Consider the following 44,589-nt stretch of genomic DNA (forward strand, 5'->3'; position numbering starts at 1 on the left):
AGCTCTGCCATAACGCTCCTGTGTAGATTTTAGCTGGGTTCCAAAATTCGCAGCTGTTGCCGGTGTAGAAGTGGTGACCGCATTCCAACCAACTCGTCCATGACTGATTACATCTAATGCTTTGAGGTGACGGGCAAGGTTATAGGGTTCGTTAAAGGTTGTTGAAAAGGTCCCGACTAGGCCGATATGCTTGGTTGCTCGAGCAACAGAAGTCATGGCAATCAGCGGATCCATGGAATGCATGGGCGTATCATGTGTCAAATCATTGACAAGAGCAGGAGTGTCTGCCATAAAGAGGGCATGGAGTTTGCCTTTTTCTGCTAACTGTGCCATTTCAATATAGAAATCCATGTCTGTATAGGCGTCTTCTTTGGCTTCTGGCAGACGCCATGTTTTAAACTCGCCGCCATAGCCAGATACCATTTGCAAGACAATTTTCATTTGTTTTTTCCTATTCATTATACTAACTCCTCAATTCCAGACATGAGCTTATCCATGATGACAGAAACAGGTTCAATCGTATCAATCATGGAAATTCCTAGTCCAAAGGAAGCAAATCCCTTGGTCAAATCCCCAAATAACATACCATCGCGCATTCCATTATAGGCGCCTTGCATCTCAAAAATTTCTTCCTCACTAGCACCAGCTTGACTCATTTCAAGCAGTTTATTGGGAATAGCGCCTGGTAAGGAGCGGTAGTAGGCTGGTACGGTACGATAGAGCAAGAGATCAGAAGCGTTTGCAGCCAAGGCTTGCTCTTTGATGTTTTGTGCGAGGATAGATTCTTCAGACATCATAAAGGCGGTTCCGACAAAGAGTCCTTCTGCTCCTAAAGCAAAGGCTGCTTTGGCAGTTCGTGCATCGGCAATACCACCGGCCGCCATGACTGGAACACGCCCTTTTGCGGCATCCACAATCATAGGAACAATTGAAAATGTGCCAATTGCCTTTTCAGGTACGGTTCCGCCTTCATCAAAACCAGTCGCAACGATAATATCTGCACCACCTTGAATGGCTTCTTCTGTATTTTCAACTGTTGGAGTGGCCGCTCGAAAGACAACCTTAATTCCTTTGTCGTGAAATCTCTTGGTCCATTCGGCCGAGAATTCTCCAACCATAACGGCAACCTCAACACCTTCTTCGGCCATTAAATCCATCATGGGTTGTGTAAAAATATCCTTCGAAGGATGACTTGGTGCGACATTGAGCCCGAGAGGTTTGTCTGTAATTTGACGGGCAATGCGAATTTCGCGACGCATATTTTCCACAGTTTCTTCCACCGTTGTTGCAGCGACGGTTTGTCCTGCACTAATCCCTAGAACACCTAGTCCGCCTGCTGCACTCACTGCACCAGCGTAGGCTCCATTCGTCAGCCACGCTAAAGGTCCTTGAATAATCGGTTTTTCAATTCCTAATATTTCAGTAACACGATTTGCCATTTGTCTTCTCGCTTTCTTTCTGTTATAGTTTATATAGTACATGTGTCATTTAAGGTAGTCAATTGACAATTTTTGCCAATCTGTCACTTAACAGACACAAAAGAAAGGATTGTCCTATTGAAACAAGATTTACGGTTCCAAAAAACGGAATTAGCTCTCCAAAAAGCCTTTTTAGACTTGCTCCAAACGAAAGACATCGCTAAAATTTCTGTCAAGGAAATCTGCGCAGTCGCCCAAGTATCGCGTAATGCCTTTTATCAACATTATGAAACCAAAGAGCATCTCTATGAGAATATGCTAAAAGAGATTTTGCTAGCGATTGAAGAGGCTTGTAAACCGCTTGCCAAAGACTTAGCCAGCATTTCGATAGCTGAACGTCGCTTGTTTTTGGATAATATTCTTCGGGCAGTTGAAGACCATCGCTTTGTCATTTATCAATTGTTGACCAGTCAGCCAGCTATCTTTTCTGCCGCCTTTCAAGAGATGCTCCTTTCTGCCAATCTGCAAGGTAGTAAAGAAGTTATTGCACCACCTCATATCTCTTATATTCATGTTTTCTCGGGAGGAGTTGCTGCCTTTGTCAATTATTGGCTCTTAGAAACGAGTTTTAGTTTGGAAGAAGCTCAAGAAACATTATTCAGTATTTTAGGACAAATGATGGTTGTTTCAGATTAAATGGCTATCGTTTGGCGAGAAAATTTGGCATGCTAACTTCAGAACTTGAGGGAGTATTTTAGTTTTGTTTAAGTTTGACGTATTATACTACTACCATCAAATAAGAACCTCCTAACTTTATTTGATAAGCACCTATATTTTTCATATTATTCTCCGTAATAGAAGTCACCCAATCCGGTGGCTTTTCTTTTATGGAATCTTTTGGTATAATGAAGTATATTTGAAAAGGAGTGATACTATGGGTCAATTATTATTTCCACTATTGATGGTGGCTATGCTAGGCTTTATGATTTTTTCTCAACGAAAACAACAAAAAAATCGTTTGGAAGCCTTGAGCCAAATTAAAAAAGGCGACGAGATTGTGACCATCGGTGGTTTGTATGGAATCGTGGATGAGATTAACGAGCAGAAAGTGGTATTGGATGTTGATGGTGTCTATTTGACATTTGAACGTTCAGCTATTCGTGGTCGTGTCAGCCAAGCAGTTGCTGTTGAAACAGTTGCTGAAGAAGCAGTTATAGAAGAAACAGCTGTGACAGAGGAATAATCGAACAATAAGGCATCTAAGGGTGCTTTTTTGTTTTGGTATAAGGTAATTCCAGTGTTTAACCACGTCAAACGCATGAAGAAACGCTTGCTTTCAGAAAACTAGATTCATCATGACAAAATCAATCAAAGTAGTACATTATATATGAGGTGACTACGCTTATTGATTTAAAAAGCTATCTTTTCAAAATTGATGTCAGGGCACAAAAGGATAAAGAGAAAGTTTTCATGCGTACAGCGTGGTTTATCTGACGATTTTGTTGACAACATCATTCGTATGTGGGATAATATAGGAGAAGATGAAATCGCACTAAGATTAGTGCTACACAAAGCCCCTAGACTGTTCCAGCAATCTAGGGGCTTTTGTTGTGGGTTAGAAGACACTAACTGTGATTACTTGCCGAAGTGGTCGTCTAACCAGCGAGCCACCAACCAGCTGACGATGGCGTCAACGGTTGCGGTAAGTAAAAATATGATGAAATCGCACATAAGCGGTACCTCCTTTGCTAAGGTGATATCGTTAGTGCCAACTGTATTATATCACGTTTGAAAAAGAAAGGAGTGAAGAATATAGGTGCACGACAGACGCATGAAGAAAATCATTCATTGAAAAAGTTGTGAAAACAGCAAAACACCTACTTTGATAACCTTATTTTAAAAAATTCGAAGGATTTTCGAGAAATTCTCTAGTTTTTCATCCTTTAACACTACATGAAAGTTTCGTTTTCAGCAATTGCGGGTCTTGGTTTTCAATATTTCAGAATGAAAAATCATATTTTAAAAATAATTTGGAAAAATTTTCTTCATGCGCTTGGCGTGGCTTAAATCCTAGCACTTTCGCATTTTTATCAAAATGTGGTATAATGAAATGATTATACTGTGAGGATGAAACATGTTCCGCTTTCCATTTAAGAAAAAAGAAACGATTGAAACAGCTATTCAGGTTCCTAAGCATATTGCCATTATCATGGATGGAAATGGTCGCTGGGCGAAAAAGCGACTGCAGCCACGTGTCATGGGGCATAAGGCAGGAATGGATGCTTTACAAAGAGTGACCAAATCGGCCTCTGATATGGGGGTCAAGGTCTTGACGGTCTATGCCTTTTCAACAGAGAATTGGACACGACCAGAAAAAGAAGTCAAATTCATTATGAACTTGCCCGTCGAATTTTATGATAAGTATGTACCTGATTTGCATGCCAATAACGTAAAAATCCAGATGATTGGCGATCAAGCACGCCTGCCTGAAGACACCAAAATAGCTCTTGAAAAAGCGATTCAAAAAACCAAGCATAATACAGGTTTGATTTTGAATTTTGCCTTGAACTACGGTGGCCGTGATGAATTGACCCATGCGGTAAAAGAAATTGCTCAAGCTGTGCTTGATACGAAATTTAATCCAGGTGATATCGATGAACGATTGATTTCTGGCTACCTCTATACCAATACTCTACCCTATACTTTACGCGATCCAGATTTAGTCATTCGGACGAGTGGTGAGCTACGCTTGAGTAATTTTTTACCTTGGCAAACAGCTTATAGTGAATTGTACTTTACAGATATAGCTTGGCCAGATTTTGATGAACGGGCGCTTCATGAAGCGATTAAAGAATACAACAGACGCCACAGACGTTTCGGTGGTATCTAAGAGGAGAAGATATGTCAAAGGATTTACAGAAACGAGTCATTTTCGGCGGAATTGCGCTAGCTATTTTTATTCCGTTTTTACTGAAAGGTGGAGTTCCTTTTCAATTGTTTACTGGTCTTCTAGCCATGATTGCAACTGCCGAGTTAATCAAAATGCATGGATTGTTGCCAAATTCGATTGAGGGCATACTTGCCATGTTGGGTAGTCTTGTCTTGACCTTGCCGTTAGAAAATTATATCCCCTTTCTACCAACAGACGGGAACTATGCAGCCTATGCCATTGTGGTTTTCTGTCTATTAGGAACGACGGTCTTGAATATCGATTACTATTCGTATGCAGAAGTTACCTTTCCGATTGCCTCTAGTTTCTATGTTGGAATTGGGTTTCATCATCTGATATTGGCTCGCATGGATAGTCTTGAAAAGGTCTTGTTTGCCTTATTTATCGTCTGGGCGACAGATATTGGAGCCTATTTGATTGGTAGTCAGATGGGAAGGCGCAAGCTCATGCCAAAAGTCTCGCCAAATAAAACAGTAGAAGGCAGTCTTGGTGGTATTGCTTCTGCGGTGATTGTCGCCATGATTTTCATTTTGGTGAACAAGACAGTAACAGCGGGCTACTCATTTGTAGCGATGCTATTTTTAGTCATCTTATTTTCTATCTCTGCTCAGTTTGGAGATTTAGTAGAAAGTGCGATAAAACGTCGATTTGGGGTCAAGGATTCTGGGAGAGTCATTCCGGGTCATGGTGGTATTTTAGATCGGTTTGATAGTTTGATTTTTGTCTTTCCGATCATGCACTTTTTTGGATTATTCTAAGGAGAAATAATGAAGGGAATTTTAGCATTTATTTTTATCTTTGGTGTGATTGTTGTTGTCCATGAATTTGGCCACTTCTATTTTGCCAAGAAGTCAGGGATTCTCGTACGGGAATTTGCAATTGGAATGGGACCGAAAATCTTTTCCCATATTGGAGCAGACGGCACGGCTTATACCATTCGCATCTTGCCCTTGGGAGGCTACGTCCGCATGGCCGGCTGGGGTGAAGACAAGACAGAAATAAAGACAGGGACCCCTGTTTCGCTCACTGTCAACGCAGAAGGAGTGGTGACCCGTATCAATCTGTCCAACAAGCTCTTAGACGATACTAGTCTTCCCATGAATGTGACCTTCTATGATTTTGAAGAAAAACTTACCATAACAGGTTTAGTCTTAGAAGAGAGTAAGACATTTCCAGTAGATCATGATGCGACCATTATTGAGGAAGACGGTACAGAAGTGCGCATTGCGCCACTTGATGTTCAGTATCAAAATGCCTCTGTCTGGGGGCGATTAATCACTAATTTTGCAGGTCCGATGAATAATTTCATCTTAGGATTTGTTGCCTTTGTCCTCTTTTTCTTCCTACAAGGGGGAGTGCCAGATGGTACGAGTAATCAGGTGACAGTGACAGAAGGTGGTGCCATTCAGCAGGCTGGTGTTGTTACAGGCGATCAAATTCTTGCCATTAATGGTGAAAAGGTGAGTGATTATGATGAAATTGCTCGTGCTATCGCTAAGGCGAGTCAAGATGCCAAATCAGCGCCGACTCTAACAGTAGAACTCAGTCATGAGGGAGAGAAAAAAACGCTTGATGTCACGACAAAAGAGCAAGATGGTCGGTATTATCTTGGTATTTCACCGATTTTAAAGACAGGTTTTGTTGATAAAGTAATCGGTGGATTCAAGGAAACACTTTCAACTAGTTTATTGATTGTGAAGGCTTTAAAAAATATTATTTCCCAATTTGATTTGAATAAATTAGGTGGACCAGTTGCTATCTACCAAATCAGCTCACAAGCAGCAGATAGTGGCTGGGGTGATGTTTTACGCTTGCTGGCCATGCTATCCATTAACTTAGGAATCTTTAACTTGATTCCGATTCCTGCCCTTGATGGTGGAAAAATTGTCATCAATATCATTGAAGCGATTCGTAGAAAGCCCCTCAAACAAGAAACAGAGTCCTATATTACTCTGGCTGGTGTTGCAGTGATGGTGATTCTTATGATTGCAGTGACTTGGAATGATATTTTACGTGTCTTTTTCTAAAAGATAAAATGTAAGGAGAGAAAAACAATATGAAACAATCAAAAATGATTATCCCAACCTTGCGGGAAATGCCTTCTGATGCGCAGGTGATTAGCCATGCTTTAATGGTACGTGCAGGCTATGTTCGTCAGGTATCGGCAGGGATTTACAGTTATTTACCACTAGCTAATCGTGTGATTGAAAAAGCTAAAAACATCATGCGTCAAGAATTTGACAAGATTGGTGCGGTAGAATTTTTAGCCCCAGCCCTTTTATCAGCTGACATCTGGCGTGAATCAGGTCGTTATGATACGTATGGTGATGACCTTTACAAGTTAAAAAATCGCGAGGGTTCAGATTTTATTTTGGGTCCTACTCATGAGGAAACGGTGACCTTGTTGGCCCGCGATGCGGTGCAATCTTATAAGCAGTTGCCCTTGAATATCTATCAAATTCAGCCTAAGTACCGTGATGAAAAACGCCCACGTAATGGTCTGCTTCGTGGCCGTGAATTTATCATGAAAGATGGTTACAGCTTCCATGCAAGCTATGATAGTTTGGATCAGACTTATGATGATTATAAGTCTGCTTATGAAGCTATTTTTACTCGTGCAGGGTTAGAATTTAAGGCAATCATTGGTGATGGTGGTGCCATGGGTGGTAAGGATAGCCAAGAATTTATGGCTATTACTCCAGACCGTACAGATCTTGACCGCTGGGTGGTATTGGATAAGTCTGTGGCTTCTTTTGATGAGATTCCTGAAGAAGTTCTAGCGGCAATCAAGGAAGAATTAGCAGCTTGGTTGGTATCAGGAGAAGATACGATTGTGTATTCGAGTGATTCAGGCTACGCCGCCAATCTCGAAATGGCAACGAGTGAATACAAGCCCCGTCATGTCGTTGTAGCCGAAGAAGAATTGGTCAAGGTTGCAACACCTGATAGTAAAACCATTGATGAAGTGGCTGCCTTCTTAAATCTTCCAGAAGAACAAACCATTAAAACCATGCTCTTTATGGCAGATGGTGAACCGGTTGTCGCTTTGCTGGTTGGCAATGACCAAGTCAATGATGTCAAATTAAAAAATCACTTAGGAGCGGATTTCTTTGATGTCGCAACGCCAGAACAAGCTGTTGAAATCTTTGGAGCATCATTTGGTTCATTGGGACCAGTAGGCCTTCCTGAAACGGTGAAAATTATTGCGGATCGTAAGGTCGAAGGCTTGAAAAATGCGGTAGTTGGTGCCAATGAAGATGGCTTCCATTATACAGGTGCCAATGCGGGTCGTGACTATCAAGTTAGTGAATATGTAGATATTCGTGAGGTGAAAGAAGGCGAACCTTCACCAGATGGAAAAGGATTCTTGCAGTTTGCTCGTGGAATTGAAATCGGCCATATCTTTAAATTGGGAACGCGCTATTCAGACAGCATGAACGCAACAATTTTAGATGAAAATGGTCGTGCAGTACCAATCATTATGGGTTGCTATGGTATCGGAGTTAGCCGCCTCTTGTCAGCTGTCTTAGAACAGCATGCTCGTTTGTTTGTCAATAAAACACCAAAAGGAGAATACCGCTTTGCTTGGGGCATTAACTTCCCGAAAGAATTAGCACCATTTGATGTGCACTTGATTCCGGTAAATGTCAAAGATGAAGCAGCAATGAGCTTGACACAATCAATTGAGGACAGTTTGGTAGCAGCTGGTTATGAAGTTTTAACGGACGACCGCAATGAGCGTGTCGGTGTGAAATTTTCAGATAGTGACTTGATTGGTTTGCCAATTCGTGTAACAGTTGGTAAAAAAGCAGTAGAAGGCATTATTGAAGTGAAAATCAAGGGAACAGGTGATACGGTCGAAATTCATGTGAATCAATTACTGGAAACCCTCCAAATCTTAGCAAATAAGTAAGAAGTTGCTAGGATAGAAAGGCTCTGATTTAACAGAGTATTATATGCAATATTGTAAAAAGACTTAAAACAGCGGTTTTAAGTCTTTTATGCTGTAGCTCGTTGTATTCGTGACGAACTTTTATAAACTGTAAAATCAGTGGATGATATCAGAGTTGGACAGCTGTCAAATGTTATTTGTTTATCTGTAGCTCTGCCAACTGTTCTAAAATAGCATCAAGGGGAGCACCTGCTTGCAAGAGGGCTGCTGCGGTGTAGCTTCCTTCGACAATAGGAACAGACTGGATCCGGATATCTTTATCAGAGAAATCTGCAACCATTTCCATGTTCATGCGAGCACTGCCTAGATCAAAGAAGGCAAGAATGGTGTCTGCTGGATTATTTGCGACAGTCTCTTCTACTCGGGAAAATTCCGTTCCGATACTGCCGTCCTCTAGCCCACCACAATAGGTCAGTGGGACATCTTTTGCGACTTCGGAGATTAAATCAACAACTCCTTGGGCAAGATGACGAGAGTGCGAGACAAGGACAATACCAATTTGTGTCATACCAGTCCAGCCTCCACCAATGCTTCAAAAAGAAGACCCGAAGAGTAGGAACCAGGATCGATATGTCCCACAGAACGCTCCCCAACGTAAGAAGCCCGTCCCTTTGTAGCCTGTAAGTCCTTGGTGCTGTCAACGGCTGTGCGAATGGAATCAAGGCTGAGTGTCCCAGCTCTTATATCGGAAATGACTGAAGTCCATACATCAACCATGGTTTTTTCACCGACTTCCGCCTTTCCTCGCTTCTGAATCATATCAAGTCCAGCTTGAAGGCTATCAGGGAGAGAGGCATTCGCTTGTGCACTCTTGGTTAGTCCCATGAAAGCTGAGCCGTAAAGTGGTCCAGAAGCCCCACCGACTTTACTGAGCAGTTGCATGGACACCACTTTAAAGATTTGATCGGAACTAGCAAATTCCTTTCCCTCTAACTCTTCCATGACCGCTGCCATGCCTCGTGCCATATTGCCACCGTGGTCGCCGTCTCCAATCGGTGTATCTAACTCGCTCAACAAGTCTTTATTTTCTTGGATTTTTTGGGCAAATAACTGCATCCATTTGAATACTGCTTGTGTCTCCATTCTTTCCTCCTTTACCAAGCTGGGGTTTCAACTGCTGCTTCTAAAGCCTCCAACCAGCTACTATCTTCTAATTGAATGAGGGTGAGGGATAGCCCTGCCATATCGATTGATGTCATATAGTTTCCAATCTTATGGTAGACGACTTCAATTTGCTTACTCTCTAAGAGTTGTGCGACATCGTTGGCAAAAACATACTGTTCCATGAGTGGTGTAGCCCCGAGACCATTAATCAGAAGCCCGTATTTCTCGCCTGCTGTAGCTTCAAAATCTTGGAGTAATTTAGCAACTAATTCTTCGGCCAATTCTTTAGACGGTTGGAGTTTTTCTTTCTTATAGCCCGGTTCACCGTGGATACCGACACCATATTCAAATTCATCTTCTTCTAGGACAAAACCTGGTTTTCCAACTTCAGGGACAGTAGCTCCGGAAAGGGCTAGTCCAATGGTTTTAATCTGAGGAACAAGTTTATCTGCCAACTCTTTGATTTCAGCGAGGGATTTTCCTATTTCTGCAGCATGACCCAGAATCTTATGGACTAAAATCGTACCAGCAACACCGCGACGACCTTGTGTATAGAGGCTGTTTTCGACTGCAATATCATCATCAACGACGACACTTGCAACTTCAATGCCTTCCATTTCAGCCAATTCCTGTGCCATTTCAAAGTTCATGATGTCACCAGAATAGTTTTTGATGACCATAAAGACGCCTGCCCCTTCGTCAGCTGCCTTGATAGCTTCTAAGATCTGATCTGGCGTTGGCGAAGTAAAGACAGCTCCACAGACAGCAGCTGATAGCATTCCGCGTCCAACAAATCCTGCGTGAGACGGCTCGTGACCAGAGCCTCCACCTGAGATGAGCCCAACTTTTCCACGTTTTTCAGCTTTCCGAACGATGACGTCATAGCCGTCTAAGCGGTCAACCAATTGCCCATGCATAAAGACAAGGCCTTGAAGCATTTCATCGACAATGTGCTCTGGCTGATTGATAATTTTTTTCATGAGTATTCCTCCTAATGAATATAAGTCATAAGAAGAGATTAGCCCTAGGAAGGTGGATGTTCGAAAGAGGCAATCTATTTCTATGATGACAGTGATGATTACGCTTACAGTATACTGGATTTTAAGGAAAAAAGAAAGGGACAAAATAGGCTGTCTGTCCCTTTGGATTTTTGGAAAAATATGGTAAGGTAGAGATAGAATGACTGGAGGATGTTGATAGAGTATCAATCTGTTTTTCGGTTGAATGGAAGGGTAAGAAAAGAGTAAGGCATGGGAACATCTCTGATTACAAAGAAGCGGATTGCAAAGGCCTTTAAACAGCAACTGGCCCAAAAGAGCTTTGACAAACTATCGGTTGTGGATATTATGCAGGAAGCCAACATGCGGCGCCAGACCTTTTATAATTATTTTTTGGATAAGTATGAACTGCTGGATTGGATTTTTGAAACGGAGTTACAGGAGCAGGTCACCGATAATCTCAACTATATCAGTGGCTTGACCCTACTCGATGAATTGCTTTACTATATTGAACGAAATCAGTCCTTCTATGTTCAGCTGTTTGAAATCAAAGGCCAAAATGCTTTTGTTGCTTACTTGGACGGCTATTGTCAGATTTTACTAGAGAAGATTCTTCGAGAGGTGCAAAGTCAGGAGCGTGTGGACCTAGAGGACAACTATGTGCAATTCTTAGTTTCGTATCATGCGGGGGCCCTGCTCTCCTTGATTGAGCAGGGAATTCGACAGTGTCCATGTAGACTTTGTGAGCACTATCCGTATTTGGTGCAAGTGGTCACAAGGTCCGTTAGAGAAGGAAAGGGGAAGTAAATGGTTGCCATTATCAATCAAGCTCATCACGTTATTTCTCAATATATAGATGGTTTCTTGCTAACTCATCCCGAACTTGAGCGGTTAGATCAAGAGCCTATTATTGCTTTGAGGGAGCAAGAAAAGACTTGTGTTCCTTTGATTTCGGGTGGTGGTGCTGGTCATGAACCCATGCATCTAGGCTTTGTAGGTCAAGGGATGCTGACAGCGGCAGTTTATGGCGAAGTTTTTATTCCACCAACTGCTGATCAAATCTTACGTGCGATTCGGCATGTGCATCAAGGAAGCGGCGTTTTTGTTATCGTTAAAAATTTCGAAGCAGATCTACTATCTTTTCAAACGGCTATTCATCAAGCGCGTCAAGAAGGCATTCCAGTTAAGTACATTGTGTCCCACGATGATATTTCTGTTGACACCAAAAAGAATTTTCAAAAGCGACATAGGGGACTAGCAGGAACCATTTTACTGCATAAGATTGTAGGGGCAGCGGCCCAGTCGGGCTTGTCCTTAGATGATTTAGAACAGCTGGCTTTAGCCTTGTCAACAGAGATTGCGACCATTGGTTTTGCAAGGAAATCAGCACGTTTTCCTCAAGCAGTACACCCTTTATTTGAGCTAGAAGAAGGGCAGATTTCCTATGGTATCGGTATTCATGGTGAAGAAGGCTATCGGACGGTTCCCTTTGAATCATCAGAGCAATTGGCCAATGAAATTGTCAACAAGTTAAAACTGCGTTTCCGTTGGCAGGAGGGGGAAGAGTTTATCCTCTTAGTGAATAATTTAGGGACGATTTCTGAGTTAGAACAAGGTGTCTTTCTGAATGATATTTGCCAATTATTGGATTTGGAAGGTTTGCGGCTTCCCTTTATCAAGGCAGGACGGTTTGCGACCAGTTTAGACATGGCAGGGCTGTCTGTCACCCTTTGCCGTGTCAAAGACCCTGTCTGGCTTACATATTTACAGGAAAAAACCACCGCACCAGCTTGGTAGGTCACTAAAAAGTCAAAGTAGTAGAACAGATAATGAACGCTATCCTATAAATTTAGAGCAAAGAACCGAATAATGCTTAATTTTTTTAAGAAAGCATTATTCGGTTTTTATCAAAAGACTTTTTCAGTAGGCTTCCAGTTTGATTGAGTGGACAGAAAGGTTGAGTGTGAGACTCGTACTCAACAAAAATCAAAGTTAGCCTCTTGGTTGTCTAAAAATTGCGTAACAGTTACCATCACCTACTACGCAATAAAAATCTAACTTTTGGGGCACATCAACCAAGTAGTTATTTTTGAAATTAAATGAGTATCAGCTTTTTCGAAACAGGTAATGATGGGTGTGTCTGTAGTAAGAATTGTCCCTAGAGACGATCGTTTTGGAAGTGTATAATCAAGAAAGGCATCGCTAAGCATACAAAATCTTATGCCAAAGAGAGTCTTTCATAAGCTCATTCTTATCCTGCTTCAATGAAGATTTCGCCTTTCAGAGTTCTATGAAAATGAAGGTGGGTAGATTAGTAGATTCTCCTAATTCGTTAGAGTGAATAAGCTGATTACGAACCTTCTTCCGTCCCTAAACTGCCTTCATCGCATGGAAGATTAGTAGCAAAACTTAGAAGAAGTTTGAGACATTGGCCTATCTTTTTCGTAATAGTTCTATAAAATAGGGAATTATAAAAAAGCAAGGAAATATGATGAGCATTTTCATTGACAAGACATTTCATTACATGATAAACTATCTTTTGAAAGCGCTATCAAAAATTATTTGTTTAGGAGACTTATATGCAAGAAAAATCTGTTTCGCAAAAAACAGGAATTCTCATGTTTTATACCCTGTTGATTGCTTATATTACTTTTGCGGCCAGTTGGGTCGGCGGATCCAATCTTGGAGCCCAGATTGTTCGGACTTATTTTGGAGATAAGGGGGTTGACCCGACGATTTCTGAAATGGTGAATTATACCATTACCGTTGCACGGGTGATTGCCAACTTCTTGGCAGCTGCCGTTCTAGTCAAATGCGGCATCAAGCGTGCCGCTCAAATCGCCATCGGTTTACTGTGTTTTGCCTTAGTAGCTGTTTGGATGCCAAATTATTGGCTCTATATCATTGCTCGAATGATTATGGCGCTCGGTGGCTCCATGATTATGGTGTATATGAATCCTATTGTGGTGCGCTTTGTTGCTCAAGAAAATAAGATTTTTTATTCTTCTCTCATCACTGCAAGTTATAATATTGGGGCCTTTGTCATTGCTATTGCTTTTGTCCTCTGGTCAGATACCCTTCAAGCAGATTGGCGCATTACACTTAGTGCTGTTTCCTTAGTGGCCATTATCACCTTCATCATTTGGCTCATCAAAGCCAAAGATTTTGAAACCTCTGGAAGCAATCAGCAGACACCAGCCCAAGCGTATTCCTACGGGATGGCAATGAAAGATTCATTTGTTTGGCGTTTTGCTATTGGTTTTAGCGCCTTCTTGATTCTCTATGTCATGTCGCTTAACAGCATTCCGGGTCAATTAGCCAAGGAATTCCCAGACTTTTTCGTGCCTGGCTATATGATTTGTGCTATTTCTGGAGGGGGCATCATGGGAACCTTGGTTCGCCTGAAACGTCCCGTCAATCGAGAACGAAAACCCTACTTAGTCCAATTAGGCATTGCGGCAACTCTTGCCATGGCTGCAGGAATTGCTAGTGTTGCTCTTTTGAAATTAGCCTTTCTTGGCTATCTATTCTTCTTTATCTGTGGTTTTCTCATTTTCTACCAATATGCTGTTTATCTCAATATTCCACATGAGCTTCCTAATATGAATCCTCAAAAAGCAACTCTCATGTTTGGAATTATTTGGGGCATTACCTACGGACTTTATACGATTTTAAATTATATTTGGAGCTTTATTTATGGGCATATCGGCTACTGGCCATCCAATCTCTTTTACCTACTTGTACCAGTCATCTACCTTATCATGATTATGACGCTACCAGAAACGTATAAAAAGAAATAAACTTTTCTCCTGTTAGGGGAATGAGAAACACATCAAAGGAAGCTAGGCAAAAACTCAATTTTTGACCTTTCTCTTAAAAACTGAACAATATAAAATGGCTTAGAATCAACGTTTCTTGACAACGTTAATCTAAGCCATTTACTCTTTTTTAGACTTTTTGCCCAGCCTCTTTTCATATTCTCTTACTCTGCTTATCCAGCTGATACTCAATCAAGATCAAAGTTAGCACTTTGGGATACTTTCTTAGATAGTGCAGACGCAAGCAACCTTGTATTTCCGACCTCCAACAGTCCTGGGCTGTTGAAACAATCTTGATCCTAGGGTCTCAAAAATGCCGTGACTAGCAACTACTTTGCTGTTGCTAGTCATTCCACTATTTCGAATGTACCCTTTAGATCACTTCGTTTAATCCATTTTCTTAGAGAGTAGATAGTTATGAGACGAAATAGCTATTTTTGATTTTCATTGAGTATGAAAACTCTTGCTTACCAGAATGAAGAAAATAGCTGGAGTGGTTGGTAGATGGTTCTAAGTCTAGAATTGTCACCTTCTACTTTAGAACAATCAAAAACTGATTAGGGAGCAAAACTGAAGGTAGAACTAGAGGCCAGCAAGGCGAGCTAGAAATACCAGATTTTCATTTTTGACGAGTGTTAGGTGAACAATTTTTCTGACGAAAATGGTATTAGGTCTTCTCGAGTTTAGACATTTTTGTGGCTTCTGATTCTGAATGAGCGTCAGCTCAGCAAGGTAAGGTAACAACGGAAGAAGTAGATCTTATACTCGTCAAAAATCAAAGTCTGATGTCGTTGCCTCACCTTGCTTCAACAGTCCGAGGGACTGTTGAAGGTTGGAAATAAGGATTATGTCATAATCCTCAGCTAACATTAGTCAGAACTAGTGGCACAGTGGAGACGAGCCAAGCTCGTTCGATTTTCAGCCTTCCATAATTCTCAATTGTGGAATAATCAGATTTTGATTTTTATAGAGTATTAAACGTGTATCAGCCAGTTCCCGCTGGAAAATATTCCCTCGAGGACTCATTCGTATCTTTATTTGTCACCCGTTGCCAAGGTGAACGAGGGACAGAGAAGTAGACTTCATGTCTTTGAAACGTCTTGAGACTGGAAGAAAGGAATAGCTAAGTTACAAAAGCTTATTTGAAGTGAATGAAAAACTGGTATGCGTCGGAAGTGGCCTTCTTTTGCATTGGAATGAGTATCACGCTTCTTCTGTCCAGTAGTAGCTGTGAAAGAAGATTCGAAAAAAGGAACAACTTATGGTAAAATAGAGGGACTAGAAAGACAAGGGATGACAGAATGACAGATACCTTTCAATTGCTATTGAATCAAATTGGTCTACCGCTTGAGTTGAAAGAGTCAAGTGCCTTTTCAGGTGCCAAGATTGAGCAGGTCTTGGTGCATAAAAAGAGCAAGGTCTGGGACTTTACCTTTCGATTTGCCCAGCCCCTGCCCTTATCTCACTATCAATTGTTTAAGGCCAAGCTTCTTAATGAATTTCAAAAAACAGGCAATCAGGCTCGTTTTCGCTTGGTCACCAATCAAGAAAGTTTGGATCCAGCCTTAGTGCAGGATTACTACCAAGAAGCCTTTACTGAGGAGTTGTGTCAAAGTGCGGGATTTCGCTCAATTTTTCAGTCCTTGCCTGTCGAGTTTCGTGACGGTGTCTTGTGGATAAAAGGTCCAGCTTCTGTAGATACCCCGCATTTTAGAAAAAATCATTTACCGAATTTGGTAGAGCAATTCGCTCGATTTGGCTTTGGGAAATTGGCGGTTGACATTCAAGTGTGCGAGGAAATGACCAAGGCCCAAGTCGAGGAATTTCATGCTCAGAATGAAGAACTCCTTCAAAAAGCGAGTCAGGAAACGTTAGAAGCCATGGAGCAACTAGCTAAAATGGCACCTCCACCAGAAGCCAGTCCCCAACCGAGTTTTCAAGATTTTAAAAAGCAGGCACCGCGTAAGGTCAGTCTTGACAAGTCAGAGATTACACCGATGATTGAGATTGATACGGAGGAAAATCGTATCGTCTTTGAAGGTCTAGTCTTTGATGTGGAACAGCGAACAACGCGGACAGGGCGGGTCATCATCAATTTTAAGATGACAGATTATACTTCTTCTTTTTCTATGCAAAAATGGGCCAAAAATGAAGAAGAAGCGCAGAAATTTGATATGGTGAAAAAGGGCAATTGGCTTCGTGTTCGAGGCAATATCGAAACCAATAATTTTACGCGTGACCTGACCATGAATGTTCAGGAAATTCAAGAAGTTAAGCGTGATATCCGTAAGGATTTGATGCCAGATGATCAAAAGCGAATTGAGTTTCATGCCCATACCAATATGTCAACCATGGATGCCCTTCCTCCAGTTGAGGACTTGATTGCGCGTGCTGCTAAGTGGGGGCATAAGGCCATTGCGATTACCGATCATGGGAATGTTCAGTCCTTCCCTCATGGGTATCATGCAGCTCGTAAGGCAGGTATCAAGGCTCTCTTTGGTATGGAAGCCAATATCGTAGAAGATCGTGTCCCTATCGTCTACAATGAAGCAGAGCTGTCCTTGTCTGATGCGACCTACGTAGTGTTTGACGTGGAAACGACTGGTCTTTCTGCGGTCTACAATAGCCTGATTCAGATAGCGGCTTCTAAGATGCACAAGGGAAATGTCATCGCTGAATTTGATGAATTTATCAATCCCGGTCATCCATTGAGTCAATTTACGACAGATTTAACAGGGATTACCGATGAACATGTCAGAAACAGTAAGCCACTAGAACAGGTCTTGCAGGAATTTCAAGCCTTTTGTGAGGGCTCTGTACTGGTTGCCCACAATGCGACCTTTGACGTTGGCTTTATGGATGTCAATTACGAGCGAGCAGGTTTGCCCACTATTAGCCAGCCTGTCATTGATACCTTGGAGTTTGCCCGCAATCTCTATCCAGAATACAAACGGCATGGTCTAGGTCCTTTGACCAAGCGCTTTGGCGTGGCACTCGAACACCACCACATGGCCAATTACGATGCGGAGGCAACGGGTCGCCTGCTCTTTATCTTCTTAAAAGATGCTCTTGAAAAACATGGTATCAGCCAATTAAGTCAGTTAAATACGGAATTGATTGCGGAAGATTCCTATAAAAAAGCCCGTGTTAAACATGCGACAATTTATGTGACCAATCAAGTCGGCTTAAAAAACATCTTCAAGCTCGTATCCCTCTCCAATACCAAGTATTTTGAAGGCGTACCACGGATTCCGAGGACGGTCTTAAATGAACACCGTGAGGGCTTGCTACTGGGAACTGCTTGTCAAGAGGGCGAAGTTTTTGATGAATTGCTATCAAAAGGAATCGATGAAGCCGTTAAGGTAGCTAGTTACTATGATTTCATTGAAGTGATGCCCCCTGCCCTCTATGAACCGATGATTGCTAAGGAACAATTCAAGGACATGGCAGAAATAGAAGCTGTCATTCAAAAACTCATCGAAGTTGGTCGTAGGGCAAATCTGCCTGTTCTTGCAACAGGAAATGTCCACTATATTGATCCAGAAGAAGAGATTTACCGTGAGATTATCGTGCGTTCCTTGGGGCAAGGAGCCATGATTAACCGGACTATTGGTCATGGAGAAAATGCCCAACCGGCTCCTCTACCAAAAGCTCATTTCCGCACGACAAATGAAATGTTGGATGAATTTGCCTTTTTAGGTGAAGAGTTGGCGCGCGAAATCGTCATTACCAATCCCAATGCTATGCTTGAGCGTTTTGAAGAGGTTGAAGTGGTCAAAAAAGACCTCTATACTCCTTATTTGGAAAAGGCTGAGGAACGAGTAGCGGAATTAACCTATCAAAAAGCCTTTGAAATCTATGGCAATCCCTTGCCAGATATTATTGACTTGCGGATTGAAAAAGAATTAACGTCTATCTTGGGAAATGGCTTTGCCGTGATTTACCTCGCTTCTCAGATGTTAGTAAGACGGTCGAATGACCGAGGTTATCTGGTCGGTTCACGGGGGTCTGTTGGTTCTAGCTTTGTAGCAACCATGATTGGTATTACCGAGGTCAATCCTATGCCCCCTCACTATGTCTGTCCAAACTGTCAGCATAGCGAATTTATCACAGATGGTTCCTACGGTTCTGGTTTTGATATGCCAGACAAGGACTGTCCTGAGTGTGGGCAACGGTATGCCAAAGATGGGCAGGATATTCCCTTTGAAACTTTCTTAGGATTTGACGGAGATAAGGTACCCGATATTGACTTGAACTTCTCAGGAGATGACCAGCCAGATGCCCACTTGGATGTTCGAGATATTTTCGGTGATCAATACGCCTTTCGAGCGGGAACGGTTGGTACCGTTGCGGCAAAAACTGCCTACGGTTATGTGCGCGGGTATGAGCGAGATTATGGCAAATTTTACCGCGATGTAGAAGTGGAACGCTTGGCTGCGGGCGCTGCTGGGGTCAAACGGACAACCGGTCAGCACCCAGGAGGAATCGTTGTTATTCCAAATTATATGGATGTCTATGATTTTACCCCTGTTCAATATCCAGCAGATGACTTGACCGCAAGCTGGCAGACAACCCACTTTAACTTCCATGATATTGATGAAAACGTCTTGAAGCTCGATGTACTGGGACACGATGACCCAACCATGATTCGGAAACTTCAAGACCTGTCAGGAATTGATCCGCAAACTATTCCGGCAGATGACAAGGGAGTGATGGCCCTCTTTTCTGGAACGGAAGTGTTAGGGGTAACACCAGAACAAATTGGCACGCCGACTGGTATGCTAGGGATTCCTGAATTTGGGACCAACTTTGTTCGTGGTATGGTGGAAGAAACGCATCCGACAACCTTTTCAGAACTCTTGCAATTATCTGGTCTATCACATGGAACAGACGTATGGCTAGGAAATGCCCAAGATTTGATTAAGTCTGGTATTGCAGATCTATCAACCGTTATCGGTTGTCGGGACGACATCATGGTCTACCTTATGCATGCGGGACTTCCTCCGAAAATGGCCTTTAACATTATGGAGCGGGTGCGTAAGGGAGCCTGGCTCAAAATTTCCGAGGAAGAGCGCAATGGCTATATCCAAGCCATGAAAGATAACAATGTCCCAGATTGGTACATTGAATCTTGTGGAAAAATCAAGTACATGTTCCCCAAAGCCCATGCGGCAGCCTATGTTATGATGGCGCTTCGTGTTGCCTACTTTAAGGTGCATCATCCGATCTATTATTACTGTGCTTATTTTTCGATTCGGGCTAAGGCCTTTGATCTTGCTACCATGTCTGGTGGTTTAGACCGAGTCAAGGCAAAAATGGAAGAAATCACCATCAAGAAGAAAAACAATGAAGCAAGTAACGTAGAACAAGACCTCTTTACTACGCTTGAAATTGTCAATGAAATGTTGGAGCGTGGCTTCAAATTTGGGAAATTAGACTTGTACCGTTCTGATGCGACTGAATTCCAAATCGAAGGCGATACCTTGATACCGCCCTTTGTTGCCATGGATGGTCTCGGAGAAAGTGTTGCTCGTCAAGTCGTTAAGGCGCGTGAGGAGGGAGAATTTCTCTCCAAAACCGAGTTACGCAAACGTGGAGGCCTTTCTGCGACCCTTGTTGACAAACTGGATGAAATGGGCATCCTAGGCAATATGCCAGAAGATAACCAGTTGAGTTTGTTTGATGACTTGTTTTAAGTAGTGAAAAACCATTTTGGGAAAGGCCCAAAATGGTTTTTGTATGCTTGTTTTGTAATGGAAAATGCTGAATAGTTGAGGAAAACTATTGCTTGACAAGCATTAGTTTCCAATCAGTTGATGTGTTTTAAGAAAATCTTTTGCGACCTGGCTAGGGGATTTTCCTTCAACATTGACTTGGTAGTTCATGTCTTGCATTTCTTCTTCTGTGATGGTACCAGCCAGCTGATTGAGAATTCCTTCTAGTTGTGGATATTTTTTTAGTGTTTCTTGGCGGATGAGGGGTGCTCCCTGATAAGGAGGGAAGAGCTGCTGGTCATCCTTGAGTGTCTTGAGATGATATTCTTGCAGTTCACTATCTGTCGAATAGGCATCAATCAGTTGAACATTGCCGTTGTCAATGGCCTTGTAACGAAGTGCAGGCTCGAGTGTTTTCACTTGGAGATGGAGCTTGTAACGGTCTTTCAAGCCATTTCCTCCGTCTTCACGATCGTTAAACTCCAAGCTAAAGCCGGCGGTAGCAGTCGATTGAACTTTTGCGAGGTCGGAAATCGTTTCAAGTCCATGTTCCTTGGCATAGTCTTCTTTGACTGCAAGAGCATAGGTGTTTTGATAGCGCATAGGCTTGAGATAGACTAGCTTGTCTTGTTCAAAAATACCTTTTCGTGCTGCTTGGTAGACTTCTTCTGGATTGTTGGAGATGCTCGGTGGCTGTTTCAGTAAGGTGGAAGTGACGGTTCCTGTAAATTCTGGATAAAGATCGATTTGGCCAGTTTTCAAGGCTTCATAGACAAAGGTAGTTTTACCAAAGTTGGGTTTCACTTCGACGGTAATATCTGTCTGGTCTTCAATCAATTCCTTGTACATATTGAGCAAAATTTCAGGTTCAGATCCTAATTTCCCAGCAATGACAATCTTATCCTGCATCATCATAGACATCGGAAGAAGAGACAGGGAGCTAATGCCTAGTAGGGCTACAAAGGAGATGAAAATGGTCTTGAGACTGCGTTTTTCAACTAAGCCAATCAAGAAATGAAAGAGGAGGGCAAGCAGGGCTGAGCTAATGGCTCCGATGAGAATGAGGGTACTATTGTTGCGATCAATCCCCAATAAGATGAAAGAACCTAATCCCCCTGCTCCAATCAGAGCAGCCAGAGTCGCTGTTCCGATAATGAGAACGGTCGCTGTCCGAATGCCAGATAGAATGACAGGGGCCGCTAAGGCGATTTCGAATTTTTTTAATTTTTCCCAACGATTCATCCCAAAGGCTGTAGCAGCTTCTTGGAGAGATGGATCAATCTCCTGGAGTCCTGTGATGGTATTTTGCAGAATAGGAAAAATAGCATAGACAATCAGGGTCAAAATGGCAGGAACTTTGCCAATCCCAAAGATGGGGATGAGTAGGCCTAAAATGGCTAGTGAGGGAATGGTCTGCAAGACACCTGTAAATTGTAGGAGAAGATTGGCCACATGTTCACGTTTTGAAACGAGAATAGCCAGTGGAATAGCGATTAAAATCGCAGATGCCACTGCCACAAAGGAGATTTGCAAATGCTCCCCGAGAGCCAACAACCAGTCTTCTTTTCGGTCTAAAAATGTTTGAATCAACTCGTTCATCATCGCCTCCTATACCTGAAAGAAGTCAGCCACAAACTGAGTAGCAGGAGCTGCTTGAATTCGCTCAGGTGTGTCGAGCTGTAGAATGCTTCCCTGATCCATAATGGCAATTCGATCGCCTAATTTAATCGCTTCTGTCATATCATGGGTCACAAAAATCATGGTCATCTGAAATTCATGCTGAATTTTCTTGACCAAGTCTTGCAATTGTTCCCGTGAAATCGGATCAAGGGCGCTAAAGGGTTCATCGAGAAGCAAAACTTTAGGGCGAGCAATAATGGCTCGTAAAATACCAATTCGCTGCTGTTCTCCACCAGAAAGTTCGCTGGGCATACGGTGGAGATACTCTGCAGGAGGAAGTCCGACTAAGTCGAGTAATTCCTTGGTTCGGATGTCGATGTCTTTTTTAGACCATTTTTTCATCTCAGGGATAAGGGCAATGTTTTCAGCCACTGAAAGATTTGGGAAAAGAGCGATTTGTTGTAAGACATAGCCAGTTGATAGGCGTAATTCTCGTAAATCATACTCTTTGAGACGCTTGCCGTCCAAGTAAATATCGCCTTCGTCTGGCTCAATCAAGCGGTTGAACATTTTCAGTGTTGTTGTTTTTCCACTACCACTTGCGCCGACCAAGACAAAGAATTCTCCATCGAAAATGGTGAAGGCCTGGTCTTTTAAGACATACTTGCCCTTAAATTGTTTGCTGACCTGTCTAAATTCAATCATGAGATACCTGACTTTCTTGCTAGAATAGGAATGCTGTTCACATAAATGGTTGCTATTATCACAGAATCTTAGTAGAGGTAGAGTAAGATGAAATGCCTGCCTATAATAGCTAAGTTTTTTCTTAACTAGTATAGCGCAGGGCGGAAAGATATTCAAAAATCCTGTTTGAAACATAGAAAAAACATAGATGGTAGTCGAAAATATCGCCAGATAATAAAATATGATACAATAGAAAGTAGCTTATTAAAAGGAGAATCGTATGGTATTACCAAATTTTAAAGAAAACTTGGCCAAATATGCTAAGTTACTTGTTTCAACTGGCATCAACGTGCAACCTGGTCATACAGTTGCCTTGACTATTAGTGTCGATCAAGCTGAATTAGCGCGGTTGATTGTCAAAGAAGCCTATGCCAAAGGGGCTATTGAAGTCCTTGTCAACTGGCAAGATGATGTGATTTTGCGTGAGCGCTATGTGAATGTACCAATTGAGCGCTTAGAAACAATTTCTGAGCAACGGATTGCGGAGATGAACTACATTTTGGATCACAAGGCTAGCCGTTTGGTCGTCTTGTCTGACGATCCAGGTGCTTTAGATGGTGTGGATCCAGAGAAGCTATCTCGTGCGACACGCGCAGCAAGCATTGCCTTAAATTCAATGCGTCAAGCAACTCAGGCTAACAAAATTAGCTGGACCTTGGGGGCGGCAGCAGGTCTAGAATGGGCGAAAAAAGTCTTTCCAGATGCTACAAGTGATGAGGAAGCTGTGGACTTGTTGTGGGATCAAATCTTTAAAACCTGTCGTGTTTATGCCGATGATCCGGTAGCTGCATGGAAAGAGCATGAAGAACGTCTTGTTGCCAAAGCAGCGATTTTGAATAAAGAACAATTTGTCAAACTCCACTATACTGCACCAGGAACAGATTTGACACTTGGTATGCCGAAGAACCACTTGTGGGAAGCGGCAGGCTCTATCAATGCTCAGGGCGAACACTTTATTGCCAATATGCCGACAGAAGAAGTCTTTACAGCTCCTGACTACCGTGTAGCAGATGGCTATGTGACCTCAACCAAACCACTCAGCTATAATGGAAATATCATTGAAGGCATCAAAGTAACCTTTAAAGATGGTGAAATTGTCGATATTACAGCTGAAAAAGGTGACGAAGTCATGAAGAAATTAGTCTTTGATAATGCGGGTGCTCGTGGTCTCGGTGAAGTGGCCCTTGTACCAGATCAAAGTCCAATCTCTCAATCAGGTGTAACCTTCTTTAATACCCTCTTTGATGAAAATGCTTCAAACCACTTGGCAATTGGTCAAGCCTATGCCTTTAGTATCGAAGGTGGTGTTGACATGACCAATGAGGAATTAGAAGCTGCAGGTCTTAACCGTTCAGATGTCCATGTGGACTTCATGATTGGTTCAAACAAGATGAACATTGACGGGATTCGTGAAGACGGAACAGCTGTGCCAATCTTCCGCAACGGTGAGTGGGCGATTTAACTGCAACAATAGAAAGTAGGTTGTAGACATGATTGGAAGTTTACTGGTTGGCTTTATCGTAGCGATGATTGCTGCAGCAATTACCAACCGTGGTGAAAAAATGGGCTGTATTGGAAAGATTCTTTTGGGGCTTGCCGGTGCCTGGGTTGGTCAACTCCTCTTTGGAGATTGGGGACCCCAAATCGCAGATACAGCGATTATTCCCTCCGTCTTAGGAGCCGTTATTCTCCTAGCTATTTTTTGGGAGCGAGGAAGTTAAGTAAAAGAGGCTGGGCAAAAACTAGCTGCTCATATATAAAAAACGAGCCATTCCAATTAGGAGTTGCTCGTTTTCCATTTCATGCTTTATAATTATAATAACCACAAAACAACTAGAAAGGCATGAAAATGTATAAACAGTATAACACAAATCAGCTTAGTTTGGAATTAAATATCGCTTGGGACTTACCTGCTACACATGAGGTACGTCTGATTAGTCAGTTTGTGGATACTATTCCTCAATCCGTTCTCCTAGAAGAAACTTCCCACACAGGTCGTCCTGCCTTTCATCCAGCTATGTTGCTCAAAATGACCCTGTTCGCCTATGCTCGCCAAGTTTTCTCTGGTAGAAAAATTGTCCAAATGAATGAGGAAGTCATTCCTATGAAATGGCTGAGTCAGGATACCTACGTCTGTTATCGAACCATAAATAGTTTTCGGGCCTCTACACACGCCAACCAGCTTATCAAAACTGCTTTCATCTACTTTACTCTCCTCCTCAGAGAGAATGGATTGATTGAAGATAAAGCTCTCTTCATCGACGGGACTAAGGTAGAAGCTGATGCCAACAAGTATTCTTTCACGTGGAAAAAGGCCGTTGAGCGCTATGAAGAGGCCTTGAATGGGAACATTTCTGCCCTCTATGACAAGCTAGTCCAAGAAGGGGTGAATACTGCCTTGTCCAAGGAAGAATGTCTCACTAGCGAAGGACTAAACCAACTCCTACAAGAGACCGAACAAGTACTAGATGAGTTGGAAAATGCTATCTCACAAGAGCCTAAAGTCATTAAAAAGGTGGATCGGCCAACAGACAGAAACGAAGAAGAATTAAGAAACTCAAGAGAAAGTTGAAAGAGGATTTTCTTGTTCGGAAACAAAAGTACGAACGAGATAAACAGATTTTACAAGAGCGAAATTCCTATTCTAAAACAGATCCTGATGCGACGTTTATGAGGATGAAAGAGGATCATATGAGGAATGGTCAGCTCAAACCTGGTTACAACCTTCAACTTGGTACGAATAGCCAGTTTGCCTTAGCTTACGGATTGTATCCGAATCCAACTGACACTCGTACACTCAAACCTTTTCTTCAATCCATCCAAACCTTAGAACTCTTTCAACACATTGTTGCGGATGCAGGTTATGGTAGTGAAGAAAATTACAGCTTTATCGTTGATGTTCTGGAGAAAACGCCTCTAATTCCCTACGGAATATATCAGAATGAGCAGAAGAAAAGCTACAAGAAGAGTGATGCCAATCCTGAAAACTGGACTTACTTAGAAGATTCTGACCAGTGGATAAAACCAGATGGAGTTGTCTACTCGTTTAAGAATTATTCACGAAGAACGGAAAAGTATGGATTTGAGAAAGATGGTAAGATTTACGAAGCTGATCCTGTATAAACTAGTGAAGAGTTAGACCAATTAGCACGGACAGAGAAAGGAAACCTCAAACAAATTCAGTATAATCCTACGTGGAACTATTTCAAGAACTTAGTCAAAGAGGAATTGACAAGTAAAGAGGGAGCCCGCATTTATGCCAAACGCAAGGTGGATGCCGAACCTGTATTTGGTAGGATGAAGGGTGTTTTTGGCGTGCGCAGAGTGCATGTCAGAGGTCAAAAAGTGGTTGAAACTGAGATAGGATTCCTCCTAATGAGCATGAATCTCACGAAATTGGCTAACACTTAACAAAAATCAAATTCTGATGTATAATAGTCCTATGAACGCTACACAAGAACAAATCACAGAACTCAAATCAGCTCTCAAGGCTAAACACCTCTCTGCCTATCACAAACGGATTCAAGCGGTCTATTTACGCTCTCAAAAGTTGACCTACAAGGCCATTTCTGACTTAATCGGTTTATCTCATGATACGATTTGGCGTTTGGTGAAAAAATATGAACAAGAAGGCCTCTCTGCCCTTACCCATGATGCACGAGGGGGGCGTCATCGTTCTTATCTTACTTACGAAGAAGAAAAAGCATTCTTAGAAGAACAGTTTGTTAGCAGTGCTTCAGGACAATTTGTCACTATTGCAGAAATGCACGAGGTTTACCAAACTAAAATTGGGAAACAAACGACGCGAGAAAGGTTTTATGCACTGTTGAAGCGTCACGGTTGGCGCAAAGTAACACCAAGACCTGAACACCCTAAAAAGGCAGATGCCAAAACAATTTTGGCGTCTAAAAATAAAATCTACCTTCAAGAAGACGAGAAAGCGCTTTAAGAATAGTAGACGTTACCAGAAGGTCAGACTCATGTATCAAGATGAAGCAGGATTCGGACGGATTAGTAAAATTGGGAAGTCTTGGGTGCCAAAAGGAGTACGACCTCATGTTCACAGCCACTATATTAGAGAATATCGCTACTGCTATGGAGCTGTCGATGCCCATACGGGGGAATCTTTCTTTATCATTGCTGGGGGATGTAACACCGATTGGATGAATGAATTTTTAAGACAACTGTCCCAAGCCTACCCTAATGACTATATCTTACTCGTGATGGATAACGCCGTATGGCATAAATCACGGACGTTAGAGAAACCTACCAACATTTGCTTTGAGTTCATTCCACCTTATACGCCTGAGATGAATCCCATTGAACAAGTCTGGGCTGAGATTCGTAAGAGAGGTTTCAAGAATAAGGCCTTTAAGACGCTAGACGATGCCATTAACAAGCTGCAAGAGGTGATTCAATGTCTGCATTGGTCTGTGTTAAAACCCATTGTTCATAGAAATTGGCTCTTTTCAGATTTTGATGTTAAATGAGTATAAGAAAGTAGTCCAATATAATAGAGACAAAAATAAAGGCTCTATAATATCTGTAGTGGGTACGCCCGCCACAGAGATTATGGAGCCTTTTTCAGTGTAGAAAAAAAGTTCCATATGACCTATAATGAAAAGCGACAAAACTATCATTTAGAAAGACTCATATGGAACAACTAAATCTTATCACAAATTTTCTCAAAATGAAAGACAAAAATATCACTATCACTAATGAATGCGACATGGGAACACACTTAGAACTCCACGGTCACTTGGATTACACAGCCCCTAAATGCCCTTCCTGCAAGGGACAAATGGCTAAGTACGACTTCCAGAAAGCCTCTAAAATCCCCTACTTAGAAACTGCTGGCTACCCGCTACTTATCCGCCTTCGAAAGCGTCGTTTCAAGTGCAAAGACTGTGGGAAAATAGCGGTCGCTGAAACTCCTATTGTTAAGAAGAACCATCAAATCTCTGTCGCTGTCAACCAGAAAATCGCACAATTACTCATCGAAAAGCAAGCAATGACACATATCGCACACAGACTCTCCATTTCTACATCTACAGTTATTCGAAAACTCAATGAGTTTAAATTTGAAACGGATTGGGATAAGCTTCCAGAAGTCATGTCCTGGGATGAGTATGCCTTCAAGAAAGGGAAAATGAGCTTTATCGCTCAAGATTTTGACACAAATAACATCATCGCTATCCTTGATGGAAGAACGCAAGCAACCATCCGAAATCACTTTCTGAGATACCCTAGAAAGGTCAGAAACCGCGTTAAAATCATCACTATGGACATGTTTAGCCCTTACTATCAACTAGCCAAACAACTTTTTCCTCATGCTAAAATCGTGCTGGATCGCTTCCACGTTGTGCAACATCTCAGCCGTGCTATGAACCGTGTCCGTACCCAAATCATGAATGCTTTTGACCGCAAATCGCATGAATACAAGACGCTCAAACGCTACTGGAAACTGGTACAACAAGATAGCCGTAAACTCAGTGACAAGCGGTTTTATCGCCCTACTTTTCGCATGCATTTGACCAATAAGGAAATCTTAGACAAGCTCCTATCCTACTCAGATGAGTTACGACAACATTATGAACTCTATCAACTTCTTTTATTCCATTTCCAAGAGAAAAACTCAGATCATTTCTTTGACCTAATTGAGCAAGAAATAGCCACTGTTAACCCTATTTTCCAGACGGTATTTAAGACGTTTCTAAAGGATAAGGACAAGGTTTTAAACGCCTTGGAATTGCCTTATTCCAACGCTAAATTGGAAGCTACCAATAATCTTATCAAAGTCATCAAGCGTAATGCCTTTGGATTTCGGAACTTTGAAAACTTCAAAAAGCGGATTTTGATTGCCATCAATATCAAAAAAGAGAAGACCAACTTGGTCCTCTCTAGATGTTAGCTGACATCTACCCACTACAGTTGACAAAGAGCCAAAATAAAAACACAAATAGTTCGGCTGGATTTCATCAAAATCAGCTTGAATCTATATGTGTTTTTTATTTACTGGCTAGTTTTTGCCCAGCCTCTTTCTCGCTTTCTTATTGCTTGGTCAAGACAACTTTATCGTTAAAGTCAACCTCGCTGATATCTTCAATGGTTAATTGATTTCCTTCTAAGAAGTAACGTTCGACATCATCACCGATGGTAATGCGTTGGTTGGTTGGGTCAATCGTAACGTTTTTGATTTCTTGTTCTCCATCAGGTTCTACCTGTGTCCAAGTTCCAGTCGTACCTGTGATGACAAGGGTCACTTGATCTTCTTCGTCATTTCCCTTGTAGGTACCGTCCAAATTGCTTGTTTGAGCAGGTGTGCTTGCTGCAGTAGAAGCAGTGGTAGAACTACTAGCTGTCGCAGATGATTGGGAAGTCATGGCTTCTGAGCTAGGAGTCGTTGAACTAGCTGGAGTAGCTTGATTGGTTGGCCTTGAGCAAGCTACAAGGACAAGTCCAAGAGCGGTTACAGTTGCAAATGAAAATAATTTTGTAAGATTCATGAGTATCTTCCTTTCAGTTTATCGTTTTATTATACTGATTCCGCATGAGTTCGGCAAGATTTTTGCTTATAAGAAACCAGATACACAATGAACTGGGACTTCTACAACCCGAAACTCCGCAGTTTTAACTTGGACTTTTCCGTGGTAAAACTCGGTCAAGCTATCGATGATATTCTGAGTATTTTCTTTATCGACAAAAATCATGGTTTGAATATCTGCTAAGAATGCCGTATCGTATTCTTCTAAATCATGAGTTGCACGCCAGTTGGCAAATTCTTGATACTGAGAATAACTCATTGTAATAGCAATCCCTTGCTGTTCCTTAACTACGACCATACCAATTTCGGCTAGACCATGTGCAACAGCCCCTGCATAAGCACGAATTAATCCGCCAGCCCCCAGCTTAACACCTCCAAAATAGCGTGTTACAACGGCTACTACATTAGTCAAGTGATTATTTTCCAAAACGGTTAGCATAGGAACACCAGCAGTTCCAGAGGGTTCACCGTCATCAGATGAGCGTTTGATTTCCATCTGTTCTCCCAAGATAAAAGCAGAGCAGTTATGGGTGGCGCGGTAATGTTCTTTTTTGATGTAGTTAATAAAATCACGAGCTTCATCTTCTGTTTTTACTCTTTTCAAATGGCAAATAAATCGTGATTTTTTGATTTCTTCTTCTGTCAGACCGTCAGCAGTAATAGTACGATATTCTTTCATAACATGATTGTACTAAGTTTTTGTAAAGATGACAAGTTTTCGGATGCAATTTACGAATAAATCAGTATGACAGATATGACAAATTACTATGGGAGATTGTTTACCCACCATCAATTGACGGAAACAGAGCGACTGCAAGCTAAAACGATACCAAGCCAAACACCGCATTATACGTGTTTTCGCTGTGCAACTCTATTTGAAGAAAAGCACTGCTTGCCAAATGGAGCTCTGTACTGTCGAGAATGTATACTATTGGGACGTGTACGGACAGATGAAGATTTGTACTATTTTCCTCAGCAACCATTTCCTTCTCAACGCTCTCTCAAGTGGGAAGGTGAATTAACCACTTGGCAGCAAGAAATTTCAGATGGACTACGACAGAATTTCAAAGAAAGAAAAGCTACTTTAGTACATGCAGTAACAGGAGCTGGAAAGACAGAGATGATTTACCAGCTGGTTGCTGATGTGATTGATGGAGGTGGCGCAGTTTGCTTGGCCAGTCCGCGGATTGACGTTTGTATCGAATTGTATAAGAGGTTGCAGAAAGATTTTGCCTGTCCAATTAGCCTCTTACATGGGACCTCGGAGCCATATTTTCGGACACCTTTAGTTATTGCGACCACACATCAATTGCTCAAATTTTATCGAGCTTTTGATTTGATTTTGATTGATGAAGTGGATGCTTTTCCCTATGTCGACAATCCTATGCTGTATCGTGCAGTAGAAAATGCCGTTAAAGCAGATGGAGTAATCATGTTTTTGACGGCAACTTCGACAGATGAATTAGAGAAAAAAGTTCAATCAGGAACCCTTCATCGTCTGCGTTTACCACGGCGGTTTCATGGTAACCCACTAGTTGTTCCACAAAAGACGTGGCTGTCACAGTTTGAAGCACAGCTAAAAAAGAAAAAGATAACTCCAAAATTACTTAGTAAGATAGCAGAGCAACGAAAAACAGGATACCCACTGCTGATTTTTTTGCCTGAGATTCGTATGGGACAATCTTTTGCCCAGTTGCTGGAAAAGGATTTCCAAGATCAAGGGATTGGCTTTGTGTCCAGTCAGACAGATAATCGATTGGAAATCGTTGAGCAATTTCGACGCCGGGAAATCGGGATTCTTGTCACAACAACCATCTTAGAACGAGGAGTGACCTTTCCTTGTGTAGATGTGTTTGTTGTACAAGCTAACCACGCTCTCTACACCTCTTCTTCGCTCATTCAGATTGCTGGAAGGGTAGGGCGCAGTATGGAGAGACCAACAGGAGATTTGCTCTTTTTTCACGATGGAAGCAACCGTGCGATTGAAAAAGCTATTCGGGAAATTCGACTAATGAACAAGGAGGCGGGATATGACAGTGTGCCTACTGTGCCAGCAAGCTCTTAAAAAGCGCATCCTCTTTTCGGATCTCCTTCTTTTAAGGAGGGAACAAGAAGGTATCTGTAGCGATTGCCAGGAAAAATTTTCGCCTATATCGGAAATTCATTGTCCGACCTGTTTCAAAGAAGGAGAAGAAGCAAGCTGTACGGATTGTCTTTATTGGTCCAATAAAGGCTTAGAGGTCAGCCATGAAAGTCTGTATCGCTATAATGAGCAAATGGCAGACTACATTAGTCGATATAAATTTATTGGAGATTACCTGCTTCGAACAGTCTTTGCAACAGAACTGCGGAATTATTTTAAAAATAAGACCGATTATACCTTGGTCCCTATCCCAATTAGTGAGAAGAGAATGACAGAAAGGGGCTTTAATCAAGTAACGGGCCTGCTCAGTGCTGCGGGTGTATCGTTTGTTGAGCTTCTTCAAAAAGAAGATACAAAGAAGCAGTCAGAAAAAAATCGGGCAGAACGTTTGGCGTCAAAGCAATCTTTTTCAATTCTGGCTAACGTAGACGTTCCTGAAAAAATTATCCTCATTGATGATATTTACACAACAGGTGCGACCATACAGCTGGCAAAGCAAATCCTAATGAAAAATGGTGCGAAAGCCGTCACGAGTTTTTCACTAGCTCGTTAGCAAACGCTTGCAAAAAAAACTAAATATGGTATAATAGTAATGAACAAAAGCGAAAGCTTAGAAAGAGGTACTTACTATGATTAAATTTAGCGTTCGTGGAGAGAACATTGAAGTAACAGAAGCGCTCCGTAGCTATGTCGAAGAAAAAGTAGCAAAGATTGAAAAATACTTCCATGCAGACCAAGAGTTAAATGCAAAAGTAAATCTAAAAGTTTATCGCGATAAACGCTCAAAAGTTGAGGTGACCATTCCGTTAGGGTCAATTACACTTCGTGCAGAAGATATTTCTCAAGACATGTATGGGTCAATTGATTTGGTAGTGGATAAGATTGAACGTCAAATTCGCCGCAACAAAACAAAGATTGAAAAGAAAAATCGCCAAAAAGTATCAACTAGTCAATTGTTTACAGATGAGTTAGTTGAGCAAGTGGAAGAAGAAGTAAAAGTTGTCCGTACAAAACAAGTCGATTTGAAGCCAATGGATCTGGAAGAAGCCATCTTACAACTAGAATTGTTGGGACATGATTTCTTCATCTACACAGATGCCAAAGATAGCACAACAAATGTTATTTACAAGCGTGAAGATGGTGGACTTGGCCTCCTAGAAGTAAAATAATAAAAAATTATCTGCAATTTATTTGCAGATAATTTTTTGTCTCGATATTACAATTTTTCATTGACATAGCGGACAAAGTAGTTCCACCAGGATGCGGGCCAAGATGCAGGTGCGACATCGTCTTCGGCTAGTAAGTCGATGCTGGGTTGTTGCTGCACATATCCGTGACCGATGAGGTCAGAGTCTGTGAGCGTCAATGTTCCCACTACCGTTTTCTTTTCAATAGGAGCATTCCAAACTGTGTCGAGCCCGTTCGTCTCGGCCATGACTTCATTCTTGTTCCGCACTCGTTTCACAACGACAAAGTCGTCAGCTGCTACGGCAGAAATGGTGGCTTTTTTTCCGTTGAAAATAGTAATCTGGCTATCGTGATAGGGTTTTCCAGCTTCAACCAGCGTTAATGGTTTAAAATATTGATAAGAATAGTTTAGAAGATTAGTCGTTTCTGTGAAGCGTTTTTCGGGATAAGTCTCGCCTTCAGTCGTGTGTAAGACGACAGTAATCACACGCATGTCATTTTCCACGCTCGTAGCGACCATTGAGGTACCGGAAGCTGTTTTTAATCCATCTAGCCCCTCTCGTTCGTAGCTATTTCCTTTTAACATCCAGTTTGTCCCGTAGTAGAGGGTACCATTCATCTTGAAGGATGGCTTAGATGTAATCGAAAGAATTTGTGGATAGTCAAGAACAAGTCGGCGAGCGATGATGGCGACATCGAGGGCTGAGAGCAAATTTTCTGCATCGTCTTTTGTGCCAGGATAGCGATTGTCACCTAGTAGGTCATTGGTTAAACCAGTAGCGTTCACCAATGTCGCATCTGAAATACCCCAAGAAGCTACTTTTTCCTTCATCTTATCAACAAAAGCTGCTTCGTTCCCTGCCACTTTTTCTGCAAGTGCAATTGTGGCGCTGTTGGCAGATGCGATAAGAGAGGCCTCTAGCAGTTCTTTTACAGTATAAGAACGCGCATCAAGTGGGAGATTGGTCACAGGGGAAGTGACAGTCAGGTTATAAGCGTAGTCTGAAATCGTCACAGGGGTAGCCATATCCATCTTTCCTTCTTCAATAGCTTCATAGACTAGATAAGCTGTTAGGAGATTGGTGATGGACGCAATACTGGTGGGAGTAGTCGCATCTTGCTCGTAAAGGATTTTTCCTGTAGTTGCCTCAATGGCAATCGAGTGTTTGGCTTCTGTCCGGTATTGCTCGAGAGCAGCTACAGAAAGTGGGGGAGTTAAACTGAACAGCACTAATAGACTGATCAGCAAGAGTCGTTTCATCATTACAATACACCTCTCGATAGTTATCAGTATCATTATATCATATAAAATGGAGGAGAATAGAAACTATGCCGTATCTAGTAAGAAAAAGCCAACCTCCCCTATTGTTTGTGCATCAGCATTTTTACAAAAGAATAGGCTGACTGCGACATATTTTCTGCCGGGAAACGGATTTTTTTTCCAGCAATATGCCATTCAAAAACAAAAGTCATTTCAGGTAGTTGGTATGAATGAGATGAAATCTCACGTGAAAATAGTCTGAAAATAATGAAAATTGGTTCTTTTGCAAAATTTTCTGACAAAGTTCTTTTTTTCTGACAAAATTATGATATAATATCTCTCATAGACGTAAAAAGTCTTTAGAATTAAACAAAACAGAGGTGTTTTATGAAAAAGTCGACTAAAATGCTCGCTCTTGCAGGTGTGACATTGTTATCAGTTGCAACACTTGCGGCTTGTGGTTCAAAAAGCTCATCTAGCAAGGAAGCTGCTAAAACAAACCTATCATTTCCAACAGAAGTGACTCATGATGGTACTGCGATTAAAGGCGGACAATTGAACTATGCTATTGTATCTCCAGCAGCAGCTACGGGTTTGTTGATTGATGAATTGGCAGATAATGCGCTTGACCTTGCCTTTGCTGGTATGGTCGATGAGAGCATGTTTGGCTACGATGGCAACCGTAAGCTCAACGATTCAGGTCTTGCAAAGGTAGATTTTGATGTTGAAGCAAAGAAATTGACCGTTAGCTTGACTGGTAAAGACTACAAGTGGTCTGATGGGGAGCCATTTACAATCGACGACTATATCTTCACCATTGAAAAGATGGCTGATAAAGATTATGAAGGTGTCCGTTTTGATGACTCGTATACAAACATCGTCGGAATGGACGAATTTGTAGCTGGAAAAGCAGACAAAATTTCAGGTATTGAAAAGGTTGATGATTACACTGCTGTTCTTACTGTAAAAGAAATGAACCCTTCTATGCAGTATGCAGGTGGTACTGTGCCACACTTTGTCATGCCAAAACACATCTATAAAGATATTGCAGTAAAAGACTGGGCGACAAGCGAATACTCACGTACAGCTAAAACAGTTGGTTTGGGTAAATTTAAAATCAAAGACATTGTCAATGGTGAATCGATCACTTATGTACCAAATGAATACTATTTCAAGGGCAAACCAAAAGTTGATACATTAAAAGTGGACATTGTTTCACCAGATACCATTGTATCAGAAATGAAAGCGGGTCATTATGACCTTGCGGAAATGCCTGAAGATCAGTTTGATTCTTATAAGGATTTGAAAAACCTCACACTTGTCGGAGAAGTTTCTAGTTCTTATGAATACCTATCATTTAACTTTGGTACCTATGACAAAGAAGCTAAGAAGAGTGTTCCAAACCCAAATGCTAAGATGAATGATGTGAAATTGCGTCAAGCGATGGGCTATGCTCTTGATACCAAGACAGCAGGAGAAAAACTTTACAACGGTTTGTATCACCCAGCAAACTCTCTTCTCATCTCATTCTTTGGTGATTTACACGATTCAGAATTAGAAGGCTACACATACAATCCAGAAAAAGCAAAACAATTACTTGATGAAGCTGGCTACAAAGACGTAGATGGAGACGGTATCCGTGAAGGTAAGGATGGTAAACCATTTAAGATTAGCCTTGCAGCGCGTAAACGGACAGAAACCAATGAAGCGCTTGTAGAGCAGTACATCGCTTGGTGGAAAGAAGTCGGATTAAACGTTGAGCTTTATACAGGACGTACAATCGAGTTGAACTCATTCTACGAGATGGTTAAAGCAAATGATGCCAATATCGACGCTTACCTCGGAGGATTTGGTACTGGTTATGATCCACTTCCTAAAGTATGGGGACCAACGAATGCATTCAACATGTCTCGTTATGTATCAGATGAAAATACAAAACTACTCGAAGCAATGGCTTCAGTTGAATCGTTCGACGAGAAGAAAAATCTTGAAAACTACAAGAAATGGCAAGAAAATGCCTTCAAGGAAGCATTTGCAATCCCATTGTTTGAATCAGAAACCATTACTGCGGTTAACAAACGTGTGAAATACTACGATACTTATAAAGGTTCAGATACTAAATCAGCACTTGAACAAATTGAGTTGACTGCTGATAAAGGTATCGCTGAGTAAGACAGTGTACGGACAATCTCTCGTGACGAATGGAATGGGTTACGGATAGATGTTGAAAAGGCCAACTCAGTTGGCTTTTTCAAATTATCGATGTAAAAAATCGTAACATGGCATGAGATGATTTTGCTATTTAGAAAGAATTTTCGAGTACCCATCCGCTGAAATAGTTGGCAGAGGAGGGGGATTTATGATAAAATAGTATAAATATTCTATTTTTAGTGAGAGACAGCTTGGCTGATGACGAAGGAGGAAAAGCGTGACAAATGCAAAACCGCTTTTAGAGATTAAGGACCTACACGTCGGTTTCCGTATTGGCGATGAATTTTATGATGCCGTTGATGGTGTGTCAATTAATCTACAAAAAAATGAAATTTTAGCAATTGTAGGAGAATCTGGTTGTGGAAAATCCACGTTAGCAACCACTATTATGGGACTTCACAATCCATTGAATACAAAGATTGAGGGACAAATTCAATACCAAGATACAGAACTGGTTGGAATGAGCGAGGCGGATTATAACAAGATTCGTGGAAATGATATCGGAATGATTTTCCAAGATCCATTGGCTTCCTTAAATCCATTGATGACCATTGGTGCCCAAATTGATGAAGCCTTGTACTACCATACGGATATGAACGCAGAACAGCGGACAGCTCGTGTCTTGGAACTACTGGAACAAGTAGGAATTCCAAATCCAAAACGAACTTTTAAGCAGTATCCACACGAACTATCAGGCGGAATGCGTCAACGGATTGTGATTGCGATTGCCTTGTCATGTAAACCGCCGATTATTATTGCAGATGAGCCAACGACTGCCTTAGATGTGACGATTCAAGCACAAATTTTGGATTTGTTAAATGAAATCCAAGCAGAAACTGGTTCAGGAATTATCTTAATCACACACGATTTGGGTGTCGTAGCAGAGACCGCAGACCGTGTAGCGGTTATGTACGGTGGACAATTCGTAGAAGTTGCGCCAGTTGAAGAATTATTTACTAATCCAAAACATCCTTATACACGCTCATTGCTGAAGTCAAATCCACAATCGAGTGATGAGGGGGGCGACCTGCACGTTATTGACGGGACAGTTCCTCCATTGACGAAAATGCCTCGTACTGGTTGTCGATTTGCATCGCGTATTCCTTGGATTAGTTCAGAAGCTCATGAAGAAAATCCAACAATGCATGAAGTAGGACCAAACCACTTTGTTCGTTGTACTTGCCATGAGACATTCTATTTTGAGGAGGAAGCGAACTAATGGGATTTATTGAAGTAAAAGATTTAAAAGTTCATTACCCTATCCGTAGTGGCTTCTTTAACCGTGTAACAGACCATGTTTACGCAGTGGATGGTGTAAACCTTGAATTTGAAGAAGGAAAAACCTACGGACTTGTAGGAGAATCTGGTTCAGGGAAATCAACAATCGGGAAGACGATTATTGGTTTGGAGCGTTCAACTGCTGGGCAGATTATTTATGAAGGCCAAGATGTGACCAATAAACCGCGTCGTAAAAAAGGAAACTTTAACCGCGATGTCCAAATGATTTTCCAAGATTCTCTCTCTAGTTTCAACCCGAAAAAACGGATTTTGGATATCATTGCCGAGCCTATTCGCAACTTTGATCGCTTGTCACCAGATGAAGAAAAGAAGAGAGTTCTTCAATTGTTGGATACGATTGGGTTAACAGAAGAAGCACTGGTAAAATATCCGCATGAATTTTCAGGTGGACAACGTCAACGGATTGGTGTTGCACGTGCCTTGGCAAGTAATCCTCGGTTGATTATTGCAGATGAACCGGTATCTGCCTTGGACTTGTCTGTGCAAGCGCAAGTGTTGAACTATATGAAACGCATTCAAGACGAGTACAAGTTGAGCTATCTGTTTATTTCGCATGACCTCGGAGTTGTTCAACACATGTGTGATGAGCTCTATATTATGTATCGTGGACGTTTTGTAGAGACTGGAAATAAAGAGGACATTTATAACAATCCACAGCATATCTATACCAAACGCCTATTATCTGCTATTCCAAGTATCGATCCACTCAATCGCAAGGAGAATAAGCAACGCCGTTTAGCGTCAGAAGCAGAATATCAGGAAAAACAAAGTATTTTCTACGATGAAAATGGTCGTGTGTTTGATTTGACAAATTTCTCAGCAACTCATCGTGTTGCTTTGCCAGCTGCGAAAGGAGGTAACTAAGCATGTGGAAAACAATATTACGGCGCTTACTACTCATGGTGCCTCAAATTATCATTCTTAGTGTCATTGCCTTCGCCTTTGCTAAGTTGATGCCGGGAGATCCATTTACAGGTCAGATTGACCCAAGTATTGACCCAGAAGCAATCGAACGATTGCGCATCCAGTACGGTTACTATGATCCAATTCACATCCAATATTTCAGATGGGTTGGCAATGTCTTACATGGAGATTTTGGTCAAAGTGTTTTCTTTAAACAACCAGTTATGACCATTATCGGCCAACGTCTAAGTAATACAATCTGGCTATCCCTTTTAACAATGGTGCTTACCTATTTGATTGCTTTACCACTTGGTATGATTGCGGGACGTTATCAAAATTCTGTAGCAGATAAGGTTATCAATGTCTACAATTTCTTGACTTTTTCAACACCAACATTTATCTTTGCTATTCTTCTATTATGGTTGTTTGGTTTTTCACTTGGCTGGTTCCCAACGCGTGGAACAGTAGCTTCTGGTTTGACAGGTTTGGGAGCTATCATTAGTCGTTTGCACCACATGATCTTGCCTGCCTTGACATTAGCCATTCTATCAACAACGAGTACGATTCAGTATCTCAGAACGGGTATCATTGATGCGAAAAACCAAGATTATGTTCGTACAGCTCGTGCCAAAGGTGTACCAGAAAAAGTGGTATATAACCGTCACATTTTCCGTAACTCAATCTTGCCGATTGCGGCTTTCTTGGGATATGAATTAACAGGGCTAATTGGTGGTTCTATCTTCGTTGAAAATATTTTCACTTATCCTGGTATGGGGCAACTCTTTATTTCATCACTTTCAGGTCGTGATTACAGTGTCATTTTAGCCCTCTTGCTCATGTTTGGTTTTGGAACCTTACTAGGGACCTTGCTGTCTGATATTATCATGAGTATTGTAGACCCACGAATTCGGATTAAGTAGAGGAGGAGAAACGTGAGTAAAGATAAAAAATTAGATAAAAACACGGCATCTACTCCTCCAGGGGGATTACGTGTTATTGCTAGAGAATTTGCAAAAGATAAAGTAGCGTTGGTTTCGCTATTTCTATTAGTAGCTATCTTAGTTGGAGTATTTGTCGGGGCGATTCTTCTTAATCAGGAAGAAGTAATGAAAGTAAACCTGCTTGGACGCTACCTAGAGCCGGGTATAGATGGTCATATCTTAGGAACAGACGAGGGTGGTAAAGATATTTTGGGCCAACTGATTATCGGGGCTCGTAATTCAATTGTGATTGGATTCTCTATTACCATTATTACAAGTATTGTTGGGGTCTCGCTTGGTATCGTTGCTGGTTACTACGGTGGCCGATTCGATGGCTTCTTAATGCGAATTGTTGACTTTATCTTGATTTTGCCAAGCTTGATGATGATTATTGTATTTGTTACGGTCGTTAAAAACTATACAATTTATCACTTTATCTTTATTATGAGTTTATTTGCTTGGACATATAAGGCAAGGCTTTTCAGAACAAGAACTCTATCTGAAGCAAGTCTAGACTACGTGAACGCTTCGAAAACCTTGGGAACAAGTGATTTCATGATTATGTTCCGTGAGATTTTGCCAAACCTTAGTTCTTTGATTATTGTTAACCTTACATTGAACTTTGCAGGAAATATCGGGATTGAAACTTCCCTTACATACTTAGGTTTCGGTCTTCCTGCAACTGTACCAAGTTTGGGAACCTTGATTTCAAATGCTCGAAATGCAGATATCTTAGAAAATAAAACATGGATTTGGCTACCAGCTGCAGTCTTTATCTTAGTGATGATGTTGTGCATCAATTATATTGGGCAAGCTCTTCAACGAGCTGCCGATGCAAAACAAAGACTCGGTTAGATGAAGTGAATATATATCGCACTCTATAATGTAGATTGTAAACATATTCAGCCAAAGACAACTGCAGTGAGTTGAAGAAAGGCTAAAACATAGAGAGGACCAACTTGGTCTTCTCTTTTTTGATGTTTATACTTAACAAAAATCAAATTCTGATGTATAATAATCCTATGAACGCTACACAAGAACAAATCACAGAACTCAAATCAGCTCTCAAGGCTAAACACCTCTCTGCCTATCACAAACGGATTCAAGCGGTCTATTTACGCTCTCAAAAGTTGACCTACAAGGCCATTTCTGACTTAATCGGTTTATCTCATGATACGATTTGGCGTTTGGTGAAAAAATATGAACAAGAAGGCCTCTCTGCCCTTACCCATGATGCACGAGGGGGGCGTCATCGTTCTTATCTTACTTACGAAGAAGAAAAAGCATTCTTAGAAGAACAGTTTGTTGGTAGTGCTTCAGACCAATTTGTCACTATTGCAGAAATGCACGAGGCTTATCAAACTAAAATTGGGAAACAAACGACGCGAGAAGGGTTTTATGCACTGTTGAAGCGTCACGGTTGGCGCAAAGTAACACCAAGACCTGAACACCCTAAAAAGGCAGATGCCAAAACGATTTTGGCGTCTAAAAATAAAATCTACCTTCAAGAAGACGAGAAAGCGCTTTAAGAATAGTAGACGCTACCAGAAGGTCAGACTCATGTACCAAGATGAAGCAGGATTCGGACGGATTAGTAAAATTGGGAAGTCTGGGTGCCAAAAGGAGTACGACCTCATGTTCACAGCCACTATATTCGAGAATATCGCTACTGCTATGGAGCTGTCGACGCCCATACAGGGGAATCTTTCTTTATCATTGCTGGGGGGATGTAACACCGATTGGATGAATGAATTTTTAAGACAACTGTCTCAAGCCTACCCTAATGACTACATTTTACTCGTGATGGATAACGCCGTATGGCATAAATCACGGACGTTAGAGAAACCTACCAACATTGGCTTTGAGTTCATTCCACCTTATACCCCTGAGATGAATCCCATTGAACAAGTCTGGGCTGAGATTCGTAAGAGAGGTTTCAAGAATAAGGCCTTCAAGACGCTAGACGATGTCATTAACAAGCTGCAAGAAGAGAAATAATAAGCAAATAGGTAGTTGAGATGGGTACTCAGCTACCTATTTTTCCCTAAATTTGTATAGGACAAAAAAGTCCTTTTCTATCTTGTATCGATTTGGTAAATTAGAGATAGAAGAATGAAAGGAGAAGCAGGATGGACTTTAAGAGACTCTATTTACAAGTACGCCCGATAGTAGTGAAAGCCCGGAAGGAATACTATATTAAGAGCTGGGAGGTCAGCGACTGGGATCAAGAAGGGATGTATATATTGTATTGCTTACTAGAGCGCGAGGCAGGGATAGAAGAGGACCCTAGTCGCTTATATCGGTATTATAAAGTAAAATTCCGCAATTACATCAAAGACATCATTCGGAAACAAGAAAGCCAGAAACGGAAGTTTGACCGGATGAGCTATGAGGAAATAGGAGAAGTATCGCATAAGCTAGGGAGCGGCGGCTTAGTTACAGATGAGTTAATCTGTCTCCGCGACAGACTAAGTAGCTATCGTTCCCAACTAAGTGAAGAAGAAGTTGGCCAATATGAACTCCTCATAAGCGGGAGGAACTTCAAAGGGCGTCGGAAGATGTTACGCGAGTTACGGGTCTATTTAGAAGATTAGAAAAAAAAAGAAAAAAGTTCTTGACAATCGAAGGTCAAATGTAGTATATTAGGATAGCTGACGCAGAACAGCCACGGAAAATTCCCGGAGAGACAAAAAAGATGAAAAAAATTAAAAAAAGTTTCAAAAAAGTGTTGACAAGGAATTGAAGAAGTGATATACTGATATAGTTGTCGCTTGAGAGAGCGACAGACAAGACCTTTGAAAATTAAAGAAGACGAACCAAACGTGCAGGGTGGTTTATGGAAACATAAACCGTCAATGAACAAAAGAAATAAATCTGTCGGTGAACAGAATGAGTGAAGACTCAAACTATTAATGAGAGTTTGATCCTGGCTCAGGACGAACGCTGGCGGCGTGCCTAATACATGCAAGTAGAACGCTGAAGCTTGGTGCTTGCACCGAGCGGAGGAGTTGCGAACGGGTGAGTAACGCGTAGGTAACCTGCCTGGTAGCGGGGGATAACTATTGGAAACGATAGCTAATACCGCATAAGAGTGCTAACTGCATGGTAAGCATTTAAAAGATGCAATTGCATCACTACCAGATGGACCTGCGTTGTATTAGCTAGTTGGTGGGGTAACGGCTCACCAAGGCGACGATACATAGCCGACCTGAGAGGGTGATCGGCCACACTGGGACTGAGACACGGCCCAGACTCCTACGGGAGGCAGCAGTAGGGAATCTTCGGCAATGGGGGCAACCCTGACCGAGCAACGCCGCGTGAGTGAAGAAGGTTTTCGGATCGTAAAGCTCTGTTGTAAGAGAAGAACAGCGATGGGAGTGGAAAGTCCATTGTATGACGGTATCTTACCAGAAAGGGACGGCTAACTACGTGCCAGCAGCCGCGGTAATACGTAGGTCCCGAGCGTTGTCCGGATTTATTGGGCGTAAAGCGAGAGCAGGCGGTTTGATAAGTCAGAAGTAAAAGGCTGTGGCTCAACCATAGTATGCTTTTGAAACTGTCGAACTTGAGTGCAGAAGGGGGGAGTGGAATTCCATGTGTAGCGGTGAAATGCGTAGATATATGGAGGAACACCGGTGGCGAAAGCGGCTCTCTGGTCTGTAACTGACGCTGAGTCTCGAAAGCGTGGGGAGCGAACAGGATTAGATACCCTGGTAGTCCACGCCGTAAACGATGAGTGCTAGGTGTTGGGTCCTTTCCGGGATTCAGTGCCGTAGCTAACGCATTAAGCACTCCGCCTGGGGAGTACGACCGCAAGGTTGAAACTCAAAGGAATTGACGGGGGCCCGCACAAGCGGTGGAGCATGTGGTTTAATTCGAAGCAACGCGAAGAACCTTACCAGGTCTTGACATCCCTCTGATCGCTCTAGAGATAGAGTTTTCCTTCGGGACAGAGGTGACAGGTGGTGCATGGTTGTCGTCAGCTCGTGTCGTGAGATGTTGGGTTAAGTCCCGCAACGAGCGCAACCCTTATTGTTAGTTGCCATCATTGAGTTGGGCACTCTAGCGAGACTGCCGGTAATAAACCGGAGGAAGGTGGGGATGACGTCAAATCATCATGCCCCTTATGACCTGGGCTACACACGTGCTACAATGGCTGGTACAACGAGTCGCAAGTCGGTGACGGCAAGCTAATCTCTTAAAGCCAGTCTCAGTTCGGATTGTAGGCTGCAACTCGCCTACATGAAGTCGGAATCGCTAGTAATCGCGGATCAGCACGCCGCGGTGAATACGTTCCCGGGCCTTGTACACACCGCCCGTCACACCACGAGAGTTTGTAACACCCGAAGTCGGTGAGGTAACCTTTTAGGAGCCAGCCGCCTAAGGTGGGATAGATGATTGGGGTGAAGTCGTAACAAGGTAGCCGTATCGGAAGGTGCGGCTGGATCACCTCCTTTCTAAGGAAACGGAACTCTGTACGTAGTCTTCTTTAATTTTGAGAGGTCTTGTGGGGCCTTAGCTCAGCTGGGAGAGCGCCTGCTTTGCACGCAGGAGGTCAGCGGTTCGATCCCGCTAGGCTCCATACAACTGGAAATAGTTGTAGAGATTTGCACATTGAAAATTGAATATCTATATCAAATAGTAACAAGAAAATAAACCGAAAACGCTGTGAATTAATGAGTTTTCTAATTTGAAAGAATTAGGTTAAAAATAAGGTTAAGTTAATAAGGGCGCACGGTGGATGCCTTGGCACTAGGAGCCGAAGAAGGACGTGACTAACGACGAAATGCCTTGGGGAGCTGTAAGTAAGCGATGATCCAGGGATGTCCGAATGGGGGAACCCAACATGTAATGCATGTTATCCATGACTGTTAAGGTCATGCGAAGGAAGACGCAGTGAACTGAAACATCTAAGTAGCTGCAGGAAGAGAAAGCAAAAGCGATTGCCTGAGTAGCGGCGAGCGAAACGGCAGGAGGGCAAACCGAAGAGTTTACTCTTCGGGGTTGTAGGACTGCAATGTGGACTCAGATTTTGTAGAAGAATCTACTGGGAAGTAGAGCCAAAGAGAGTAAAAGCCTCGTATTCGAAACAGAGTCTGTACCTAGCAGAATCCTGAGTACGGCGGGACACGCGAAATCCCGTCGGAATCTGGGAGGACCATCTCCCAACCCTAAATACTCCCTAGTGACCGATAGTGAACCAGTACCGTGAGGGAAAGGTGAAAAGCACCCCGGGAGGGGAGTGAAATAGAACCTGAAACCGTGTGCCTACAACAAGTTCGAGCCCGTTAATGGGTGAGAGCGTGCCTTTTGTAGAATGAACCGGCGAGTTATGATATGATGCGAGGTTAAGTTGAAGAGACGGAGCCGTAGGGAAACCGAGTCTGAATAGGGCGAATTAGTATCATGTTATAGACCCGAAACCATGTGACCTACCCATGAGCAGGTTGAAGGTGCGGTAAAACGCACTGGAGGACCGAACCAGGGCACGTTGAAAAGTGCTTGGATGACTTGTGGGTAGCGGAGAAATTCCAAACGAACTTGGAGATAGCTGGTTCTCTCCGAAATAGCTTTAGGGCTAGCGTCGATGTTAAGTCTCTTGGAGGTAGAGCACTGTTTGGGTGAGGGGTCCATCTCGGATTACCAATCTCAGATAAACTCCGAATGCCAACGAGATATAATCGGCAGTCAGACTGCGAGTGCTAAGATCCGTAGTCGAAAGGGAAACAGCCCAGACCACCA

Annotated in this window: 36 protein-coding genes, 1 tRNA gene, 2 rRNA genes and 1 pseudogene (2 of these 40 only partly in view); 29 read left to right on the forward strand and 11 right to left on the reverse strand. The window is 42.1% G+C overall.

Annotated elements, in window-relative coordinates:
• Both A4H00_RS05645 and A4H00_RS05650 read right to left on the reverse strand, forming a co-directional pair.
• Positions 1-459: the 5' portion of an NtaA/DmoA family FMN-dependent monooxygenase gene (locus A4H00_RS05645; protein WP_206281838.1), read on the reverse strand. The gene continues 873 nt to the left of window position 1, outside the view; only the first 459 of its 1,332 coding nucleotides appear in the window; its start codon is at positions 457-459; its stop codon lies off the left edge, out of view.
• Positions 459-1,439, reverse strand: coding sequence for an NAD(P)H-dependent flavin oxidoreductase (locus A4H00_RS05650; protein ID WP_067088060.1), 981 nt, complete (start codon positions 1,437-1,439; stop codon positions 459-461). The genes A4H00_RS05645 and A4H00_RS05650 overlap by 1 nt, the downstream gene beginning before the upstream one ends.
• A gap of 117 nt (positions 1,440-1,556) precedes the next feature.
• Here A4H00_RS05650 and A4H00_RS05655 point away from each other — a divergent pair, with 117 nt between their 5' ends.
• The 6 genes from A4H00_RS05655 to A4H00_RS05680 all read left to right on the forward strand — a co-directional run bounded on the left by A4H00_RS05655 (position 1,557) and on the right by A4H00_RS05680 (position 8,281).
• Positions 1,557-2,114: a TetR/AcrR family transcriptional regulator gene (locus A4H00_RS05655; protein WP_067088062.1), complete on the forward strand. Its 558-nt coding sequence runs from the start codon at positions 1,557-1,559 to the stop codon at positions 2,112-2,114.
• Between the two features lie 238 nt (positions 2,115-2,352).
• On the forward strand, positions 2,353-2,661 hold the full coding sequence (gene yajC, locus A4H00_RS05660; protein WP_067088064.1) for a preprotein translocase subunit YajC: 309 nt from the start codon (positions 2,353-2,355) through the stop codon (positions 2,659-2,661).
• A gap of 891 nt (positions 2,662-3,552) precedes the next feature.
• Positions 3,553-4,308 (forward strand): isoprenyl transferase, encoded by a 756-nt coding sequence (locus A4H00_RS05665; protein WP_067088066.1) that lies wholly within the window; start codon positions 3,553-3,555, stop codon positions 4,306-4,308.
• An 11-nt stretch (positions 4,309-4,319) separates the two neighbouring features.
• Positions 4,320-5,126, forward strand: coding sequence for a phosphatidate cytidylyltransferase (locus A4H00_RS05670; protein WP_067088068.1), 807 nt, complete (start codon positions 4,320-4,322; stop codon positions 5,124-5,126).
• A 9-nt stretch (positions 5,127-5,135) separates the two neighbouring features.
• Complete coding sequence (locus A4H00_RS05675) at positions 5,136-6,395, forward strand: M50 family metallopeptidase (RefSeq protein ID WP_067088070.1); 1,260 nt, start codon at positions 5,136-5,138, stop codon at positions 6,393-6,395.
• A gap of 29 nt (positions 6,396-6,424) precedes the next feature.
• A complete protein-coding gene (locus A4H00_RS05680) occupies positions 6,425-8,281 on the forward strand; it encodes a proline--tRNA ligase (protein WP_067088072.1) in 1,857 nt (618 codons plus the stop codon).
• 172 nt (positions 8,282-8,453) lie between these two features.
• On the opposite strand, the gene dhaM is transcribed toward A4H00_RS05680, so the two are convergent.
• From dhaM to dhaK, 3 genes are read right to left on the reverse strand one after another with little or no spacing between them, the layout of a single operon-like run.
• The gene (gene dhaM, locus A4H00_RS05685; RefSeq protein ID WP_067088074.1) at positions 8,454-8,828 is read right to left on the reverse strand and encodes a dihydroxyacetone kinase phosphoryl donor subunit DhaM; all 375 of its coding nucleotides are present in this window, start codon (positions 8,826-8,828) and stop codon (positions 8,454-8,456) included.
• A complete protein-coding gene (dhaL, locus tag A4H00_RS05690) occupies positions 8,825-9,403 on the reverse strand; it encodes a dihydroxyacetone kinase subunit DhaL (RefSeq protein ID WP_067088076.1) in 579 nt (192 codons plus the stop codon). The genes dhaM and dhaL overlap by 4 nt, the downstream gene beginning before the upstream one ends.
• A gap of 11 nt (positions 9,404-9,414) precedes the next feature.
• The gene (gene dhaK, locus A4H00_RS05695; RefSeq protein WP_067088078.1) at positions 9,415-10,404 is read right to left on the reverse strand and encodes a dihydroxyacetone kinase subunit DhaK; all 990 of its coding nucleotides are present in this window, start codon (positions 10,402-10,404) and stop codon (positions 9,415-9,417) included.
• Between the two features lie 270 nt (positions 10,405-10,674).
• Between dhaK and dhaS the strand changes: the two genes are divergently transcribed.
• The 4 genes from dhaS to A4H00_RS05715 all read left to right on the forward strand — a co-directional run bounded on the left by dhaS (position 10,675) and on the right by A4H00_RS05715 (position 19,936).
• Positions 10,675-11,229 (forward strand): dihydroxyacetone kinase transcriptional activator DhaS, encoded by a 555-nt coding sequence (gene dhaS / locus A4H00_RS05700; protein WP_067088080.1) that lies wholly within the window; start codon positions 10,675-10,677, stop codon positions 11,227-11,229.
• Positions 11,230-12,219 carry a DhaKLM operon coactivator DhaQ gene (gene dhaQ / locus A4H00_RS05705; RefSeq protein WP_067088082.1) on the forward strand — a complete coding sequence of 330 codons (990 nt, stop codon included), beginning with the start codon at positions 11,230-11,232 and terminating at the stop codon, positions 12,217-12,219.
• Positions 12,220-13,001: 782 nt separating this feature from the next.
• Positions 13,002-14,222 carry an MFS transporter gene (locus tag A4H00_RS05710; RefSeq protein WP_067088083.1) on the forward strand — a complete coding sequence of 407 codons (1,221 nt, stop codon included), beginning with the start codon at positions 13,002-13,004 and terminating at the stop codon, positions 14,220-14,222.
• A 1,319-nt stretch (positions 14,223-15,541) separates the two neighbouring features.
• On the forward strand, positions 15,542-19,936 hold the full coding sequence (locus A4H00_RS05715; RefSeq protein ID WP_067088085.1) for a PolC-type DNA polymerase III: 4,395 nt from the start codon (positions 15,542-15,544) through the stop codon (positions 19,934-19,936).
• A 102-nt stretch (positions 19,937-20,038) separates the two neighbouring features.
• Here A4H00_RS05715 and A4H00_RS05720 read toward each other — a convergent pair whose 3' ends face one another.
• Positions 20,039-21,553 (reverse strand): ABC transporter permease/substrate-binding protein, encoded by a 1,515-nt coding sequence (locus tag A4H00_RS05720; RefSeq protein ID WP_067088087.1) that lies wholly within the window; start codon positions 21,551-21,553, stop codon positions 20,039-20,041.
• A 9-nt stretch (positions 21,554-21,562) separates the two neighbouring features.
• The gene (locus A4H00_RS05725; RefSeq protein WP_067088090.1) at positions 21,563-22,279 is read right to left on the reverse strand and encodes an ABC transporter ATP-binding protein; all 717 of its coding nucleotides are present in this window, start codon (positions 22,277-22,279) and stop codon (positions 21,563-21,565) included.
• Between the two features lie 259 nt (positions 22,280-22,538).
• On the opposite strand from A4H00_RS05725, the gene A4H00_RS05730 reads away from it, so the two are divergent.
• The 5 genes and pseudogenes from A4H00_RS05730 (at position 22,539) to A4H00_RS05755 (ending at position 28,229) form a co-directional block, all read left to right on the forward strand.
• Entirely contained in the window at positions 22,539-23,780 is a 1,242-nt protein-coding gene (locus A4H00_RS05730; protein ID WP_067088091.1) for an aminopeptidase, read from the forward strand.
• Between the two features lie 28 nt (positions 23,781-23,808).
• Positions 23,809-24,039, forward strand: coding sequence for a GlsB/YeaQ/YmgE family stress response membrane protein (locus A4H00_RS05735; protein WP_067088093.1), 231 nt, complete (start codon positions 23,809-23,811; stop codon positions 24,037-24,039).
• A 128-nt stretch (positions 24,040-24,167) separates the two neighbouring features.
• Positions 24,168-25,720, forward strand: a pseudogene (locus A4H00_RS05740) (IS1182 family transposase); the annotation flags it as partial.
• Between the two features lie 40 nt (positions 25,721-25,760).
• A protein-coding gene (locus A4H00_RS11475; protein ID WP_099092189.1) for an IS630 family transposase occupies positions 25,761-26,808 on the forward strand; the annotation gives its coding sequence in 2 pieces (ribosomal slippage) (positions 25,761-26,198 and positions 26,200-26,808; 1,047 coding nt in all).
• Positions 26,809-26,972: 164 nt separating this feature from the next.
• Positions 26,973-28,229 (forward strand): ISL3 family transposase, encoded by a 1,257-nt coding sequence (locus A4H00_RS05755; protein WP_067085967.1) that lies wholly within the window; start codon positions 26,973-26,975, stop codon positions 28,227-28,229.
• A 139-nt stretch (positions 28,230-28,368) separates the two neighbouring features.
• On the opposite strand, the gene A4H00_RS05760 is transcribed toward A4H00_RS05755, so the two are convergent.
• Both A4H00_RS05760 and A4H00_RS05765 read right to left on the reverse strand, forming a co-directional pair.
• Positions 28,369-28,824, reverse strand: a complete 456-nt coding sequence (locus A4H00_RS05760) for an SP_0198 family lipoprotein (protein WP_067088097.1) — start codon at positions 28,822-28,824, stop codon at positions 28,369-28,371.
• A 66-nt stretch (positions 28,825-28,890) separates the two neighbouring features.
• Positions 28,891-29,541 (reverse strand): YigZ family protein, encoded by a 651-nt coding sequence (locus A4H00_RS05765; protein ID WP_067088099.1) that lies wholly within the window; start codon positions 29,539-29,541, stop codon positions 28,891-28,893.
• A 66-nt stretch (positions 29,542-29,607) separates the two neighbouring features.
• Here A4H00_RS05765 and A4H00_RS05770 point away from each other — a divergent pair, with 66 nt between their 5' ends.
• The 3 genes from A4H00_RS05770 to hpf all read left to right on the forward strand — a co-directional run bounded on the left by A4H00_RS05770 (position 29,608) and on the right by hpf (position 32,174).
• Entirely contained in the window at positions 29,608-30,927 is a 1,320-nt protein-coding gene (locus tag A4H00_RS05770) for an ATP-dependent helicase ComFA (protein ID WP_067088101.1), read from the forward strand.
• A complete protein-coding gene (locus A4H00_RS05775) occupies positions 30,893-31,558 on the forward strand; it encodes a ComF family protein (RefSeq protein WP_067088103.1) in 666 nt (221 codons plus the stop codon). The genes A4H00_RS05770 and A4H00_RS05775 overlap by 35 nt, the downstream gene beginning before the upstream one ends.
• Positions 31,559-31,634: 76 nt before the next feature.
• The gene (hpf, locus tag A4H00_RS05780) at positions 31,635-32,174 is read left to right on the forward strand and encodes a ribosome hibernation-promoting factor, HPF/YfiA family (RefSeq protein ID WP_067088106.1); all 540 of its coding nucleotides are present in this window, start codon (positions 31,635-31,637) and stop codon (positions 32,172-32,174) included.
• A 47-nt stretch (positions 32,175-32,221) separates the two neighbouring features.
• Here the strand turns inward: hpf and pbp3 are convergent, their stop codons facing one another.
• Entirely contained in the window at positions 32,222-33,454 is a 1,233-nt protein-coding gene (pbp3, locus tag A4H00_RS05785; protein WP_067091512.1) for a D-alanyl-D-alanine carboxypeptidase PBP3, read from the reverse strand.
• A 101-nt stretch (positions 33,455-33,555) separates the two neighbouring features.
• On the reverse strand, positions 33,556-33,756 hold the full coding sequence (locus A4H00_RS05790) for a hypothetical protein (RefSeq protein ID WP_067088107.1): 201 nt from the start codon (positions 33,754-33,756) through the stop codon (positions 33,556-33,558).
• 85 nt (positions 33,757-33,841) lie between these two features.
• On the opposite strand from A4H00_RS05790, the gene A4H00_RS05795 reads away from it, so the two are divergent.
• From A4H00_RS05795 to A4H00_RS05845, 11 genes are all read left to right on the forward strand, one after another.
• Positions 33,842-35,626 (forward strand): oligopeptide ABC transporter substrate-binding protein, encoded by a 1,785-nt coding sequence (locus tag A4H00_RS05795; RefSeq protein ID WP_067088109.1) that lies wholly within the window; start codon positions 33,842-33,844, stop codon positions 35,624-35,626.
• Between the two features lie 256 nt (positions 35,627-35,882).
• Positions 35,883-36,884, forward strand: coding sequence for an ABC transporter ATP-binding protein (locus A4H00_RS05800; RefSeq protein WP_067088111.1), 1,002 nt, complete (start codon positions 35,883-35,885; stop codon positions 36,882-36,884).
• On the forward strand, positions 36,884-37,828 hold the full coding sequence (locus A4H00_RS05805; RefSeq protein ID WP_067088113.1) for an ATP-binding cassette domain-containing protein: 945 nt from the start codon (positions 36,884-36,886) through the stop codon (positions 37,826-37,828). The genes A4H00_RS05800 and A4H00_RS05805 overlap by 1 nt, the downstream gene beginning before the upstream one ends.
• Positions 37,829-37,830: 2 nt before the next feature.
• Entirely contained in the window at positions 37,831-38,787 is a 957-nt protein-coding gene (gene opp4B / locus A4H00_RS05810; RefSeq protein ID WP_067088115.1) for an oligopeptide ABC transporter permease, read from the forward strand.
• A gap of 12 nt (positions 38,788-38,799) precedes the next feature.
• Positions 38,800-39,702 (forward strand): ABC transporter permease, encoded by a 903-nt coding sequence (locus tag A4H00_RS05815; RefSeq protein WP_067088117.1) that lies wholly within the window; start codon positions 38,800-38,802, stop codon positions 39,700-39,702.
• Between the two features lie 167 nt (positions 39,703-39,869).
• On the forward strand, positions 39,870-40,376 hold the full coding sequence (locus A4H00_RS05820) for a helix-turn-helix domain-containing protein (protein ID WP_157770987.1): 507 nt from the start codon (positions 39,870-39,872) through the stop codon (positions 40,374-40,376).
• A gap of 31 nt (positions 40,377-40,407) precedes the next feature.
• Positions 40,408-40,845, forward strand: coding sequence for a transposase (locus A4H00_RS05825; RefSeq protein WP_237334218.1), 438 nt, complete (start codon positions 40,408-40,410; stop codon positions 40,843-40,845).
• A 131-nt stretch (positions 40,846-40,976) separates the two neighbouring features.
• The gene (locus A4H00_RS05830; protein WP_067086464.1) at positions 40,977-41,441 is read left to right on the forward strand and encodes a transcriptional regulator; all 465 of its coding nucleotides are present in this window, start codon (positions 40,977-40,979) and stop codon (positions 41,439-41,441) included.
• 314 nt (positions 41,442-41,755) lie between these two features.
• Positions 41,756-43,304, forward strand: a 16S ribosomal RNA gene (locus A4H00_RS05835).
• A 52-nt stretch (positions 43,305-43,356) separates the two neighbouring features.
• Positions 43,357-43,429 (forward strand) — tRNA-Ala (locus A4H00_RS05840).
• A gap of 132 nt (positions 43,430-43,561) precedes the next feature.
• Positions 43,562-44,589: ribosomal RNA gene (locus A4H00_RS05845) — 23S ribosomal RNA — on the forward strand; it runs 1,877 nt beyond the window's last position.
• The 16S and 23S rRNA genes sit together here with 1 tRNA gene alongside, the layout of an rRNA operon.

Source organism: Streptococcus marmotae (genome assembly GCF_001623565.1).
Classification (GTDB): domain Bacteria; phylum Bacillota; class Bacilli; order Lactobacillales; family Streptococcaceae; genus Streptococcus; species Streptococcus marmotae.

Bases quoted from the DNA above. Each gene is read 5' to 3' on its own strand.
- A4H00_RS05650 (WP_067088060.1), bottom strand. From the start codon at position 1,439: ATGGCAAATCGTGTTACTGAAATATTAGGAATTGAAAAACCGATTATT.
- yajC (WP_067088064.1), top strand. From the start codon at position 2,353: ATGGGTCAATTATTATTTCCACTATTGATGGTGGCTATGCTAGGCTTT.
- A4H00_RS05665 (WP_067088066.1), top strand. From the start codon at position 3,553: ATGTTCCGCTTTCCATTTAAGAAAAAAGAAACGATTGAAACAGCTATT.
- A4H00_RS05670 (WP_067088068.1), top strand. From the start codon at position 4,320: ATGTCAAAGGATTTACAGAAACGAGTCATTTTCGGCGGAATTGCGCTA.
- A4H00_RS05675 (WP_067088070.1), top strand. From the start codon at position 5,136: ATGAAGGGAATTTTAGCATTTATTTTTATCTTTGGTGTGATTGTTGTT.
- A4H00_RS05680 (WP_067088072.1), top strand. From the start codon at position 6,425: ATGAAACAATCAAAAATGATTATCCCAACCTTGCGGGAAATGCCTTCT.
- dhaM (WP_067088074.1), bottom strand. From the start codon at position 8,828: ATGACACAAATTGGTATTGTCCTTGTCTCGCACTCTCGTCATCTTGCC.
- dhaL (WP_067088076.1), bottom strand. From the start codon at position 9,403: ATGGAGACACAAGCAGTATTCAAATGGATGCAGTTATTTGCCCAAAAA.
- dhaK (WP_067088078.1), bottom strand. From the start codon at position 10,404: ATGAAAAAAATTATCAATCAGCCAGAGCACATTGTCGATGAAATGCTT.
- dhaS (WP_067088080.1), top strand. From the start codon at position 10,675: ATGGGAACATCTCTGATTACAAAGAAGCGGATTGCAAAGGCCTTTAAA.
- dhaQ (WP_067088082.1), top strand. From the start codon at position 11,230: ATGGTTGCCATTATCAATCAAGCTCATCACGTTATTTCTCAATATATA.
- A4H00_RS05710 (WP_067088083.1), top strand. From the start codon at position 13,002: ATGCAAGAAAAATCTGTTTCGCAAAAAACAGGAATTCTCATGTTTTAT.
- A4H00_RS05715 (WP_067088085.1), top strand. From the start codon at position 15,542: ATGACAGATACCTTTCAATTGCTATTGAATCAAATTGGTCTACCGCTT.
- A4H00_RS05720 (WP_067088087.1), bottom strand. From the start codon at position 21,553: ATGAACGAGTTGATTCAAACATTTTTAGACCGAAAAGAAGACTGGTTG.
- A4H00_RS05725 (WP_067088090.1), bottom strand. From the start codon at position 22,279: ATGATTGAATTTAGACAGGTCAGCAAACAATTTAAGGGCAAGTATGTC.
- A4H00_RS05730 (WP_067088091.1), top strand. From the start codon at position 22,539: ATGGTATTACCAAATTTTAAAGAAAACTTGGCCAAATATGCTAAGTTA.
- A4H00_RS05735 (WP_067088093.1), top strand. From the start codon at position 23,809: ATGATTGGAAGTTTACTGGTTGGCTTTATCGTAGCGATGATTGCTGCA.
- A4H00_RS05755 (WP_067085967.1), top strand. From the start codon at position 26,973: ATGGAACAACTAAATCTTATCACAAATTTTCTCAAAATGAAAGACAAA.
- A4H00_RS05760 (WP_067088097.1), bottom strand. From the start codon at position 28,824: ATGAATCTTACAAAATTATTTTCATTTGCAACTGTAACCGCTCTTGGA.
- A4H00_RS05765 (WP_067088099.1), bottom strand. From the start codon at position 29,541: ATGAAAGAATATCGTACTATTACTGCTGACGGTCTGACAGAAGAAGAA.
- A4H00_RS05770 (WP_067088101.1), top strand. From the start codon at position 29,608: ATGACAGATATGACAAATTACTATGGGAGATTGTTTACCCACCATCAA.
- A4H00_RS05775 (WP_067088103.1), top strand. From the start codon at position 30,893: ATGACAGTGTGCCTACTGTGCCAGCAAGCTCTTAAAAAGCGCATCCTC.
- hpf (WP_067088106.1), top strand. From the start codon at position 31,635: ATGATTAAATTTAGCGTTCGTGGAGAGAACATTGAAGTAACAGAAGCG.
- pbp3 (WP_067091512.1), bottom strand. From the start codon at position 33,454: ATGAAACGACTCTTGCTGATCAGTCTATTAGTGCTGTTCAGTTTAACT.
- A4H00_RS05795 (WP_067088109.1), top strand. From the start codon at position 33,842: ATGAAAAAGTCGACTAAAATGCTCGCTCTTGCAGGTGTGACATTGTTA.
- A4H00_RS05805 (WP_067088113.1), top strand. From the start codon at position 36,884: ATGGGATTTATTGAAGTAAAAGATTTAAAAGTTCATTACCCTATCCGT.
- opp4B (WP_067088115.1), top strand. From the start codon at position 37,831: ATGTGGAAAACAATATTACGGCGCTTACTACTCATGGTGCCTCAAATT.
- A4H00_RS05820 (WP_157770987.1), top strand. From the start codon at position 39,870: ATGAACGCTACACAAGAACAAATCACAGAACTCAAATCAGCTCTCAAG.
- A4H00_RS05825 (WP_237334218.1), top strand. From the start codon at position 40,408: ATGTACCAAGATGAAGCAGGATTCGGACGGATTAGTAAAATTGGGAAG.
- A4H00_RS05830 (WP_067086464.1), top strand. From the start codon at position 40,977: ATGGACTTTAAGAGACTCTATTTACAAGTACGCCCGATAGTAGTGAAA.